Source organism: Myxococcus sp. MH1, from assembly GCF_059738865.1.
Genome location: NZ_AP026947.1, coordinates 1 through 57,429 on the forward strand (window position 1 = coordinate 1; position 57,429 = coordinate 57,429).

45 protein-coding genes (1 of these 45 only partly in view) are annotated in these 57,429 nt (G+C 70.7%); 16 read left to right on the plus strand and 29 right to left on the minus strand.

Annotated elements, in window-relative coordinates; genetic code table 11:
• Together dnaA and AC6JA9_RS00010 are read left to right on the plus strand one after the other, a co-directional pair.
• A complete protein-coding gene (gene dnaA / locus AC6JA9_RS00005; RefSeq protein ID WP_141325253.1) occupies window positions 1-1,353 on the plus strand; it encodes a chromosomal replication initiator protein DnaA in 1,353 nt (450 codons plus the stop codon).
• A gap of 78 nt (window positions 1,354-1,431) precedes the next feature.
• Window positions 1,432-3,162: a HEAT repeat domain-containing protein gene (locus AC6JA9_RS00010; RefSeq protein WP_223749504.1), complete on the plus strand. Its 1,731-nt coding sequence runs from the start codon at window positions 1,432-1,434 to the stop codon at window positions 3,160-3,162.
• An 11-nt stretch (window positions 3,163-3,173) separates the two neighbouring features.
• Here AC6JA9_RS00010 and AC6JA9_RS00015 read toward each other — a convergent pair whose 3' ends face one another.
• Both AC6JA9_RS00015 and AC6JA9_RS00020 read right to left on the minus strand, forming a co-directional pair.
• Entirely contained in the window at window positions 3,174-3,653 is a 480-nt protein-coding gene (locus tag AC6JA9_RS00015; RefSeq protein ID WP_497958886.1) for a DUF2267 domain-containing protein, read from the minus strand.
• 114 nt (window positions 3,654-3,767) lie between these two features.
• Window positions 3,768-4,568: a B-box zinc finger protein gene (locus AC6JA9_RS00020; RefSeq protein WP_223749502.1), complete on the minus strand. Its 801-nt coding sequence runs from the start codon at window positions 4,566-4,568 to the stop codon at window positions 3,768-3,770.
• A 198-nt stretch (window positions 4,569-4,766) separates the two neighbouring features.
• Between AC6JA9_RS00020 and AC6JA9_RS00025 the strand changes: the two genes are divergently transcribed.
• Together AC6JA9_RS00025 and AC6JA9_RS00030 are read left to right on the plus strand one after the other, a co-directional pair.
• Window positions 4,767-6,173: a M16 family metallopeptidase gene (locus AC6JA9_RS00025; protein ID WP_408888564.1), complete on the plus strand. Its 1,407-nt coding sequence runs from the start codon at window positions 4,767-4,769 to the stop codon at window positions 6,171-6,173.
• Window positions 6,173-7,687, plus strand: a complete 1,515-nt coding sequence (locus tag AC6JA9_RS00030; protein WP_497958887.1) for an insulinase family protein — start codon at window positions 6,173-6,175, stop codon at window positions 7,685-7,687. The genes AC6JA9_RS00025 and AC6JA9_RS00030 overlap by 1 nt, the downstream gene beginning before the upstream one ends.
• Before the next feature lie 294 nt (window positions 7,688-7,981).
• Here the strand turns inward: AC6JA9_RS00030 and AC6JA9_RS00035 are convergent, their stop codons facing one another.
• The 14 genes from AC6JA9_RS00035 to AC6JA9_RS00100 all read right to left on the minus strand — a co-directional run bounded on the left by AC6JA9_RS00035 (window position 7,982) and on the right by AC6JA9_RS00100 (window position 24,974).
• Window positions 7,982-8,278, minus strand: coding sequence for a hypothetical protein (locus tag AC6JA9_RS00035; protein WP_046710224.1), 297 nt, complete (start codon window positions 8,276-8,278; stop codon window positions 7,982-7,984).
• A gap of 140 nt (window positions 8,279-8,418) precedes the next feature.
• Window positions 8,419-10,137: an alkaline phosphatase D family protein gene (locus AC6JA9_RS00040; protein WP_408888562.1), complete on the minus strand. Its 1,719-nt coding sequence runs from the start codon at window positions 10,135-10,137 to the stop codon at window positions 8,419-8,421.
• Between the two features lie 122 nt (window positions 10,138-10,259).
• Window positions 10,260-11,264 carry an alpha/beta fold hydrolase gene (locus tag AC6JA9_RS00045; RefSeq protein ID WP_223784211.1) on the minus strand — a complete coding sequence of 335 codons (1,005 nt, stop codon included), beginning with the start codon at window positions 11,262-11,264 and terminating at the stop codon, window positions 10,260-10,262.
• 153 nt (window positions 11,265-11,417) lie between these two features.
• A complete protein-coding gene (locus tag AC6JA9_RS00050) occupies window positions 11,418-12,653 on the minus strand; it encodes an MFS transporter (RefSeq protein ID WP_141325262.1) in 1,236 nt (411 codons plus the stop codon).
• A 538-nt stretch (window positions 12,654-13,191) separates the two neighbouring features.
• The gene (locus AC6JA9_RS00055) at window positions 13,192-15,069 is read right to left on the minus strand and encodes a CapA family protein (RefSeq protein ID WP_267698642.1); all 1,878 of its coding nucleotides are present in this window, start codon (window positions 15,067-15,069) and stop codon (window positions 13,192-13,194) included.
• 103 nt (window positions 15,070-15,172) lie between these two features.
• Entirely contained in the window at window positions 15,173-15,679 is a 507-nt protein-coding gene (locus AC6JA9_RS00060) for a DoxX family protein (protein ID WP_223749496.1), read from the minus strand.
• A 131-nt stretch (window positions 15,680-15,810) separates the two neighbouring features.
• Window positions 15,811-16,383, minus strand: a complete 573-nt coding sequence (locus tag AC6JA9_RS00065; protein WP_223749495.1) for an imm11 family protein — start codon at window positions 16,381-16,383, stop codon at window positions 15,811-15,813.
• A gap of 17 nt (window positions 16,384-16,400) precedes the next feature.
• Window positions 16,401-17,741 (minus strand): AHH domain-containing protein, encoded by a 1,341-nt coding sequence (locus tag AC6JA9_RS00070; RefSeq protein WP_497958888.1) that lies wholly within the window; start codon window positions 17,739-17,741, stop codon window positions 16,401-16,403.
• A gap of 109 nt (window positions 17,742-17,850) precedes the next feature.
• A complete protein-coding gene (locus AC6JA9_RS00075; RefSeq protein ID WP_483579237.1) occupies window positions 17,851-18,627 on the minus strand; it encodes a tRNA1(Val) (adenine(37)-N6)-methyltransferase in 777 nt (258 codons plus the stop codon).
• A 60-nt stretch (window positions 18,628-18,687) separates the two neighbouring features.
• Window positions 18,688-20,556 carry an extracellular catalytic domain type 1 short-chain-length polyhydroxyalkanoate depolymerase gene (locus tag AC6JA9_RS00080; RefSeq protein WP_497958889.1) on the minus strand — a complete coding sequence of 623 codons (1,869 nt, stop codon included), beginning with the start codon at window positions 20,554-20,556 and terminating at the stop codon, window positions 18,688-18,690.
• 482 nt (window positions 20,557-21,038) lie between these two features.
• Window positions 21,039-22,004, minus strand: coding sequence for a glutathione synthase (gshB, locus tag AC6JA9_RS00085; protein WP_223749491.1), 966 nt, complete (start codon window positions 22,002-22,004; stop codon window positions 21,039-21,041).
• Window positions 22,005-22,076: 72 nt separating this feature from the next.
• Window positions 22,077-23,702: a serine/threonine-protein kinase gene (locus tag AC6JA9_RS00090; protein ID WP_255665979.1), complete on the minus strand. Its 1,626-nt coding sequence runs from the start codon at window positions 23,700-23,702 to the stop codon at window positions 22,077-22,079.
• Between the two features lie 663 nt (window positions 23,703-24,365).
• Window positions 24,366-24,662: a hypothetical protein gene (locus tag AC6JA9_RS00095; protein WP_223749490.1), complete on the minus strand. Its 297-nt coding sequence runs from the start codon at window positions 24,660-24,662 to the stop codon at window positions 24,366-24,368.
• A gap of 21 nt (window positions 24,663-24,683) precedes the next feature.
• The gene (locus tag AC6JA9_RS00100) at window positions 24,684-24,974 is read right to left on the minus strand and encodes a hypothetical protein (protein WP_141325272.1); all 291 of its coding nucleotides are present in this window, start codon (window positions 24,972-24,974) and stop codon (window positions 24,684-24,686) included.
• 462 nt (window positions 24,975-25,436) lie between these two features.
• On the opposite strand from AC6JA9_RS00100, the gene AC6JA9_RS00105 reads away from it, so the two are divergent.
• Window positions 25,437-27,626 carry a tenascin-X gene (locus AC6JA9_RS00105; RefSeq protein ID WP_497958890.1) on the plus strand — a complete coding sequence of 730 codons (2,190 nt, stop codon included), beginning with the start codon at window positions 25,437-25,439 and terminating at the stop codon, window positions 27,624-27,626.
• On the opposite strand, the gene AC6JA9_RS00110 is transcribed toward AC6JA9_RS00105, so the two are convergent.
• The 6 genes from AC6JA9_RS00110 to AC6JA9_RS00135 form a co-directional block, all read right to left on the minus strand.
• On the minus strand, window positions 27,605-29,077 hold the full coding sequence (locus AC6JA9_RS00110; protein WP_473570024.1) for a DUF4166 domain-containing protein: 1,473 nt from the start codon (window positions 29,075-29,077) through the stop codon (window positions 27,605-27,607). The genes AC6JA9_RS00105 and AC6JA9_RS00110 overlap by 22 nt on opposite strands.
• 122 nt (window positions 29,078-29,199) lie before the next feature.
• Entirely contained in the window at window positions 29,200-30,405 is a 1,206-nt protein-coding gene (locus tag AC6JA9_RS00115; RefSeq protein ID WP_497958891.1) for an SRPBCC family protein, read from the minus strand.
• Between the two features lie 583 nt (window positions 30,406-30,988).
• The gene (locus tag AC6JA9_RS00120) at window positions 30,989-32,452 is read right to left on the minus strand and encodes a tetratricopeptide repeat protein (RefSeq protein ID WP_497958892.1); all 1,464 of its coding nucleotides are present in this window, start codon (window positions 32,450-32,452) and stop codon (window positions 30,989-30,991) included.
• Between the two features lie 147 nt (window positions 32,453-32,599).
• Window positions 32,600-33,301 carry a head GIN domain-containing protein gene (locus AC6JA9_RS00125; protein WP_223749486.1) on the minus strand — a complete coding sequence of 234 codons (702 nt, stop codon included), beginning with the start codon at window positions 33,299-33,301 and terminating at the stop codon, window positions 32,600-32,602.
• Between the two features lie 76 nt (window positions 33,302-33,377).
• The gene (locus tag AC6JA9_RS00130; protein ID WP_497958893.1) at window positions 33,378-35,924 is read right to left on the minus strand and encodes a protein kinase domain-containing protein; all 2,547 of its coding nucleotides are present in this window, start codon (window positions 35,922-35,924) and stop codon (window positions 33,378-33,380) included.
• Window positions 35,925-36,001: 77 nt separating this feature from the next.
• Window positions 36,002-36,427: a helix-turn-helix domain-containing protein gene (locus tag AC6JA9_RS00135; protein WP_223749485.1), complete on the minus strand. Its 426-nt coding sequence runs from the start codon at window positions 36,425-36,427 to the stop codon at window positions 36,002-36,004.
• A gap of 203 nt (window positions 36,428-36,630) precedes the next feature.
• Between AC6JA9_RS00135 and AC6JA9_RS00140 the strand changes: the two genes are divergently transcribed.
• Together AC6JA9_RS00140 and AC6JA9_RS00145 are read left to right on the plus strand one after the other, a co-directional pair.
• A complete protein-coding gene (locus AC6JA9_RS00140) occupies window positions 36,631-36,984 on the plus strand; it encodes a hypothetical protein (RefSeq protein ID WP_223749484.1) in 354 nt (117 codons plus the stop codon).
• Window positions 36,985-37,174: 190 nt separating this feature from the next.
• Window positions 37,175-39,070 (plus strand): ribonuclease R family protein, encoded by a 1,896-nt coding sequence (locus AC6JA9_RS00145; RefSeq protein ID WP_497958894.1) that lies wholly within the window; start codon window positions 37,175-37,177, stop codon window positions 39,068-39,070.
• A gap of 14 nt (window positions 39,071-39,084) precedes the next feature.
• Here AC6JA9_RS00145 and AC6JA9_RS00150 read toward each other — a convergent pair whose 3' ends face one another.
• Together AC6JA9_RS00150 and AC6JA9_RS00155 are read right to left on the minus strand one after the other, a co-directional pair.
• Window positions 39,085-39,843: a hypothetical protein gene (locus AC6JA9_RS00150; RefSeq protein ID WP_497958895.1), complete on the minus strand. Its 759-nt coding sequence runs from the start codon at window positions 39,841-39,843 to the stop codon at window positions 39,085-39,087.
• 197 nt (window positions 39,844-40,040) lie between these two features.
• On the minus strand, window positions 40,041-40,538 hold the full coding sequence (locus AC6JA9_RS00155) for a YkgJ family cysteine cluster protein (RefSeq protein ID WP_223784220.1): 498 nt from the start codon (window positions 40,536-40,538) through the stop codon (window positions 40,041-40,043).
• Window positions 40,539-41,122: 584 nt separating this feature from the next.
• On the opposite strand from AC6JA9_RS00155, the gene AC6JA9_RS00160 reads away from it, so the two are divergent.
• Entirely contained in the window at window positions 41,123-43,162 is a 2,040-nt protein-coding gene (locus tag AC6JA9_RS00160) for a PilZ domain-containing protein (protein ID WP_141326148.1), read from the plus strand.
• Between the two features lie 84 nt (window positions 43,163-43,246).
• Here AC6JA9_RS00160 and AC6JA9_RS00165 read toward each other — a convergent pair whose 3' ends face one another.
• Together AC6JA9_RS00165 and AC6JA9_RS00170 are read right to left on the minus strand one after the other, a co-directional pair.
• A complete protein-coding gene (locus AC6JA9_RS00165; RefSeq protein WP_497958896.1) occupies window positions 43,247-46,216 on the minus strand; it encodes a M36 family metallopeptidase in 2,970 nt (989 codons plus the stop codon).
• Window positions 46,217-46,494: 278 nt separating this feature from the next.
• Complete coding sequence (locus AC6JA9_RS00170; protein WP_223784221.1) at window positions 46,495-47,478, minus strand: NYN domain-containing protein; 984 nt, start codon at window positions 47,476-47,478, stop codon at window positions 46,495-46,497.
• Between the two features lie 246 nt (window positions 47,479-47,724).
• Between AC6JA9_RS00170 and AC6JA9_RS00175 the strand changes: the two genes are divergently transcribed.
• A complete protein-coding gene (locus AC6JA9_RS00175; protein WP_223749477.1) occupies window positions 47,725-48,207 on the plus strand; it encodes a hypothetical protein in 483 nt (160 codons plus the stop codon).
• 71 nt (window positions 48,208-48,278) lie between these two features.
• Here AC6JA9_RS00175 and fba read toward each other — a convergent pair whose 3' ends face one another.
• Window positions 48,279-49,373 carry a class II fructose-bisphosphate aldolase gene (fba, locus tag AC6JA9_RS00180; protein WP_141326145.1) on the minus strand — a complete coding sequence of 365 codons (1,095 nt, stop codon included), beginning with the start codon at window positions 49,371-49,373 and terminating at the stop codon, window positions 48,279-48,281.
• Window positions 49,374-49,487: 114 nt separating this feature from the next.
• Entirely contained in the window at window positions 49,488-50,264 is a 777-nt protein-coding gene (locus tag AC6JA9_RS00185) for an HAD family hydrolase (RefSeq protein WP_497958897.1), read from the minus strand.
• Window positions 50,265-50,470: 206 nt separating this feature from the next.
• Between AC6JA9_RS00185 and AC6JA9_RS00190 the strand changes: the two genes are divergently transcribed.
• The 6 genes from AC6JA9_RS00190 (at window position 50,471) to AC6JA9_RS00215 (ending at window position 56,434) form a co-directional block, all read left to right on the plus strand.
• Window positions 50,471-51,784, plus strand: coding sequence for an aspartate aminotransferase family protein (locus AC6JA9_RS00190; protein ID WP_223749474.1), 1,314 nt, complete (start codon window positions 50,471-50,473; stop codon window positions 51,782-51,784).
• A gap of 18 nt (window positions 51,785-51,802) precedes the next feature.
• On the plus strand, window positions 51,803-52,840 hold the full coding sequence (locus AC6JA9_RS00195) for a zinc-dependent alcohol dehydrogenase (RefSeq protein ID WP_408888544.1): 1,038 nt from the start codon (window positions 51,803-51,805) through the stop codon (window positions 52,838-52,840).
• A gap of 20 nt (window positions 52,841-52,860) precedes the next feature.
• Window positions 52,861-53,499, plus strand: a complete 639-nt coding sequence (locus AC6JA9_RS00200; protein ID WP_223749472.1) for a hypothetical protein — start codon at window positions 52,861-52,863, stop codon at window positions 53,497-53,499.
• A gap of 66 nt (window positions 53,500-53,565) precedes the next feature.
• Window positions 53,566-54,483 carry a carbohydrate kinase family protein gene (locus AC6JA9_RS00205; RefSeq protein ID WP_483579246.1) on the plus strand — a complete coding sequence of 306 codons (918 nt, stop codon included), beginning with the start codon at window positions 53,566-53,568 and terminating at the stop codon, window positions 54,481-54,483.
• Window positions 54,484-54,509: 26 nt separating this feature from the next.
• Window positions 54,510-55,385 (plus strand): SDR family oxidoreductase, encoded by an 876-nt coding sequence (locus AC6JA9_RS00210; RefSeq protein WP_497958898.1) that lies wholly within the window; start codon window positions 54,510-54,512, stop codon window positions 55,383-55,385.
• An 8-nt stretch (window positions 55,386-55,393) separates the two neighbouring features.
• Entirely contained in the window at window positions 55,394-56,434 is a 1,041-nt protein-coding gene (locus AC6JA9_RS00215) for a hypothetical protein (protein ID WP_497958899.1), read from the plus strand.
• Window positions 56,435-56,445: 11 nt separating this feature from the next.
• On the opposite strand, the gene AC6JA9_RS00220 is transcribed toward AC6JA9_RS00215, so the two are convergent.
• Complete coding sequence (locus AC6JA9_RS00220; protein WP_223784231.1) at window positions 56,446-57,198, minus strand: pyridoxine 5'-phosphate synthase; 753 nt, start codon at window positions 57,196-57,198, stop codon at window positions 56,446-56,448.
• 147 nt (window positions 57,199-57,345) lie between these two features.
• Between AC6JA9_RS00220 and AC6JA9_RS00225 the strand changes: the two genes are divergently transcribed.
• Window positions 57,346-57,429: the 5' end (the start) of a hypothetical protein gene (locus tag AC6JA9_RS00225; protein WP_141326135.1), read on the plus strand. The gene runs 96 nt beyond the window's last position; the window shows 84 of its 180 coding nt (coding positions 1-84); its start codon is at window positions 57,346-57,348; its stop codon lies off the right edge, out of view.

A 57,429-nucleotide genomic window follows, 5' to 3' on the forward strand; every position in this document is an offset into this window, starting at 1 on the left:
TTGAACGCCCTCGCCCAGGCCTCCGCCCCCCTTCCAAGTGCTGGAATTCTCTGGAACAAGTTGCTGGAGGCCATCCGTCAGGAGGGCCGTCAGTACGCGCTCCAGTGGTTGGACCGGGTGCGCGCGTTGGAGGTCCGAGACAACGCCCTCGTGCTGGGTGTCCCCGACCGCTTCTTCCGCGACTGGGTGGACGACCACTACCGCGGATTGCTCGAGGGACACCTGGCCCGGATGGGCGACGGCCTGTCCTCCGTGACCTATGAAGTCGTCGAGGGACTCGTCCCCGACCCCCAGTTCCCGCCCACACCCACCGTGAAGGTCAATGTGGGCCGGCCCTCGCGCCTCAACGGCCGGTTCACGTTCAGCACCTTCGTGGTGGCGGACAGCAACCAGCTGCCGGCGGCCGCGGCGCAGGCGGTGTCGGACAAGCCGGGCCACCACTACAACCCGCTCTACATCTACGGCGGCACGGGCCTGGGGAAGACGCACCTGCTGCAGGCGGTGGGCAACCACATCTGGGAGAAGGACCCCTCGCAGCGCGTGGTGTTCCTCTCCAGCGAGCAGTTCACCAACGAGTACGTGGAGAGCGTGCGCGAGCACCGCATGACCGACTTCCGGCGCAAGTTCCGGGAGGAGTGCGACGTGCTGCTCATCGACGACATCCAGTTCCTGGGCAAGCGCGAGGAGACGCAGAAGGAGTTCTTCTACACCTTCAACACGCTCTACGAGCTGGGCAAGGCCATCGTCCTCACGAGTGACACGGTGCCCGCGGAGATTCCGGGCCTGGAGGAGCGGCTGCGCAGCCGCTTCACCATGGGCCTGATGACGGACATCCGCGAGCCCACGTACGAGACGCGCGTGGCCATCCTCCAGAAGAAGGCGGTGGCGGAGAACCTGGACCTGCCGGACTCCGTGGCGCACTTCATCGCCAAGCACATCCAGAAGAACGTGCGCGAGCTCGAGGGCGCGCTGGTGAAGCTGTCCGCGGTGCACAGCCTGACGCGCCAGCCGGTGACGGAGGAGTTCGCCGCCGAGGTCCTCCGCGACATCCTCCCCGCCCAGCACGTGGTGGACGTGGAGGCCATCCAGCGCGAGGTGGCCCGCTTCTACAAGGTCACCGTGGAGTCGCTGAAGGAGGACCGCCGTCACAAGGCCCTGGCGCACGCGCGGCAGGTGGCCATGTACCTGAGCCGCAAGCTGACCAAGAGCTCCTTCCCTGAAATCGCGTCGCGCTTCAGCAAGGACCACTCGACGGTCATCTCCGCGGTGCGCAAGGTGGAGGGCCTGCGTGAGTCGGACCCCACCGTGAAGCGCGAGCTGGCGGAGCTGGAGCTGCGGCTCGGCGGGCACTGAGCGCCCACCCACCGTCGGCCACCGCGTCCCACACACGGTACGACCAGGAACGGGCCGCGCGCCCGTATCCCAGGTGCCGTGACCCCTCGACTCAAAGGCCTGCTGACCCTGCTCGCCGTGCTGGCGGTTGTGGGGCTGTGGAGTCTCGAGTCCGCCAGGGACGCGCCCCGTGCGCGGCCCTCGCTCGCGCCCGTCCCGCCCGCACCGCGCTTTCCACCGCCGCCCGTGCTGACGCCGCCCGTCATCCCGTTCGGGGTGAAGGGGGCGCGGCGGTTGCTGAAGGCGGGGCTGACGCACCGCTACCGCTTCGACCTGGACACGCGGACGGCGGAGCAGCTCCCCGGCGCGGAGGCGGGGCGCACCTGGCGCCACTCCGGTTGGAGCGGAGAGGTCGCCGTGGCCTACGCGGGCACGGAGGGTGGGCAGCACTTCTTCGTGGCGCGGGTGAAGCCCACGTGGGTGGTGGACGCGGAGCCGCTCGTGGAGGGAGCGCTGCGCGACTTCCGCGCCAGCTTCGAGCGACCCGTGTACGTGACGCAGGACGCGCGCGGACGGGTGGTGGCCGTGCACTTCGACCCGTCGGTGGGTGCGCGGGCCCGAGGCTTCATGCGGCGGCTGGTGGCGGCGACCCAGTTCGTGGCGGAGGAGGGGCGCGCGTGGACCGCGGAGGAGGAGGACACCACGGGCGACTTCGAGGCGGAGTACCGCGCGGGAGGCAGCGCCCACACGTACGTGAAGACGAAGCGGCGCTACCTGCGCACGACGGTGCCCGTGTGGGCGCCCTCGGGACCTCGTGGGCCGGGGCTCGTCGTTCCGAGGCCACGAGGGCACTGGGACTTCACGCTCGACGCGGACGGGCTCGTGCGCGAGGTGACGGGCTCGGACGTGGTGGAGTCCGGAGGTGGCGCGACGGGGCTGCCGCTGGTGCGCCTGGAGACGCGGGTGGCGATGACACGCCTGGGCTCGGAGCAGCGCGCGGCGAGCACGCTGAAGGACTTCCATGCCGCGCGGTGGAGCGCCGAGGTGCTCTCCGCGCCGGAGACCTCCCGGCCTGTTCCACCAGATGGTGGAGGCGTGGAGCCACCCTCGTCGAAGTTGATTCAGATGCTGGCACGCGCCCTGGCGAAGCGGGAGCCCCTCTCACCGGAGCTGACCCACGCGTTGGCGCGGGACGTGACCGCGACGGCGGGAAGGGTGGAGCGGCCTTCCCGCGAGCTCGCTCGGGCACTCGCCCAGGCCGTGGGGATGACGACGGAGCCCGCGTTGAAGGACGCGGTGGGACAGGCGTTCGGCGCCGTGGCGCGAGGCCTCGAGCGCACCGAGCCTGCCCGCGCCGCCGAGCTCCTCGATGGATTGCTTCGTCGCTGTGAAGCCAGTCGACTGGACGCACGGGAGTGTCTGCACGTGCTGGCCCAGACAGGCTCGTCCCGAGGAGAAGGCTACGCTCGCAAGTCGCTCGCGAACACCTCGCCCGAGGTGCGCGCCGCGGCGGCTCGGGCCCTTGGCGCCATGAAGGGCGCGAGCGTGGAGTCCCTGCTGGACGAGGTCCTCCTGACGGACAAGGACGCCGCTGTCCGCGAGCAGGCCGCCGCCGTGATTTCCCAGCGCGTCTTGGGCCCGCATCTGCGCACGGTGGCGCAGTGCCTGCGCACGGAGCCCGAGCCCCGCGTCCGCGCCGAGCTGGTGCGGATGCTGGGCCAGGTGCTCACCGTGGAGCCCCTGGCCCCCGAGCTGCTTCGCGACGTGGCCGCGCGCGATGACTCCGAGGACCTCCGTCGACTGGCCTCGTCACTGCTCGCGAAGCCGTAGCCCTTGGCCCCTCAGACGTCCGGAATCCACAGCGCTCGCAGGTCCGCGGGGAGCTGGCCCATCACGTCATCGGCCTCGCCCTCGGAGATGTGCTCGCGCACCGTGACGAACACGGCACGGCACAGCCGCTCCGCCTCGTTCGGCGTGGTGTCCAGGTCGTCCGCGACCATCTGCACGAACTCCAGCATCTTGAACTTGCGAGGAGGCAGGCCCTCGTGACGCGGGCACCGCTGCAGCATGTCCCGGACCTTCTGGGGAAGCTGCGCCTCCAGGTGCTTCACCTCTCCGCCCATCAGCCGCTGCTCCAGCGTACAGAGCACCGACTCCGCTGCCCGCTCCGCGAGCGCCCGGTCGACGCCCGCCCTCGCCTCCAGGTCGCGGAGGAAGAACGCATACGTGCGCGACGTCCTCGACTCGTGCCGCTTCGCGCGCAGCTCCTCGCTCGCACGCCTGTCCGCCGGCTGCTGTTGCCCCTCGGTTTCATTCGCCATGTCGTGGCCCTCCCTTCCTCCTCACCGTGACCACCGGCGGAGAGGACGACACGGGACCTCCGCCCTTCGCCGGGGCGACATGCCAGGGCCCGGACGCATGGCGCGCCCGCTCCCTCAGGGCCAGTCGGCGAACAACCGGTCGAACACGACCTGCAACACCGGCCGCCACAGCACCAGCCCCCACAGCGCAATCGCGCCCAGCCCCAGCGCGATGCCCGCCAGCGCCTGCCCCCTGCGCCCGATGGGCGGCCTCGCATTGGCATCCACCGCCCGCAGGCCGAGGACGCCGAGCACCAACGCCATGGGCACCATCAACGGGAAGAACACCGACGAAATCCCCGCGGACAAGGCATGCCTCGCCAGCGGGTTGTTCACCTGGAGGTTCCACAGCCGCCGCAGGTCCTTCTCGGACACCTCCACGCGGAAGAAGAGCCGGGTGCGCGTGTCGAGGAAGATCTGCAGCGAGGAGATGAACATCAGGAACGCGGCCACCAGCGCTCCCGGGCCATACAGCGACGTGGCCCAGAGCCCTCCGACGACGGGCGTGAGCACCAGGCCCGGCCTCGCCCACGACTGTCCCAGGAAGAACGCCACGCCCACGCCCACGGCGCCGAGCAGCAACGGCACCAGCCTCCACTCCTCCAGGTACATGGCCAGCGCCGCCAGGCCGACGAGCAGCAGCGTGCCGCCCGCCACCGTCCACGCATTCGCGTCACGCTGGCCCCAGCGCTCCTGGCGGAAGACCTCCAGGTAGTTCACCTCCGGCCGGGCCGCGCAGGTGGCGCAATACAGCACGCCCATCACCCACGTCGCGCACGTGTCACAGGTGAACGCGCCACAGCGCTGACAGGTCGCCCCCGCTTCCTCCTCGGGATGGACCGCGCAGCGGGGCACGACACCGACGGAGGAGACCATGGCCCCAGTGTGACACGACGGGCCGGACAGCGCGGCCACGAGTCACGCCGCACCTCGCCCCGCCCGAGCGCGGCCCTCAACAGTTGCGGCCCTCCCCCCATTCCCCCGGTCATTCCTTGCCCACGCCCCGAGGCACGCGTGCTAAGCGCGAGAGGTGATTTCCTGGCACGAAAAGCCCCCGGAGGAACCTTGTCCCGAATGAAGGCCCTCGTCGCCGCAGCCCTCGTCCTGTTCGGGCTCCCGGCGCTCGCCCAATCCCCTCAAGAGGCGAAGCCGTTGGAGCCCGGGCGCGAAGCGCTCGCCATCCCCTACGAGAAATACACCCTGCCCAACGGACTGGAGGTCATCCTGTCCGTGGACCGCAAGCTGCCCGTCGTCTCCGTCAACGTCTGGTACCACGTGGGCGCCTACCACGAGCAGCCCGGCCGCACCGGCTTCGCCCACCTGTTCGAGCACATGATGTTCCAGGGCTCGCGCAACGTGGCCGACGACGTGCACATCTCCATGCTGGAGCAGCTGGGCGCCACCGACCTCAACGGCACCACCAGCTTCGACCGCACCAACTACTTCGAGACGGTGCCCACCCACCACCTGGAGACCGCCCTCTGGCTGGAGAGCGACCGCATGGGCTTCCTGCTCGATGCGATGACGCCCGAGAAGCTGGCCACCCAGAAGGAAGTGGTCAAGAACGAGCGTCGTCAGGGCACCGAGGCCGCGCCGTACGGCCTGGCCCGCGAGGCCGCGTGGCACGCGCTGTTCCCGCTGCCGCACCCGTACCACGGGGACGTCATCGGCTCGATGAAGGACCTGGACGCCGCCACGCTGGACGACGTGAAGGACTTCTTCCGCAAGTGGTACGCGCCCTCCAACGCCACGCTCGCCGTCGTGGGTGACTTCGACGTGGCGAAGACGAAGGCCCTCATCGAGAAGTACTTCGGCTCGCTGCCCAGCCACCCCAAGCCCACGCGCCCCACCGTCGCGCCGGTGAAGCTCACCAAGCCCGTGGTCATCCGTCACGAGGAGCGCATCGCGCAGCTGCCGCTGCTCTCCATGCAGTGGCTGACGCCCGCGTACTTCGAGCAGGGCGACGCCACCGCGGACGTGCTCGCCACCGCCCTGGGCACGGGCAAGGCCAGCCGGCTGTACCGCCGGCTCGTGCTGGACAAGCAGCTGGCGCAGAGCGTGGACGTGACGCAGCAGAGCCAGGGCGCGCAGTCGGTCTTCACGCTCAACGTGGTGGCCCGGCCCGGTGTGTCCACGGACACGATTCAGAAGGAAGTGGACGCGGTGCTGGACGACGTGCGCAAGAACGGCATCTCCGCCGAGGAGATTCAGCGCGCGCGCACCCGCTTCGACACGCGCACGCTCGCGGGGCTGCAGTCCATCGGCGGCTTCGGCGGCAAGGCGGACGTGCTCCAGAGCTACAACCACTTCGTCGGCGAGCCCAGCTACGTGGCGCAGGATTTGTCGCGCTACGAGACGGTGACGCCGGAGGCGGTGAAGCAGTTCGCCCAAGAGACCCTGAGCCCTGATTCACGCGTCATCCTCCACGCCGTGCCGCCCGCCCGGAAGCAGGCACCCGTCGAACCGAAGGAGCGCCGCTGATGCGCCGCCTCATCACCACCCTCGTCACCGTCTCCCTCGCCGGCTGCGCCAGCCAGCAGAAGCCCGCCGCCAGCGAGAATCCGGCCACCCCGCCCCAGGCCACGCAGCCCACGGCACCGGCGGACGCCGAGGCCTTCCGCGCGACGAAGCCCGAGCCGGGCAAGCCGCCGGAGCTGGTGCTGCCCAGCTTCCAGAAGGCCACGCTCGACAACGGGCTCACCGTGCTGGTGAGCACCCGGCGCGAGCTGCCACTGGTGTTCGCGGGCATCACCTTCGCGGCGGGCAGCGCTCAGGACCCCGCGGGCAAGCAGGGCCTGGCGGACCTGACGTACCGCATGCTGCTGGAGGGCGCGGGCGGCCGAGACACCGTGGCCCTGGACAACGCCTTCGGTGATTTGGGCGTGTCGCCCTTCCAGGATGTCGCCGCGGACGGCGCCCAGGTGGGCGTGCGCGTGCTGACGCGCAACGTGGACGCGGCGCTGGGACTCTTGTCGGACGTGACGCTGCGGCCCACCTTCGCGCCCAAGGCCTTCGAGCGCAGGAAGAAGCAGCAGCTGGCGGACCTGGTGCGCCGGCTGGGACAGCCCACCGCGCTGGGGCAGATTGTCTTCCTGTCGTCCGCCTTCGGCAGCGCGCACCCGTACGGGCACTCCGCGGCGGGCATGCCGGACACCGTGCAGGCGCTGTCGCTGGAGGACGTGCAGGGCTTCTACAAGAAGCACGTCGGCCCGGCCGCCGCGGCGCTGGTGATGACGGGCGACGTCACGCTGGACGAGGCGGTGGCCTACGCCAAGAAGCACTTCGGCACCTGGAAGTCGCAGGCCACGCTGCCGGCCGCGCCGCCCACGCCGAAGCTCGTGAACCGCGAGCAGGTGAACGTGGTGCCCAAGCCGGGCCTGGACCAGACGGTGGTCATCATGGGTCGGCCGGCCATCGCCGCGGGCAACCCGGATGAGTTCTCGCTGGAGCTGGCCACCACCGTGTTCGGCGGCTTCTTCGGCAGCCGGCTCAACATGAACCTGCGCGAGGACAAGGGCTACAGCTACGGCGCGGGCGCCAGCCTGGACCCGCGGCTGGGCGTGGGACCGCTCACGTCATATGCGTCGGTGCGCTCGGACGTGACGGGGCCCGCGGTGAAGGAGGCGATGGGTGAGGTGACGGGGCTGAAGTCGCGGCCCATCACCGAGAAGGAGCTGGAGGCCGCGCGCGAGGGCCTCATCCGCGCCTTCCCCGGCGCCTTCGAGTCGGTGGAGGGCCTGGGCTCCAGCGCGTCGCAGCTGTTCCGCAAGCGCCGGCCGATGGACGAGTTCAATCGCACCGTGGAGGGGCTGCGCACCGCCACCGCCGCGGACGTGCAGCGCGCGGCCGAGAAGTACCTGGACCCGGCCACGCTGCAAATCGTGCTCGTGGGTGACCCGCTCCTCATCCAGGAGCAGGTGTCGCCGCTCAACCTGGGCAAGCTCGTGCCCGTGGAGCCGGACACCCAGCCCGGCGTGACGCGCGCGGGGCCGTAGTCTCCCAGAGTCGCTTCGCTCCGCCCGGTGTGTCTTGCGGGCGGAGCACGGCTCACCCGACGCGGCCTCGCTCGCATGAGCGGCCGTCCCGCACGGCGTGAAGCTCGCGGGGACGTAGTCCTCGAGAGCCGCTTCGCTCCACCCCGCGTGTCCTCCGGGCGGAGCACGGCCCACGCGATGCAGCCTCGCTCGCGTGAGCGACCGTCCCGCATGGCGCGCTTCACGGTCGAGCCTGTCTCGTCAGCGCCGCGCGACGCCTCCGCGAACCTCGGGCGAAGAGGCGCTGACGCCGCGTCAGTCGCCCTCCTCGATTTGTCGCTCCAGCGAGCGCTCACGTCCGCGCCGCTCGCGCTCCAGTTCGTCCGCCTCGTCGATGGGGCTGCGGATGTCGGGCACGTCGCCGCCCACGGGCGCGTCACTGTCGAGCGCGAACTTCGCCTCCTGGGTGCTGTGGATGGAGTCCGCCGCGTAGAGCGGCCGGGTGTCATCCGCCTCCAGACCGCGCTCCACGCGGTCCTTCGCGAAGGTGGGCCGATGTCCCGAGGCCTTGCCACCCTTCGAGGGGTCGTTCTTCTTGTTGTCGGTGCCCATGTGGCGCTCCTCGCGCGAAGGGCGCGAGGTGCATCCCCGCGCCCACTCCCCATGGGCTCAATGTCGGAGCGACGCGGGCGCACACCAAGCTCCGGCCAACGACAGCGGGGCCCGGCCGCATGCCAGGTGGACGGGCCGGCTCACGCCCCCGTCATCGGCGCGAGCGGCGGAGGCTCCACCACCACCTGCATGGACAGCGCGGTGTGCTCGGCCTCCCAGCGCAGCCACAGCTTGGGCCGCGACGTCTTCGAGCGCGCGGGCTCCACCCTCAACGACAGCCAGTTGCGCTCGCGCAGGTAGCGGCTCTTGCCCACCGGCAGCATCTCCGTCTGCATGTACGAGGGCAGGTCGTCCACCGACTCCTCGGCCAGCATCCGCATGCCCATGAACTGGAGCATGCTCGGCGGCGGGTGGACGATGCCCGAGGACGTCACCTGCTCGATGGCCGCCTCCGCGAGCCCCGCCGGCACGTGCTCCGGGTTGCGCGAGCGGATGAGCCCTCGCGCCCCCACGTGCACGTCCCCGGACACCACCGTCACCGCGCAGCACGACGCCTTCGCCAACTGGAGCAGGTCCACCATCAACCGGATGCGCTCGCCCCGGTGCGCCACCGACTCCCACTGGTCCAGCATGTCGTCGTGCATCTCGGTGTCCCCGCCCATCGTCTCCACCGAGGGCCCGAAGCGCAGGTGCACCAGCGGCACCGATGACAGCACCAGCACGTGCCGGGGCTTGTTCGCGCCCCGCCTCGCGTGCTCCTGGCGCCACGCATCCAGCGTGTTCCACTGCTCCGGGCTCATCACCTCGTGCGCCATCTTCCCGTTCGTCTGCCGCCGGTACGTGCGCCCGCTGCGCAGGTCCAACGCGAGCACGTCCACGTCGCACTCGGCGCCCGCGAAGCGCACGGACTGCAGATAGTGCCCCTCGCAGGGCCTGCGACGCGTCGGCTTCTCGGAGCCTCGCAGCGCGCCCAACTGGAACGCCTCGAACGCGAGCGCGGCGGCGCTGTAGATGGACTCGAACCACTCGCAGGCCTGCAGGGACTCGTGCGAGCCCCAGCCGTCGAAGATGTCGTGGTCATCCCACGTGAAGAGGCCCGGCACCCGCGCCAGCATGGGGGCGATGCCCGCCGAGCCTCCCCACCGCTCGCAGTACAGCTCCACGTAGCGCGCGAGCATCTGCTCGTGGAAGCCCTTGGGCGGACCGAAGTCGCGGTTGAGCTTCTGCTCCAGCTCGCGCTTGCGGAACTCCACCAGCGGCTCGTGGTCCAGCAGCGAGTCCGCGTACACCTGGTCGCCGCCACCCAGCAGCAGCTCGAAGCCGCCCTCCGTGGGCTCCTCGTGCTGGGCGAGCATGTCCATCCAGCAGCCGAAGGGCCGCTTCATCCGCATCACCGAGCTCCACGTCTTCGCGTCGCTCGCGCCGTTGCAGGAGAAGAAGGCCGCCTTGGGCAGCGCGCCCCTCGCGGGCACCACCACCGTCCCCAGCGAGTCCTGGTTCCACGGCCGGGGCGGCTGGTGCGGCGCGGAGAAGTCCACCTCCTCCAGCACTTCGCCCGCGTCCACCGGCTCGAAGCGGTACGTCACCCGCCGGGCCTTGTCCTCGCGCGCGAGCGTCACCTCCCAGCGCCACAGCACGCCCGCCGCCCGGCCCTCCAGCGTGGAGAAGTCCGCCACCCGCCGGGGAGGGGCCACGACGGTGTCCGGCAGCACCGTGCCGTCCGAGGCGCGCAGGCGCAGCCGGGGGAGCCTCGCCGCGTCTACCGCGTCCGCCGACAGGTACAGGTTCACGAAGAACGACCACCGGTCCTGCGACGGCTGGGTGGTCGTGTACAGCATCGGCCCGAGCAGCTTCTTCATCCACGCCCCCTCGAGATGCGTCAGGGCCGTGAGCCCCGGATTCACGGACTTTAACCCGTGAACCCGAGGAGGGTGCGCTCATGCCGGGAGTGTGTCCCGCGTCCCCAAGTTGCCCACAGGGGCTACTTCGCGAGGAAGTCGAGCACGGCGGCGTGGAACTTCTCGGGGGCCTCGAGGTGGGGGATGTGGCCCACGCCGGGCAGCTCCACGAGGGTGGCCTGGGGGATGGCCTGGGCGGTCTTCTTCCCGAGCTGGGGGTACTGGCCCATCGTCGCGGCGACGTCGGCGGGCACCTTGCCTCGGCCGATGAAGGTGCGGTCCTCCTGGCCGATGACGACGAGGGCGCGCGGCTTGACCCACGGGAACTCGTGGACGACGGGCTGCTCGTAGATCATCTGCGACGTCCGGGCGGCGACCTGGGCCAGGCGCGGGTAGTCACCGCCGAGCGTCTGGCGGTAGAGGACCTGGACCCAGACGTCGTACTCGGGCTTCCACTTCACGTAGTACGTGTGGTGGTACTTGCGGGTGGACTCCTCCGTCACCGCGAGTTGCTCCTTGTAATAGGCCTCGGTGGGCTGCCAGGGGGCCTTCTCGCGGTAGTCCTCGAGGCCGATGGGGTTCTCGAGGATGAGGCGCTCGGTGGCCTGCGGGTACATGAGGGCGAAGCGGGTGGCGAGCATGCCGCCCATGGAGTGGCCGAGGATGACGGCCTGCTTGATGCCGAGCGAGTCGAGCACCTGCTTCGTGAGCGACGCGAGCGTGTGGAAGCTGTAGTGGACGTCGGGCTTGGACGAGCGGCCGAAGCCGAGCTGGTCCGGGGCGACGACGCGGAAGCCCGCGGCGGTGAGCGCGCGGAGGGTGGGCTCCCAGTAGGCGCCGAAGAAGTTCTTGCCGTGCAGGAGCACCACGGTGCGGCCATTGGCGCGCGCGGTGGGCTTCACGTCCAGGTAGGCGAGGCGCACGTCCTGGCCCTCGACCTGGGTGGACAGGTACTGCACGGGGAACGCGGAGGGCAGACCTTCCAGCGCGGTGCCGAGCGGCTCGACGGGGGCCTTGGACTGGGCGAGGGCGGGAGGGGCCACCCAGAGCAGGGCGAACAGGGCCAGGACGGACGGACGGATGGGCATGCGCTCCTCGGGAGGGGGTCGTCAGCGTCCGTGTGTAGCGCGCGGGTCGCCGGGACGCAGGCCCTTCGGCACCTGAACCGATATTCATGTCCGGAGGTGGACCCCGGGCACCGGCCTCATCGTGGAGCGGGCGGGCACCCGGGGTGCGGGGGCTCAGGCGCGCGAGTCGTCGAAGCTGCGCGGGCTGAGCAGGCGCAGCGTCAGCACCAGGGCCAGGAAGATGACGCTGGCGGTGACGGTGACGAAGCGCACCCCCACGCGGTCCGCGAGCGCGCCCAGGGCCCAGACGCCCGCGGCGTACCCTCCGCCGAGCACCATGCTGTAGAGGCTGCTGACGCGCGCCTGCATGTCGCGGGGCACTCGCGAGGTGGCGAAGGCGTGCAGGCCGCTCATCAGCGTGAGGTAGTTGGCGCCGAGCAGGAAGATGACGGCCGCGGCCACGGTGAGCGTGGGCGACATCCAGTACACCGCGGACACCACGCCGATGGACATGGCGGCGAAGCCCAGGAGCTTGCGGTGGCCCAGCGCATCCGCGAGGGTGCCCACGACGACGGCGGCCACCACCGCGCCCGCGCCCTGGCAGGCGACGAGCAGCGACGTCGCGGCGGCGCCCTGGCCGAAGACGTTGATGGCGAAGACGGGCACCAGGCCGATGAACGGCGCCACGAGCGCGGCCACGAACAGCGTGCCCCAGAGCACGCGGGAGATGTCCTCGTCCGCGCGGGCGACGGAGACGCCTCGGGTGATGCCGGCCCACAGGCTCTCCTTCGTGCGCGGCGTGTCGCGCGAGGGCAGCGTCACGCGGGACAGGGCGATGAGGCTCGCGACGAAGGACAGCGTGTTGATGAGCAGCGCCCACGACGCGCCGCCCATCTGGAGCACCAGCGCCGCGAGCAGCGGGCCCACGATGCGCCCCAGGTTGTACTGCGCCGAGTTGAGGCTCATGGCGCTGTGCAAATCACGGGGCGGGACGAGCTCCGCGAGCATCGCGGAGAAGGCCGGGTTCGTCAGCGTGCTCGCGCAGCCGTTGAGCAGCGTGACGACACCGACGATGGGCACGGTGAGCTCGCCGATGAAGGCGAGCACGGTGAGCACCGCGGCCAGCACCAGCTGCACGGCGATGCCCAGCGCCACGTAGACGCGGCGGTCGAAGCGGTCCGCGAGCGCGCCGCCGAGCGGCGACAGGATGACGGAGGGCAGGAAGGCGAGGGCGACGATGCCGCCGGTCCACTCGGCGCGGCCCGTCTCCTGCGTGACGTACACGCCCATCGCCACCGTCTCCATCCAGGTGCCGATGTTGGAGATGAGGGCGCCCAGCCAGACCGCGAGATAGCCGGGGTGCTCGAAGGCGCGAAGCGAAGAGAGATGGGGCAGTCGAAGTGCGCGCACGGCGAGTTCCTTGTACCGCACGCGCCGACGACGCGCTCTCGCGAGCCGCGTCATCATTGGGGCCGCAATCACGCGGGTGGCAGAGGGGCCAGCAGCCAGGCTTCAGCGTGGGGTGGATGACGAAACCACCGACGACGCTCGCCGCGTCTTCGTGACACACAGTTCGCGCGCGGCGCGGGCGGCACAGTGCCTGTGCGCGGGCTCACTCAGTGTTTTTCGAGGAAGCTCCGTGAGTTTCCGCGTGCGCGAGAGTGCGCGCCTGTCGGGACAGCGGGGCTCGCGTGCGGAGACGGGCGCGCAGTGACACCGTGGCTTCGATGAGGAGCAACGAGTCGCACGGATTGCACGTTGCGAGGATGACGAGGTCACGTGCCGCCCATGCGCTCCATTCATCGAGCAAAGCGGGACGTTCGTCGTGACACGGTGCCGGGCCTTCACCACCCGCGGTCGGCACGCGGAGCAACGCGCGACTCGTCGCGGCGGAGGACGGCGCCGAGCCTCCGAAGGGCTCGGCCTCGCGACACGACCTGGAACGCGCTCAGCGACGCACGGGAGCGGAGCGCGCGGAGACGGGACCCTTCCCGCTCGGGAGGATGGTGCCGTCCTCGGAGATGCGCGCCGCCGAGCCGGGGAAGTCCTCGGCGGACAAATCCCTCAGCAGCTTGATGACGGCGCCCTTCTCGTCGGGGACCGCGATGCCCTTGTCCACCTGCTTCGTGGCCAGCACGCGGCCGCCGGTGAAGGCACCCTCGCGGTCCAGTTCCACCTCGAGCACCATGCCGAGCCCCTGCGGACCCTTCAGGTTGAACCGCCCATAGGTCGCGAAGTTCCCCAGCGAGTACGCGATGAGGCGGCCCTTGTAGAACTCCATGCCGCGCACGACGTGGGGACCGTGGCCGATGACCACGTGCGCACCCGCGTCCACCATCGCGTGCGTGAAGAGCCTCAAGTCACCTCGGTCCTCGCCGAAGAACATCTCACGGCCCTGCGGGACATGCAGCGCCTTGCCACCCTCCGCGCCACCGTGGAAGGAGACGATGACGATGTCGTGCTCGACGGCCGCCGCGCGCACCAGCGCCGTGGCGGTCTCCGTGTTGTTGAGGTGGTTGCACGAGGGCGACGTGTGGAACGCCACCATGCCGATGCGCAGCCCGTTGCGCTCCACCGTCGCCACCGAGCCCGGCGGCCCGCTCCACGCGATGCCGAGCGCATCGAGCGTGGCCTCCGTCTCGCGACGGCACAGTTCGCCGAAGTCACCCGAGTGGTTGTTCGCCGTGGACGCGAGGTCCACGCCCGCGTCCTTGAACACCTGGCCGTAGGCCGTGGGCGAACGGAACGCGTAGCAGTTCCTGGACGAGCGGCACTTCTTCGTCGAGCCGTTGTCGCACAGCGGGCCCTCGACGTTCGCGAAGGTGACGTCCGCGTCCTCCATCAGCGAGCGCACACCGGCAATCACGCTGCTGGCGCCATCCGGTGGCAGGTTTCCCTCGGGGACGGTGGTGCCGAGCATCATGTCGCCCACGGCGCGGATGCGGACCTTGGCATCGAGCGGCGGGGGAGGGCGGTTGCTGGCGGCGGGTGACTGGTTGAGCTTCGCCTGGAGCGCGGCCTGCCCTCGGGCCTGGGCCAGCGCGGTCTCGAGGTCCGGGTGCTCGGGCGCGAGCTTCTGGACCTCGGTCCACTGCGTGAGCGAGTCCGCCCAGCGGCCTTCCACCGAGTAGGCCCAGCCCAGCTCCCAGCGGCAGTCCACGCGCGTGGGCAGGGCCTTCACGCACGAGGACAGCTCCTGGATGGCGACGGGGGTGTTCTTCTGCTGGAGGGCCTCGAGGCCACGGGCGTAGTGCAGCTCGGCGGCCTCGGGGTTCGGGGCGAACGAGTCACCCGAGCTCAAGGCCAGGACCGCGGCCTGGAGCGCACCGGCACCGGCTCGCGCGGCCGCGTTCCCGATGTCCGAGAGACCTCCCGCCGCAGCGGGCTGCACCGTGGAATCGGTCGACGAGGGGGTCGAGGAAGCCAGGGCCACCGGAGCTCGCGAGGTCGTCGAGACCATGACCGAGCGTGCTCCCGCGCTCATCACGTCGGCCACGCTCGACGCGCTCAGTCCGGAGCGCACCGCATGCGCTCCCACGCTCATCACGGCGGAGGACGCGCTCGGTCCCGGGCTCGCCATCCTGGCGCCCACGGCCATGCCCCTCACCACCGCGCGCGCTGACTCCTCACCGGCGCGCTGAGCGGCGTTGGCGAGCGCCTCCACCTCCCACGCGCTGCGCACGGACCGTGAGCCGGCCGAGGACAACAGCTCGGCGCTCCGGCCCATGGGCGTTGTGGAGAACTTGTGGGCGACGTCGGGCACGAGCTCCGAGGAGGGGCCCGATGAGGTGGCGAGCGCGAGCAGGACGAAAGCGGACGGGAGCATGGCTCGGGCATCTTACGAGCCTTGGGGCCCTCCAGGGACAGCCCCCGTGTGCCTGTGACTTCAGCGGGCAGGCGGGCAGCCCCGCCGACCCACCCGCCCACGCCTAGCCCAGCAGGTCCAGGAGCCTGGAGCCCCGGCGCTGACGTGGCAGCAGCTTGAATCGCCGGAGCTCCTTTCGCTTCACCTTCGACTCCACGGCGCTGTGCACGGACAGCCGACCTGGACCCCGCAGGAGCAACCCGAGGGCGATGGCGCACAGGGCGAGGTTGAACTCGAAGCCGCCCTTGGTGTTGTCGAAGCCCTTGGAGCCATGGACCTTCGCGATGGCGAACGCCTGGGTGACGAGCACGGCCACCGCCGCGGGTCGGGTCGCGATGCCCAGGATGGCGCCCACGCCCGCGAGGACTTCGGTCACGCCCGTGGCCAGAACCAGGGGCCTGGCCGGCTTGAGGCCGAGCTGTTCGAAGAAGCCCGCGTGCTGCTCGGTGCCCTCCTTGCGCAGCTTGGCGATGCCATGCACCACCATGGTCGAGCCCAATGACAGGCGAGGAGGCAGCAAGGCCGCCGCCTTGAGGAGGTCCGGTTGCTCGGTCAGCGTCACGGAGTTCATTCCCTGTTCTCCTTGCTCGGGGGCCACGGGCCCGTCCGGGAAACCTGAGTACGTTGGGAACGCTCCATCCCCCCGGCACCCGTGCGCCGGCGCACCTCCCTCGGTGGACGACCGGGCCTTCGACCGCTCCGTCACACGGGAGTGAACTTCGCGCCCGTGGGCTTCAGCCGCTCCAGGGACTCCTTGATGTCCTCTGAGACGATGAGGGCGATGTCCCAACCTTCCGTGCGGAAGATCTTGGCATCGCCCACCTTGGAGGGGTCGATGCGAAGCCCCATCACGGATTTGTAGTCACCCACACGGTCTGGCTGGCCATGTTCGGGCAGCCAGTAACGCACCTCTTCGGACGCTTCGTCGTCGATACAGCGAAAGCGCTTCGTGACAACCAGGATGAGGTACTGGTCCGGCTTCCCCTGGATGTCGACTGGGATGAGTTGCACGTCGTCCGGAGCCAACTCCGCGAAGAGCGAAGCCATCTTGATATGGACGACGGGCACCGCACCTGTGCCCGCGATGCAGAAATCCAACGCCTTGCCTGGCTCGTTGATTGGCATCGAGAGACGACCCTCGACTCGGACAGGCTGTCCCGCCGTGAAGACATAAGGGTCCTCGATCTCATGACCCTGCGCGTCCTGGGGATCTCCCAGGTACCAGTACCCAGCTCGGACGTCCTCGTTCAGCCTGAAGTAGCGCACCCGTGGCATGGTGAAGGCTGTCTACCTCACTTCCCCTCCGTCACGAGCCTGTGGAGTTTCGTTCCCTGGGTCGAGACCTCGCTCGCCAGTTCCTTGAGTGTAGCGGTGAGTGACTCACGACAGGCCACCACGGTGCGGCACCTGCGCGTCGCATCCCGGAGTCTTTCGTGGACGGCCATGTGGTACTCCTCCGGGTGAGGCCCTTTGTGCCCCTCGACACGCACGATGTTCTCGGGGTCCTTCAACTCCATCCCCGCCTTCTTGAAGATGTCCCTGAACCTCGGGGTCCATGGGCCTCCACGAGCAGCGGACTTGCTGTTCTTGTTCGTCGCGAGGTGATGCTTCTCGGTGCGCCCGCTCCTCGACTCCGAGGACGCCATGGCGACCGCGTGAGGCGCCAGCACCACCGTGAAGCCCTCGGCCGACATCGCCACCGAGCGCACGCTGCCCACCGCCATGTACCGATAGCCCGCCTGCGACTCCACCGCGACCGCCGCCTGCGCCGAGCCCGGCAGCCCTGACGCCTTCGCCGCCAACCCCGCCGTGCTCCCAATCGCCGCCGTCGCGAGCATCATGAAGACTCGCGCCGAGTTCTCTCCGAGCACCTCGCCGTACGCCTCTCCCGCCGCGCTGAGCTCCTCGAAGCTCCGCGCCCGGTCCGCCTCGCGCACCAGCACCACCCAGCCATCCAGCACCCGCCACACCGTGTCCACGCCCAGGTACGCAATCGCTGTCGCCGTCAGCAGCGCCGCCAGACCCTTGGACACGGGCTCGGGCAGCGCCCACAAGAGCAAGTACATGCTCACGGACGACGTCACTGTCGCCAGCAACGCCTGGGGGTCCGTCGCATCCTCCAGCGCCTCCGCGGTCTCCTCCCACACCGCGTCCATCGCGATGGCCAGCGCCAACGAGTACCGGCCGTCACTTCCCAGCAACGGTCCCTCTTCCAGCAGGCGCAGACAGTCTCCAGGCTGCGACTTGCGCTCGCACCAGCGCCCGTAGTCCCGTGTCAGCGCGTCATCGGCGTACGTCTCCAGCAACCGGAGTCCTCCGACGTCCCCGTCCCCGCGCGGGATGAGCTTGAGGCTCTGCGGCTGGTACTCGTACACGCCACTTCGCTCCGGCACGCCGAAGCGCTCGCGGGCCTCTCTCAACGGATGCTCGAAGGGCCTCACGTCCCGAGCGAGCACCACCAGGGCCTCTTCGAACTCATCGTCGTCCAACTCCACCGGCCCCGCGTCATTGTCCTCGAAGGGCACGTGGACCTCTGGCGCGCCCTCGCCTGAGTCCAGTCGGACGACCCGCGTGCTCGAACAACCCACCAGGGTCAGTGCCAACAGCCACACGATGAAGCGATGCGCGCCCATCCAGCCCCCGTGCACATGACGTCGCGAGACTCGCGACGCAATAGCAGGGCGGTCCGACGTGCCATCGCACCGTCGGTCTCGGAATCACAGCCTCGGCCACCAGGTGGAGCTACGCCTGCTCCGAGAGCGGCGGATCCATGAGCGCGGCCACCTCCGCCGAGTAGCCCCCAGGTCCCTCTCCGTGGACCACGAGCGGCGGACGCACGGTGAGGCCCCGGTCCCTGTCTCGCACGGCCTGCACCAGGAAGCGCGTCGCCGGCGCCTCCACCCTCGAGTGCACGAAGCGCAGCACGCGCGGATGCAGCTTCGACTGCGCCAGCAACCCGAGCACCTCCGCCGCTCGCGCCGCCGGGTACACCAGGCTCACCAGTCCTCCAGGAGCCAGCGCGTACCGCGCCGCCGCGACCACGTCCCGGGCCTCACACGCCACCTCCGACTTGGAGATGGCGCGCTCGTCATCCGGACTGCGCACCCCCGCATCCGCCACCCGGAACGGCGGGTTCGACACGACCTGCACATACCCTCCACCCGTCACCTGCTCACGGATGCGCCGCAGGTCCCCGAGCAGCGGTCGCACCCGGGACTCACAGTCATTGAGCGCCACGGCCCGCGTCAGCCGCGCATGCACCGCGGGCTGCACCTCCAGCGCATCCACGGGCCCCAGCCCGAATTGCTTCACGAGCAGCAGCGACACCACGCCGCTGCCCGCACCCAGCTCCAATATCCGCCCCGAGCCCTGCGGGGACTCCGTGGCCGCGAAGGCCGCGAGCAGCACCGCGTCCAGCGTGAACCGATACCCATCCCGTCGCTGGAAGACGCGCACGCCCGAGGTGCCGATGGAGTCGAGCGTCTCGTCCGGGCCGGGCTGTGAGGCGGAGTCAGTCACGGGGGGACGCCATGCTCGCATCCTCGTCGAACAGGCGTCCACCCCGGGGACCGCCTCACGTCACGGTGTGTACACGACGGTCAGCACCGCGTTCGCCGAGTCCCGCACGAACAGGTACTGCGTCGCCGTCTGCTCCTGGCTGAAGCGCAGCCGCAGCTGCGTCCTGCCCGCCACGTTGATGGCCCCCAGGCCCGCCCCGCTGAAGTCCGCCGAGGCCCGCGCTCCACTGGTGAAACGCTCGATGCTCGCCACCGCGCTCGCGTCCGCCGCCGCCGCCCAGTCCGCGCCTTCCGTGGACGCTGCGTTGAACGTGCCGGACTTCACGTCGATGACCAACGTGTTCCCCGCCGGCGTGGACCAGGGGTCCCCCGAGCCCGACGAGTAGCTCACCGTGAGGAACGCCCGCGTCACCGTGGCCCCGTCCGGAAGCGCCGACGTGTCGAACGAGAGGAAGGAGCGGTTGTACTTCCCATCCGTCCCACGCCCGAGCGCCAGGTTCGTCAGCGTCCCGAGCACCGCGCCGCTGCCATCCGCGTTCGCCTTCAGGTAGCCGTCCTCCGCCGCGATGCTCGTGAAGCTCACGGTGACGGGCGCGGGAGGCACGCCGGCGTTGTCCACCGTGACGCTCGTGTCGTTGTCCGTCGCCGCATTCCCCGCGGCGTCATAGGCCCGGGCCCCCAGCGTGTGCGCGCCGTTCGCCACCGTCCGGCTGTCCCACGCGAGCTCGTACGGCGCCACCGTGTCCGTCGCCACCGGAGCACCATCCACCAGCAGCTCCACGCGGGCCACGCCCACCGCGTCCGTGGCGCTCACCGTCACCGTCACCGTGCCGCTCACCGTGGCCCCAGTCGCCGGAGACGTCACCTTCACCGTGGGAGGCGTGGTGTCACCGCCCGGCTCGCCGCCGCCCCCCGTGAGGCCGAAGAACTTCGCCTGGTGGTACACGGAGCACAGGTTCACATCCGTCACGTACGCGCCCACCGAGCCACAGGCCGTGGTGCTGCCCGGGAAGTTGAACTGCGCGTCGAACGCCACCGCGTGTCCCATGCCGGTGAGCTCCCACGTCTCCACCAGGGCCCGACCCGCGCCGTCGCGATAGACCTTGTGGGGAAAGCCGCCCACCGTCTCCGTCGTGTCCGGCGTCTGGTCGATGCCGTGCACGTTCGTCCACTGCTCCATCGCCTCGGTGCCGTTCATCGGCCGCACCGTGAAGTCACTGGTGCCGTACCAGATGGACACCGGAGGACGCGGGCCCGCGTAGCTCGGGTAGCCACCGCGCGCCAGGTCCCCCCAGGCCGCGGGCGTCTTGTCCAGGCCGCTCATGCACGTGAAGGCCGCGTTCACCGACGTGGAGCAGCGGTGGGGTCCACCCGCGTTGATGGCGCCGGCGCGGAAGACATCCGGGTAGACGGCGAGCAGCGAGGACGCCATGTAGCCGCCCGCGGAGAAGCCCGTCACGTACACCCGCGACGCGTCGATGGAGTAGGTGGCCTTCATCGCATCCACCATCTGCTTGATGGACAGCGCCTCGCCCGCGTCGCGCGTGGTGTCTCCGATTTCGTACCAGTTGAAGCAGCTGGTGCCGCTGTTGCTGCCCTGCTGCTGCGGATACACCGCGTAGAACTTGTAGACGTTGGCCGCCGCCGTCCAGCCGCCCAGCTCCATGCCCGTCGCGTTCTGCGTACAGCCGTGGAGCACCACCACCAGCGGCGCGTTGGCCGGCATGTCCGAGGGCACGTGCCGGAACATCAGCAGGTTGCCCGGGTTGCTACCGAAGCCCGTCACCTGGGTGAGGGCCTGCTCGGAACTTTCGAGCACCGAGTCACCCGAGAGGCCGACCTCGGTTCCGCCACAGCCGAGCGCGCCCAGGCCGAGCGCCACGGTGAAGGTGAAGCACGTCGAGGAGAGTCGAGAACGCCACGACGACATGGTGCCTCCCGGGCCGTCGAGGGGAAGGGGGATGACGGCCGCGAGCGGCAACGTGACTCCCCCGCACAACCCTGATTCAAGGCGCGCCGCGTCGCCCGGTCCCTGAAACCTGAACCAGGGTTCATTTCAGCGCACCGCGTCGGGCGCCCTGGAACCTGAACCGTCCTTCAGCTCACCTTCACTCGGAGAACCGGTCCGGACAGGCCCGTCGACGGATTGTTCTCCCGACGTCAGCGGTCACCCGCAAAGAAGACGACCTCGCCAACATCGATTCAGGGCCGGGGCCATCCGCGATGGACAGGGCGGGGTCGCAGGAGTCCGCCCCGGTGGGCTGCTGTCATCCCGTCACACCCGTAACCCGCGCCCGGCATGAGGCTCTCCGCACGTCCCACGGAGGCACGCGCCCCGCCCTCCCGAACGATGGCGCGGACAGGGCCGGGGCATCCACCACGAGCCCCGGCCCAGCACACCGCGCCCGGACCTCAGGCCTTCGGACGCCGTGCCGCGAGCCGCTCGGCCACGTCGAGGACGCGGGCCTCGATGCACACGTCATCCAGGTGGTTCGCCTCCACCAGGCCCGTGGGGCTCGTCACGTTCACCTCGGTGAGGTAGTCGCCGAGCACGTCGATGCCCACGAGCAGGAGCCCGCGCTTGCGCAGCTCCGGCTTGAGCCGCTCGCAGATCTCCAAATCGCGCGCCGACAGCACCGCCTTGTGGGGCGTCCCCCCGGCGGCCATGTTCCCGCGGTGGTCGTCCCCGGACGGCACGCGCAGCACGCCGCCCACGGGCTCACCGTCCACCAGGATGATGCGCTTGTCGCCCTGTCGGCTCTCCGGGATGTACGCCTGCGCGACGACGGCCTCGCGGCCTCCGCTGGTGAGCAGCTCCACGGCGGAGCGCGCGTTGCGGTCCCCCGGCGCGAGGAAGAGGATGCCCTTGCCGCCGAAGCCATCCACCGGCTTGAGGATGGTGCCCTGCGCGTTCCTCGCGATGAAGTCCAGGAGCACCGGCAGCTCCCTCGTGATTCGCGTGTCCGGCATCAGGTCCGGGTAGCGCAGACTGAAGAGCTTCTCGTTCGCGTCGCGGATGCCCGCCGGGTCGTTGATGTAGACGGGCGGGCGGTCCCCACACAGCTCCACCAGCTGCGTGGCGTGCAGGAACTCCGCGTCCACCGGCGGGTCCTTGCGCAGGAACAACACGTCCACCGTCGACAGCTCGCGCGGCGCCTCGTCCAGCACGTCGAAGTGCCGTCCCAGCTCCCGGCGCACCGTGACGTGGCGCATGCGCGCCTCCGCCACCCGACCGTTGAAGCGCAGCCACCCTTGCTCGAAGTAGACCACCCGGTGGCCCCGCTTCTGCGCCTCCAGCATCAGCGCGAAGGTGGAGTCGTGGTCCACCCTCACCGTCTCGAGGGGGTCCATCAGGAAGCCAAGGGTGAGCGGGGCCATGGGTCTCGAAAGGAAGGATGAGGGGGCGCGAAGATAACAGGCCCCCTCGTCATCGCAGCGGATTCACACCCCTCAGGGCAGGTCCTGCCAGCTCTCGAATTTGCTCACCGTCGTCTCCCCGGCGCTGATGACCACGGGCAGGGAGCGCGACTTGCCCTGGGGGTCGACGATTCTCAGCGTGTGCTTGCCCACCGGCACGGAGACCCCCAAGAGCGGCGTCACGCCGAGCTTCTTGCCTCCCAGATACACGGGCGCCGACTGCCCCGTGATGTTGAAGGTCAGCTTGCCCGTGGCTCGCGAGGGCCTGGTGCGCTCCGGCTTCGAGCCCTCGTCCGGCGGCTCCCCCTGCGCGCCGACGTTCCTCGGCGCGGGCTCCGGCTTCGCTCCTGGAACAGGTTCATCGGGGCCCGGCCCCAGGTTCCCCAGCATGGCCCCGGGCTGGATGGGACGCAGCCTGGCGTCCTGCGGCTCCTCCTCCCGCACGGGCACCATCGTCGCCGAGTCATCCAGCGCGCGGCTCAGCTTCACCGCGCCATAGATGCCTCCGCCGAGGATGCTCAGCAGCACCAGCCCCCAGAGCACATTGGACCGGAGCTTCTGCGCGGGCGTGAGCTCGTCACCGTCCAGCGGCGGCGGCGCCTCGGTCTTCACCGTCGACACCTTGCGCGAGGGCTTCTTGCCGCCCTTCATCGGCGTGTTGCCCGACCGGGGCGTGGCCATCTCCTCGCGCACCGGCAGGTACGGCCCGTCATCCCCGCGCAGGGCGCGCTTCGCGGAGTCCACCATGAGCGAGCTGGCCGTGCCGTCCACGCTCTCCAGCAGCGCGCGCGTGGCCGCCATCCGCTCCGCGAACATCTCCTTCATCAGGGTGGCGCGGTGCTCCGCGTCCTGCATCAGCGTCCCCGCCGCCGCCTCCAGCGCCCGCGCCATGTCCCGCCCGTTGGCGAAGCGCTTCTCACGGCTGCGCTCCAGCGCCTGCATCACCACCTTGGAGATCTGCTCCGACACGTGCGGCGTGACGTGTGAGGGCCAGGGGATGGGCGCCTCGAGGATCTTCATCATCTCGTCGCGCTCCGTCCTGCCCGCGAACAGGCGCGCGCCGGTGAGCATCTCGTGCAGCATCACCCCCACGGAGAACAGGTCGCTGCGCCCATCCAGCTTCTCGCCGCGCACCTGCTCCGGGGACATGTAGCCGGTGGTGCCCTTCACCGTGCCCGCGTGCGTGCGCTCCAGGCTGTTCTTCGCCTTGGCGATGCCGAAGTCGAGCAGCTTCACCATGCCGTCGTACGTCACCATGATGTTCTTCTGGGCGACGTCGCGGTGGATGACGGGGCTGGGCTCGCCCGAGGGCGCGGTGAAGGTGTGCGCGTAGTGCAGCGCCATGCAGACGTCGCGCGCCACCGACAGCGTGAAGCCCAGCGGCACCGGGCGATGGTGGCGCAGGCACGCGCTCGTAATCTGGTTCAGGTTCTGCCCGGCGATGAACTCCATCGCCAGGAAGAGGCCGTCCTCCTCCTGCCCCAGGTCGAACACCTGCGCGATGTTCGGGTGGTTGAAGGCCGCGGTGATGCGCGCCTCGTCCAGGAACATCCGCTCGAACTGCTCGTTGTCCCGAGCGTCCGGCAGGATGCGCTTCACCACCACGTACTTGCGGAAGCCACCCGGACCCGAGGTGAAGCCGAGGAACAGCTCGGCCATGCCACCCACGGACAGCTGCGTGACGACCTCATACTTCCCGATGCGCTCGCCCCGATAGAAATCGATGGGTCAACCCTCCTCGCCAGCGCCCCGCCACCGGAGCCGCAACGCCGCCGAGGATAACAGGCTTGTATGGCGCGGACCTGCGGTGAGAACACGCCGTCACCCACCGTCTTCCCGTCATCCACCACGAGCCTGTGGATGGCCTGTGGACAGCGGGGGGATGGCTGTGGAGAAACCCCGGCGTGGATCAACCCCTGTGGGTGGCCGGGGGAAACCGCCAATTTACCCACATGTAGCATCGCGCGAATTCGTCAGTCATCCCGAGAGCTTGCTGACTTGTCCCCAACTCCGTGCCCTCTACTTCTTCCACCACTTGATCAATACCCCATCTCCCTTTTGAAGAAGCAGACGGTGCCTGTGACTTGCGCCTGTGGATGAGCGCCACACGGCTGTAACACCCTGGCATCCGGGCACGCGGGCGGCGCCCACGGCGGCACGCGGGCCTCCAGGCGCGAAGCCATCAGGAGCCCACGCCGGCAGGCCTCGCCAGGCGGCCGTGGAGGGCCCTGGGGCGCGCGCCGGGCCTTCGCGGGCACACCGGGAGCTTCCCAGGTCGGAACAGGGCGCCAGCAGGCGCTGGGGGCCTTGGGCCTTGGACGCTCAGGTCAGCGCGGCGCGCAGACGCTCGAGGAGGCCGGGCAGGGCCATGAGCAGTTCACGGTCCGTGTGCTCCAGGGCATTGCGGAGGATTTCGAGGTCCTCGGCCGAGCGCTCCGCGTTCACCATCCGCTGGAGCATGCGCAGCCGCTGGTTGCGCAGCACGAGGCGCGCGAGGGTGTCCTCCAGCTCCTCGCCGAGCGCGTCATCCAGCTGCAGGTCGCGGCTGATGAGCTCGCGCAGCTGCTCGACCAGATAGGTCAGGTCCCAGGATTCTTCGTAGCCGGCCCGTCGAGACATTGCTTCCACGCATCGCCGGGCTCAGCCCAGCGCTCGAGCCCGGGAGAGCCCGGCCAGGGTCAGCCGGGCACGGGACGGGTCCATCTCCACGGTGACGTGGCACTCGTCGAAGTCCAGGTTCAGCGCATACGGCTCCGACGCGGGCAAAAGGCCGCGCTCCTGGTGCGCCAGCGCGGCCATGCGGAAGAGCTCCGACAGCAGCGCCTGCCGCGTCTTGGGCGTCAGCCCGTCCACGGTGCCTTGCAGGCTGCGTGGGATGAGCACGGTGAAGGCCTGGGAGGACGTAGAGCCCGTGTCGGCGACGGAGGTCATGCCGGCGCCGATTGCGAGAACCGTACCTTTCCTGGATCCAACCATTCCGCGCGGTTGGAGTGGGTCGGCCGCGACCGTCTGAAAAAATCACAGGGTGTTCGTGGCCGCGGTCTGAAGTGTCTTCGGGAAGGCGCGCCTTCCGGGCCTCCACCGGCTTCCATTACCCGAGTGGATGAGGATTCCGTCCGACGTTCATCTCTGCGGCGAGCTTGCGACTTCAGGGTGCTGGTGGCGCGGCGTCCGCCGCGGTGTCCGGTGAGGGCCCTGGGGAGGTCTTGGAAGTCGTCACGCAGGGAACGTGTGTCGCCACGTGCTGGCGTGAGCGCGCCGTGACGCGAGCGTTCAGCAGCCGAAACGCGCGGGCCGCGTGGGAGGCGATGGCGGACAGGCGCGAGGTGCTCACCCCTCGCATCACGGGGAGCCCGGGGCTATACGCGGAGGGCTGGAGTCCGGGAGGCACCCATGGCGCGCGCGACGAGCACAGGCGGGGCGGGGTGGGCCGTCATCGTGATGGCGGTGGTGTTGGGCACGGGGCTTGTCGCGTGCCGCGAGGACCCGTCGCTGGTGGGCGCGCAGGGTCGGCTGCGGTTGTCCGTCGACCGGCTCGACTTTCCCTTCGCGTATCCGGGTGGCACGCGTGAGGCGGAGGTGCGCGTGCTCAACGCGGGGCGCGCGCCGCTGGACGTGACATGGACCGCGGTGGAGGCCCCGTTCTCGCTGGTGGAGGGGCTGCCCTCGCGCGTGGGGATGGAGGAGGTGCCCGTGCGGGTGCGCTTCGGTCCCCGGGCCATCGGCACGTTCGAGTCGCGGCTGGTGGGCACCGCGTCGGATGGAGGACGCGTGGAGCTGGTGCTCGCGGGCGAGGCGCGGCCGACGCCCGACTGTGTCCCGGTGGTCTGCGCGACCTCGACGTTCGACCCCGTCACCGAGCGCTGCGTGGAGACGGTGTCGCCGGACGGCACCGCGTGCAACCCGGGCAGCGCGTGTCTCACCATGGCCACCTGTCAGCAGGGGCGGTGTCGAGGGCAGGAGCGGCCGTGTGACGACGGCAACGCGTGCACCACGGATGCGTGCCATGCGCTGGATGGGTGCCGCTCGGTCCCGGCGCCGCCGTGTCCCGGGGGTGGGCCGTGCCAGGTGGGCACGTGCGACCCGAAGCTCGGGTGCGGCCTGGCGGATGCGCTCGATGGCACCTTCTGCGGGACGGAGCGCGGCTGCGACGCGGCGGACGTGTGCATCGAGGGCGCGTGCGCGCGGAGGGACTTGCCGGACGGCTTCGTCTGCGCGTCGGCCAGTCCGTGTCAGGCGGAGGGCCGGTGTCGCGGGCCCGTGTGCGAGCGCCCCGCCGCGGTGACGCTGGCGCCGGACTGGAGCCTCGACGCGGCGGCGTACCCGCGCAACCTGCATGATTTGCTGGTGGGGCCCGAGGGGGACGTGACGCTGTCGGGCTTCTACGAGTCGGCGCTGCTGGACGCGGCGGCGCCGACGCCCATGCTGAGCCGGGACGCGGCCCGGCGGTGCATGCTGTGGAATGACCGGCTGTTGTGCATGGATTTGCCCGAGGACGGCACGGTGTCGCTGATGGAGCGGTACACGGGGGTGCCCCGGTGGACCTTCACGCTGGGGGACGCGCGGCCGGACATCCGGCAGCGCACGGAGACGCTCTTCCTGGCGCGGCTGGCGGTGATGGCGCCGGACCGGCTGGCGGCGCTCTTCGAGGCGTATCCCGCGGGGGAGCGGCGCGAGACGTTGTGCCGCATGTACTTCCTGGTGGTGTTGGACGCGTTCGGACAGATGGTGTCCGCGCAGGAGCTGACGGACCCGCTGTTGTCCGAGTGCAACCACCCGCACCCGTTCGGCGTCGTGTCCGACGCGGCGGGGGATTTGTATGTGTCCTTCTCGCAGACGCTGAACGTGGGGGCGCCGCTGCATGCGGGCGCGCCTTCGTTGTTGATGGCGTTCTCGTCGGACGGGGTGCCGCGCTGGCGCAAGTCCCAGGGGCAGCGCGCCGGAGAGCTGGCGGTGGTCGACGGGCTGCTCTTCGCGGAGTGGGGCGGGCAGGCGCTGCGCACGGCGGATGGCTCGGTGGCAGGGACGATTCCGCAGGTCTTCGGCCGCGTGGTGGCCACGCGCGAGCGACTGGTGCCGAGCGCGCCGGGCACGACGGTGAATGTCGGCGACGAGGGCAACGCGCCCGCGCCCACGCAGCTGCGGGGCTTCGCGCTGCCGTCACTGAGCCCCGTGTGGACGTACTCGCTTCGCTCGGGACAGTCGCTCACCACGAAGGAGCTGCGGCTGGCGACGTGGCCGGAGACGCCGGGGCTGCCACCGAGAACGCTGGTGCTCACCACGGCGACGGATGCGGACGACGCGCAGCTGCTCGTGGGCGTGCGGGTCTCCGACGGCAGCGAGGCGTTCCAGTGCCGGTTGGACTACCAGGCGCGCACCATGCCCCAGTTGCTGGAGCTGGCGCCGGGCGCGCTGCTGATGATGGATGGGGCCGAGACGTGCGGCGAGTGCGACCCGCCGTTCGCCTCCAGCCAGGCGCGCTTCCAGCGCTTCCCGATGCCGGGATTGCTGCCCGCGAACGAGCCCTGGCCCGGGACCTTTGGTGGGCCGGGACACGACCATCACGAGGGCGCGGCCCACTGAGCCTCGTAGTGGATGCAGCCCAGGGGCGCGCGGGACGACGAGCTCCAGCGGAAGGTGCCGATGATGTCCACGCGGGTGGGGTCCACGCGTGAGGGGAGGATGCGGAACTCCACGCCGCGTCCCACGGGGGGCAGCACCAGCCCGTGCCACCTCAGCGTGCCGCCTCGCAGCCGGATGCCGCCGTCGTCGAGCACCGACACGTCCAGCGCCAGGTCGAGGCCGTGCTCGACGAAGACCTCGTGGAGCTGGTTGCCTCGCAGGACGAAGTCCGAGTCGAAGCTGCGCAGGGCTCCGTCGCAGTACAGCTCGCGGACGAAGTGCATCGAGCCATCGGCGCGGCGGAAGGTCCGGAAGCGTCCGGGGAACGTGCGTGCCCCGTGCTCGAAGAGGCCCTGGCCCGACAGTCGCGTCGCGACCCAGGCCAACACCCGCGCGGTGCGCGAGGAGAACGTCACCGAGGCGCGCACGTTCCAGGCGCCCGGGTTGGCGTAGAAGCGGATGACCCGCTCGTCCACGCGGGACACCTCCGGGCCCATCGCGCTCGCGAGCAGGGACCAGGCATCCGAGGGTCTCGTGCGCTGTCCCCGATGCAGCGCCTTCACGCCCCGCCGGTACACTCCCGCCGCCGTCCACGCGGTGAGGAAGCTCGAGAGCAGCAGCCACGCCGCGCGGCGCTCGCCGACGAGGCCCGGGGCCCGATGCCAGCGCGGCAGGCACAGCGCGCGCAGCGTGGCCCAGGCGTAGTGACGCAGGAGCACCCAGCCCGCGCTCGTCAGCCGCACCACCGAGAGCGCGAGCCCGTGCGCGATGGCGCTCTCCCCGGGCACCGCGCCCGCCAGCGCGTGCTGGTCGAAGAAGCGCGCGCCCAGCGTCATCTCCACGTGCTGGACGAGCAGACGCCACAGCGGCTCGCGCTCATGGGCTCGAGCCTCCTCGAGGAACGCCGCCTCATGACCGAGCTCGCGTCCGCGCGCGACATCGACCATGTGGGCTTCAATCCATTGCTCGTCGCGCACCTCCATCGGCAGGCCCTCGGTGCATGCGCTCGCATACGCGCTCCACTCCGGCGTGCGAGGCAGCCCGGTCTCATCCACCGGCATGACCGCGGCGCCCAGACGGGCGAAGGGCTCGGACACGCCCCAGAAGCGGCCCAGCGTCACGGCGCTGGCCGCGAGCAGGTGCACCTGGGCCATGCGGCATGGATTCACCCGGTAGAAGTCCGCGAGCAGCCCGAGCGACAGTCGACAGGCGCGCTGACGCAGGACGAAGCCATGCAGTGCCTCCGTCGAGGCGTGGGGGAGGGCGTCCCGCGCCTCGTCGAGCTCCTCCTCGTGGAACGTGTCCTTCCACGAGGCTGCTCCCATGGCATGAGGCAGCGCTTCGCGTGCCTCGGCAATCGCCGCCGCTTGGAGCGCGCCTTCTCGCGACGTGGCCTCCGTGGCATGAGGCATGGCTTCGCGTGCCTCCGCGAGAGCCGCCGCTGCCCGGAGCGCCCCCTCTCTCATCGGCTCATGGGCGTCGGCGTGACGCGCCAGACTCGCCACCCGCGCCTCGAACGTCCTGGCTCCCACGCTCACGGCGACACCTCCACGAGCCGCGCCCCCGGAGCCGGCGCCGTGCCACGCGCCCCCCCACCCAGCCAGCTCCGCGCCGCGTCCGGCGCAGGCTGCCTGCCCAGCGTCCGCGCGAGCACGAACAGCGCGAACCGCCACCGCGAACGCCCTCGCTTCGTGGCCTGTTCATCTCCCGCGCACCACCGCCGCAGCGTCTCGAATCCCCACTCCGTCCCCAGCCGCATGATGGGACGGAAGAGCACCGCATCGAGCACCTCGCCCAGCACCCCATGCCGCGTCTGGTAGTCGAACACCGTCTTGAAGAACGTCCCCTCGGGACGGCGCTCGTACAGCCACACCCCGCGCCCCCGCAGGATGGGGCTGCGCCAGTCCTCCGAGCCGAACTCGAACGTCGAGCGCACGTTCGGCGTGTTCGCCAGGTAGCGCCCCCACCCCACGATTTCGAGCCCGAAGCCCAGGTGCGTCCGGTAGTCCATCCAGTGGAACCCCCGCGCGTCCTGCTCCGGCAGATACCGGATGGAGGTGAAGCGCACGTCCCAGGCCACATGCAGCGCCGGCTCCTGCGTCCGCTCCCACACCACCTCCACCGGCGCGGGGATGAGCACCTCCGCGACAATCCTTTGGAGCGCAGGTCGACGCGTTGGCACCCCCGTGGCTCGACGCATCGCCCACCACCGGCCCGCGTCCCGGGTGAAGGTGATGAGCGCCGTCACCCCCATCACCGTCATCAGCGCGCGCAGCGCCACCGGCACGTCGGCAGGCTCCCACCGCACCCCCGTGGGCAGCAGCCGGTCCCCCCACACCGCCTGGAACGTGGCCATGAGGTACAGCCCCACCAGCACGCTCAACACCACGTGCGCGAAGTACTCCCCCCGGGGCAGGCCCCCCTGCGGCGCGCGGCTGTCCTTCTCCTCCCAGACGTCCGCGAAGGCGACCCCGACGTCCGCCGCGTACAGCACGACCAGCGCCCCCAGCGCCCACCCCTGGAAGCGCACGTGCGGCACCCAGAGGAACTGCAGCGCGTAGATGAGGTGCCGCGCCGTGTGCCAGAAGACCTCCCGCTGGCACTCGGCGCGCTCGTGCAGCCGGCCGCGCCAGTGGTGGAAGTAGACGACGTCGAAGGCTCCCAACCATCCGATGACGAGCAGCAGGTAGAAGGCGACGTGCATGCCCACGCCCCGGTGCAACGCCGTGGCCAGGGCCACCCGCCCTCGCAAACCTCGGAAACGTCAGGGATTCAGAGGATTCAAAGCGAAGGTCCGTCAACAGCGTGGACAGCGCCGACAACGGGCGTTGTCATCCCCAACTTCTCCACAACGCTTCCGGGTGTGGGCGGCCTTCACCCGGGCTCCGTGCCGGCGCGTCATGAACGGTGCTTCAGGTGTCGGCGGTCCGCGACCCGCGTCGCCAGAGAGGGTCCGGGTCCGCTGTCAATCGCCGACCTGGGGTTTCCGCGCGATTTTCCCGGACGGATGGTGAACGAGGGCCCGTTCAGCGCCCGTCCTGACACGACACCCCCCGCGTCACCGACCCTGCGGGTGGACATGCCGCGCGTACCCGATATTCTTCGCCCCATCGTTGCGTTGAAAGACGTGGACGTGTTCCACCTTGCCCACGCGAGGCCTGACCGGAAATGCCCCCCTGGGTTCCGGCGCTGGTGTGGAAGGAGTGCGGTTGCCCGGACGACCTTGGAGGTCCGGCGTGCGGCGGCTCCGTTGCAGTGTGGGGGGTCTGCTCGGGCCCCGGGGGGAAGAGATTTCCCTGGGGCCCGAGTCACCTCGTCCCTGCCTACGGCCGCGCCTTCGCCGTGCCCGCGGGCGCCTTCGCCACGAAGGCCTCCAGCCAGGTCACCTCGTCGCGGGTGATTTCCATCAGCAGCTCCTCCGTCAACGCCGCCACCGGCCAGCGCTCCAGCGCCGTCTGGTTGAACGTCTTCAGGGTCTGCTCCAGCGCCTCGATTTGCTTCAGCGTCAGCGCCCGGCCCGCCTCGTCCCCCATGTCCTGCGCCCCGCCGCGCACCAGCTGGAAGCCCGCCATCCGCTCCACCAACGTGGGCTGCCGCACCAGGCTGGCGCCGATGTCCCGGGTGATGCGACCCAGGCGCTTGAGCCCCTCGGGTGACAGCGAGCCCCGCGTGCCCACGTTGCGCGTGCGCAGGATCCACGTGCCCCGCTCGCCCAGCACGCGCTTGGACACCGCCATCGCCGCCGCGCTGGCGTCCGGCACCCCCACCTCGCGCAGCAGCTCGCGCGAGCGCACGTAGCCGTCGTGGAAGGACGTCTCCCGCCAGGCCGGCAGCGTGGACAGCTTCTCCAGCGCGTCGATCTCCGCCGCCGTCAGCTCGCTGCCGGACTCCGTGTCACCCAGCAGCAGCAGCAGCTGGAGCTGCATCGAGCGCGGGTGCGCCCGGACCAGCGCCTCCAGCTTCTCGCGGAAGACGGTCCGCGCCCGCTCGTACTCGGACTCCGGCAGCGCCTCGCCGCGCAGCGCGTCCCGCACCGCCACGTAGAGGTCCGGGTCCTCCAGCCGGGGCACCTGGTTCAAGAGGAACAGGGCCTGCTCCGGCTCCAGCTTGCGCGTGGCCAGCGCCAGCCTCAGCCGGGTGTCGTCGGACGTGGCGCGCGCCCACGCGGCCTTCTCCCAGTCCGCCAGGGCCGGGTCCGGCGGCAGGGGCGTGGCTCCCGGCAACAGCTCGCTCTGCCGGAAGTCGGGACGGCCCAGCTTGTCCCACGCGTCGCGGAAGGCCTGCTGCCAGGTGCCGGCGTCGGGCGCGCGCCGTCGCTCACGCAGCGCCTCCAGCAGCGCCACCTCGGGGCTCCCAGGGGCCTCGGCCTTCAGGCGCTCCAGGACCTCGGCGGCTTCCGGGTCATTGCCCTCCTGCAGCGCCAGGCACACGTGCACCAGCAGCGCGGGCGCGAAGCTCGGGGCGAGCATCGTCGCCTCGCCGAGCGACTCGCGGGCCTTCTTCGAGTCACCACTGGCGGCGAAGCGCGCGGCCCGGTCCGTGTGGCGGAGGACCTCCGGCGACGCGGTGTACTTCACGGCGCGCGGGCCCTTGGGCGCGGGGAGCTCCGGGTGCGCATGCCCGTCATGCGGCCCGTGTTCGTCATGCGCGGGGCTCGGCGCGCGGGCGCTCCGGACATAGAGCGCGCCTCCCGCGGCCAGCGCCACCGCCAGCCCCACGCCACTCCACACCGCGGCTCTGCGTCCCGAGGTGCCCTGCGAGGAAGGTGGAGGAATCGGGTCCGTCATGGCGCGGCTTCTCCGGGGGTGGGGGAGGCCGCATTCCAATCGGCCCCGCCCCGTCGGAGCAAGGTGGCCCTCTTCCCAGGTGGGAGTGTCCTTCCCTACCCAGGTGGAAGACGCCGCGCTTCGCGCGGGCGCAAGGCCCGCCGTGCCTCAGTCCTTCGCGTAGAGGACGCGGCTGCCGCCGCTGGCCTGGACCTGGGTGCGGTCGGGACGGGAGACGCACTTCACGGTGGTGCCGCCGCTGGCCTGGACCTCAAGGCTCTCTGACGGGTCCGCCTCCACCTGCGCGCCGCCGCTGGCCTCCACCTCCAAATCCTTCAGGCCCGCGAGCTTCATCGCCTTGACCACCGCCCCGCCGCTGGCCTCGATGTCCAGCTGCTTCGCGCGCCCCTCCAGCTGGACGGTGCCCCCGCCGCTGGCCTCCAGGTCCAGCTTGCGCGTGTCGATGCCCCGCAGGTCGATGGTGGCGCCGCCGCTGGCCTCGATGGAGAAGTCCTCCGAGGTGGCCACCTCACCCTGCGCCGAGCCGCCGCCGCTGACGGAGACCTCCTCCAGCCGCGGCACGGTGATGAAGAGGCGAACCTTGCCGCCGTTGAACGCGTCGCGGAGGCCCTTGCGCTCCACCTTCGTGGCGAGCTCGCCGTCCTCCACCTCGAGCTCCAGGCGGGACAGCAGGTCCGCGGGGCCCTCGACGCGCACGGACTTGGGGCCCACCTTGAGCTCGGCCTTGATGCCGTGGCCCACCTCGATGCTGTGGAAGTCGGGGACGTCCCGCGTCTGCGCGTCCCCGGCCCAGGCGGCTCCGGCGAACATCATCAGGGGGACGAGCAGGGACATCCGGGCGGTCTTCATGGCGTGCTCCCAAAGGGCCGTGGAGCCCGGCAGGGGCTCCGTCATGCCGGGCTACGCACCATGCCGGGAACGATTGCTACTGACGGGACAACATCTCGAGCGGCACCCTCATGGAGGTGGTGTCGCCGGGCTTGATTTCGACCGTCAGCTTGAGTGCCCTGCCTTCCTCGTCCACCAGCTTCAGGGTGTGCTTGCCCGAGGGCACGTTCACCTTGAACAGCGGCGTCTCCCCCAGCAACTGCCCGCCCAGGAACACCTGGGCCTGGGGCTCGGTGCTCAGCGTGAGGAAGCCCGGCTCGCTGGTGGCCGGGGGAGCGGAGTCCCGGGGCTGGGCGCGCTTGTTGGGGGTGCGCGGCGCCTTGGCGCGCGGCGAGGACTTCTCCTCACTCACAGGGGTGGCGGTGTCCGCGACCTCCGTCTCGGCGGGAGCCTCCGGCGCGGCCTCTTCCGGCGCGGAAGCGGGGGGCCCCACCGGTTCGGGCGGTGGCTCCACGGGCCTGCCGGCGAGGGCACCCTGGGTGGGAGCGCTCTCTGCCTTGGGAGCGGGCGCGGGCTTCTTCACCTGCTCCGGAGGCAGCGGCGTCACGCGGGGCGCGAGCCCCAGGAGGGGCCGTACCCGGTTGGAGACGACTCCACCGTCGAGCCCCAGTCCCACCACGGCGGTCCCCACCGCGAGCAGCACCAGCACCGTGGCCAGGACCTTGAGGCCGACCCGGGAGCGCGCCGCGGAGACGCCGTTCAGCGTGTGGACATGGGAGTCGTTGTCCTCGGCCTCCGCGAGTGGGGGGGTCCGCCGGTTCTCCTGGGAGGAGCGCGCGGGCTTGGTGGTGGCCTCCAGGTTCGGGTCCGGCGTCTGTAAGGACGCGGGCAGCTGGGCCTGGGTCCTGCGACGAGGAGCCGGGGCGCGGCGGGACGGGCCCGAGTCGGAGGAGGAGAGCGAGGCCACGCGGACCATGGCGGTCTCCTCGTTCCGGGCGGGCGGCATCGGAGCGGGCACCTGGGCGCGCGGGGCCTCCATCGTCCGGCCGGAGCGGGGACGTGAGTCGTTGCGCAGCGTGGTGTCGTCCCCTGCCGAGGGGCGCGAGGGCGGAGGAGGCGGCGTGCGCGCGGGCCCGGGGGACGGCGCGGCGGAGCGCGTGGGGCCCGAGGTCGTCAGCGCGGCCGGCGGAGGAGGAGGCGTGCGCGCGGGCCCGGGAGACGTCAGCGCGGGGCGCCCCGGCTGGGTGCGGGCCGTGTGCGTCTCATCGTCGGGAGGCCGCGAGGGCAGCGTCTCCGAGGGCGGCGGCGGACGCGAGGGCTCGTGACCGGCGCCCCGGCTGCCCAGCTTCTTCTGGGGCGGCGCCCGGAGCACGGCCTTGCGAGGAGGCTCCGGGTCCGGGGGCGGCGGCGGTGGAGGCGTCGTGGGGAGCGCCGTCGTGGTGGCCCGGCGCGGCGTGGGCTGGGCGCTGGACTGCGGGCCGGACGACTTCACCGTGGGAATCGTCCCCGAGGCCCGACGCGGCATCGGCGCCGAGTCCGGGGGGCCGGAGGTTGTGTTGACGGTGGGAGGCTCGGGGACGTCGGGCGCGGTGGGGGGACTGCCGCCCATGGCCAGCATCTGCGCGACGTTCGTCTCGCCGGTGACGTCGCCCGAGGCGGGGCCGGCGATGAGGAGCTGACGGGTCTGCTCGCGCCGGTCGGCGAAGAGGCGGCGCATCACCTCGCTGCTCTGCTCGGGGTGCCAGATGAGCGGGCCCACCGCGCGCTCCAGGGCGCGGGCGAACTCCAGCGTGGAGGCGTAGCGGTCCTCGCGCCGCCTCGACAGCGCGCGCAGGACGATGGCGTCCAGCTCCGGCGGTATCTGCTTGTTGGCGCGAGAGGGCGGCGTCACCTCGCACTTCAACACCGCGTTCATCATCGCCTCGGCCTGCTTGGCGTAGAACAGCCGCATGCCGGTGAGCAGCTCGTGCAGCACCACGCCCAGGCTGAACAGGTCGCTGCGCGCGTCCAGCGGGTCGCCCATGATCTGCTCGGGCGACATGTAGCCGCTGGTGCCCTTCACCATGCCCACCGCGGTGCGGCTGGCGCGCGCCAGGCTCTTGGCGATGCCGAAGTCCAACAGCTTGGTGACGCCCTCGTACGTCACCATGATGTTCTTCTCGGCCACGTCCCGGTGGATGACGGGCGAGGGGTGGCCGAGCGGGTCCGTGAAGGTGTGCGCGTAGTGCAGCGCGACGGCCGTGTCGCGCACCGCCATCAGGCTGAAGCCCATGGGGATGGGGTGGTTGGCCTGCCGGCACGCGCGCGCCACCTCCACCAGCGTGGCCCCGGGCACGAACTCCATCGCCAGGAACAGCTCGCCCTCGGCGATGTCCAGGTCGAAGACCTGGGCGATGTGCGGATGGTTGAACGCGGCCGTGACCTTGGCCTCGTCCAGGAACATCCGGATGAACTCTTCCTCGCCCCGGATGTCCGGCAGGATCTGCTTGAGCACCACCAGCTTGCGGAAGCCCGCGAGCCCACGCTGCGACGCGAGGAAGATCTCCGCCATCCCGCCCGTGGACAGGCGGCTGAGCACCTCGTACTTGCCCAGCGACCGGCCCCTGGAGGCATCCGGCGCGAGCGGCAGCGTCGTCCCACTCATCGGAAGGCGCCGAATCTACACCGGCACCCGGACGGACGCGAAAGTCGCGGTCGAAGAAAAGTCCACGAATATCGACATCACGCCGACTTCAACGAATTCTTGATGTCGGGTTCAGGTGCGGCGTGCCTGCGGGGAGGGCTTGCGGGAAGGGTGGCGGCGAGGGCGTTGAGCAGGCGCAAATCCGAGCGGGACAGGCCGCGCAGCGTCTTGCGGAGGTCCACCAGGGCGGTGGACTCGACGCGCGGGGTGGGTGGAGGGCGCTTGCGACCCGGGGGTGTCTCGATGCTCGCGTCCAGGGCGAGCAGCTGATGGGGCGGCACGCGCAGCACGGTGCACAGGCCCTTGAGGGTGTGGAGGCTGGGGAGCATGTGGCCGCGCTCCAGGCGCGCGTACACCTCGCGGGCCACGCCGAGCCGCTCGGCCACCACTGCCTGCGTCAGTCCCATGTTCCTCCGGGCCGTGCGCGCGGACATGCCCAGATGGATTCCAAGCTCGGTCTTCATTCTTCGTCCGTCGTCAGGAAGGACGCGGAGGCCCCCTCGCCACCGCGAAGGAGCGACCCTACTCCGCGCCGCTCGCGGGACGCACCCACCGTGAAGACTTCCAGGGTGTGCCGTGATGTGTGTCCATGCGGCGCGGGTGGTGTTGGCGCGAGCGGCTGTGTGAAAACCGAGGGGCGATTCGCGCTGGCTGAGGAGGGTGGGGCATGGCGATGAAGACGGTGTGGTTCGACTTCGAGAACACGCGGGACACACCCGTGGAACTCGTCATGGAGCCCTGGGGGATGCCGTACACCGTGCAGCCTGGCGGCCGGCTCGACATCGCCTGTGAGGGGCCGGAGGAGGGAGAGCTCCAGGTGAAGCGTCAGGCGGAGGGTCACGTCACCCTGTTCGCCTGGGCGGGGGCCACGTACCGGGTCCTGGAGGGAGGCAAGGAGGTCGACTCCAACGACCTTCCCGTGCCCGGCCTGCCACCGGGGCTCTCCACGAAGCAGTTCGTGGAGACGCTGTTCGGTTCGGTCGAGCAGCGCCGGGCGATGCGCGACGAGCCCGAGGACTAGGGCGTCAGGAGAACGGGGCGCCCCGCGTCCGGGCCACCGTTCTCATCGTGTTTCGCGCGCTGTTCCCAGCGAGCCCGGGCTCCCCTCGTGAGCCGGCCTCCGGACAGCGCCCTCCTTCCCACTTCACATTCCGCGCGTCCGTGTCGCCCGTCCCCGCTGGGACCTGGGCTAAGACGCGCTCCAAGGTTCCATGGATACTCCTGTTTCTCCCCGCACCGTCACCGGCCGCATCGATGTCCACCCGCGAGGCTTCGGCTTCCTCACCGTGCAGGCCCCGGGCTCGCACGAGGTGCTGTCCGCCTTCATCCCGCCCCCGGACCTCAACCCGCTCTTCGCCGGCGACATCGTCACCGGCACCGTGACGGCCGCCGCGGACGGCCGCTGGACGGCGAGCCACCTGTCGCTGGTGGAGCGCCCCCGCACCCGCGTCTATGGCGAGGTCGTCTCGCGCAAGGGCGCCCTGTTCCTGCGCATCGACCGCGAGGTGGGCAACGCGGACTGGGTGCTCGACGCCGGCGCCACCCGCGTGCAGCACGGCGACGCGGTGGTCGCCTCCATCGCCGACGGCAAGGTCGTGCTGCTCTACAAGGTCGAGGCCGGCGAGGACCGCTCGCTCGAGCGCATCATCGCGCGCCATGGCCTGAGCAAGGACTTCTCCCCGCAGGCCCTGGAGGACGCGCGGCTCGCGCGCGAGGTGCCCCACGCCGTGGGCTCCCGACGTGATTTGCGCGACGTGCCCACCGTCACCGTGGACGCGCCGTCCACGCGGGACATCGACGACGCCATCTCCGTGCTGCCCGCAGGACCCGACGGCGCGCTGCGCCTGCTGGTCTCCATCGCCGACGTGGCCGAGCGCGTGAAGGAGGGCACCGTGCTCGACGCGGAGGCCCGTGAGCGCGCCACCAGCGTGTACATGGCGGGCCGCGTGCTGCCGATGCTGCCCGAGTCACTGTCTTCGGACTGGCTGAGCCTGGTGCCGGGACAGGAGCGGCACTGCCTCACGGTGGAGCTGCGCATCGACCCGCAGGGCCGGGTGACGGCGGCGGACGTGTACGAGAGCGTCATCCGCTCCTGGGCGCGGCTCAACTACGACGAGGTGGGCGCCTTCCTCGACCGGGGCGAGGTGTCTCCGCCCATGGAGCCGGTGCGCGAGGTCATGCCGTGGTTCCGCCTGGCCTCGGCGCGACTGGCCGTGGCCCGTGGCGCGCGCGGCGGCATGGAGTTCGCGCGAGATGAAGCGCGGTTCACCTTCGACGCGTCCACCGGCGCGGTCTCCGGCCTCGTCTCCGAGCGCCCCACGTCCGCGCACGGGATGATTGAGCGCTTCATGGTCGCGGCGAACGAGGCCATCGCCACGTGGATGCTGGCGCGCGGCCTGCCCGGTGTCTTCCGCGTGCACGAGCAGCCGGACCCGGAGCGGGTCGCGGACCTCAACGCGTTCGCGGAGCACTCGGGCTTCGCCGCGGGCTTCGGACGGGAGCTGACGCCGCTCGCGCTGGCCGCGTTCGACCGGCAGATTGTGGGCGCCGCCGCGGAGCCGGCGCTGCGCTCGGTGCTGCGCCGCTCGCTGGGCCCGTCGCGCTACACCGTGAAGCCGGGGCCGCACTTCGGCCTCGCGGCGCCCCTGTACCTGCACTTCACCTCGCCCATCCGTCGGTACGCGGACCTGGCGGTGCACCGCACGCTGAAGGGCTACCTGCACGGGCGCCGCGACTACCTGGACGAGGACCCGACGGTGGAGTCGCTCGCCGCGCACATCAACATGCGGGCGCGCTCGGCCAACCGCGCGGAGACGGACCGGCACCATGTGCTGGAGGCGCGGTGGCTGGCGGGCCACGTGGGCAAGGAGTTCTCCGCGCGCATCGTCCGCGTGAAGCCCTTCGGCCTGGTGGCGCAGCTCGACGGCATGCTCGCGGAGGGGACGCTCCCCGCGGAGGGACTGCCCGGCGGCCCGTTCCGTCCGGACGCGCGCGAGCTGTCGCTGGTGGGCAAGGAGCGCGCCTTCACCGTGGGCATGCCGGTGACGGTGAAGGTGGCCTCCACCGACGAGCAGCTCGGACGCGTGGAGCTGGCGCTCGTCGGTTAGACACGGGGGGCGCCTCAGCCGGCGAACGGGAGCCCCTCTGTCTTGGACGAGAGGACGCTCTCGCTCACCCAGCCGACGAGGCCCGTGGAGGACTTCACCAGGAAGGCGTGGGCCTTGACCTTCTGGTTGCCCTTCACTCCGCTGGGCACGGTGACGGGCACGGCGAGCAGCACCTGGATGGTGGAGCCCGTGGCCAGCTGGGCGACGGGCTTCGACGTCGTGCGCTGCTGGAAGATGGGGAAGGACTCGCGCACCTTGGCCTCCTGCCCCACGAAGTAGAACTCCTGGGGCACGTGGTCGAGCTTGCCGGCCTTCGCGTCGAGCACGTACTTGTCGACGCGCGTCCAGAACGACTGCCACGTGCTGGAGAGGATGATGTTGTTGCCCTTCGCCTCGATGGGCGAGCGCACCGAGCCCAGCGACTTGAGCGCCTTGCCATCGAACGCGTAGAGCGTGCTGGCGCTGTCGTGGTCCGTCATGCCGGTGTGCACGGCGACCTCCTTGCGCGGGTCCCCGCTGTCGATGTCGATGATGACGAAGCCGTGCACCTCCGCGTCCGAGCGGACGTTGACGGTGGCGGCGCCGACCTTGAGCACGTAGCCGAACCCCTTGGGGCCCTCCTGGGTCTCCAGCGAGATGTCCTCCGGCTTCCCGTCGCCGTTCAGGTCGACGGACGCGGCCTTCACCAGCGGTTCGTCCCCCGCGAGCGCGAGCGGGGCGTGCAGCAGCGCGAAGGACGACAGGGCGATGGTGGGGAGGAGCGACGTCTTCATGATGGAGATGACCTCGTGAGGACCTGGGCGTCGGGTGAAGGTGCCGCGCGGCGCGCATCGTAGCCTCGCCCGTCCTTCCCGAAGGGCTCCATGCGCCGGTGTCACACCCACGCGCGCCGGAGCGGATTCACCCGCGCTTGTTGAAGCGGGCAGCGTTGAAGGGATTCCAGCTCACGTCCACGCGCGCTGGAGCGGACTCACCCGCGCCGGCCGAAGCGTCCCCGGAAGTGCTTGTCGAGGAAGGCCTCCGTGCTCGCGTAGGCATCCTGCGCGCGCTGGGACAGGGGCCGCGCCGGGTGGGCCTGGGCCGCGCGCCGCGCCCGCTGCATCACCGAGCGGGGCGCGTCCGGCGTCGTGCCCTCCGGCAGCTCGCGCTCCAGGGTCGCCCTCAGCGCATGGGCCTGGTCGACCACGCCGAGCGCCTCCTCCAGGGAGACCTCCTTCTCGGCGAGCGCGGCGAAGAGCTGGCAGTGGTACCGGCGGCAGCTGGCGGGCCGGTCCGCGTACACGGCGCAGGTCCGGCCCTCCAGGGCGCCGCAGTGCTGGGCGAGCGCCTGGGTGCCGTCCTCACGGCGCGCGAGCGGGACCCCGCGCCGCTCAAGCGCGGTGGCCTCGTCGGGCTGGAGCGAGACGTGGGTGAAGAGGCTCCCGTCACAGCACATGCCGCAACGGAGGCAGAGGGTGGACAGGGGCATCGTCTCCCCCTAACGCGTCCGGGCACGTCGTTCCATCTCGACGAGGCGCGGAAGGTGCCCCCGCACGCCTGCCCGTGGGTCGGGGTGCTACCTCCAGGGTGGCCAGGTACGTCCCCCTCCTCCGAGGGAGCCATGCGCGGACCCGGGCCCACACCGGACCGGGTCGAGAACCTGTTCAGGCGGGCGACGAAACAGTGTCCATCGAGCCCGGGAAGCGCCCTGTGCCGCACGGTTCATCCGAGCCCCTCGGGGATCCGCGACCCCGGCGCCGATGTCGAGGAGGCGACGGGGAGCCTGCCCTCGTGGGCGGACAAGACTCGATACGTGCCGGGATGGGTGAAAGCGGACCCGACGGCGAAGCGGTGGGTGTGTCTGGCTTCCGCGAGGCGACTTGTCCCTGAATCCCAGGGGGTTGGCGCGCCGGATGTGGTTCCGCCACGCCTGTACTGTCGAACAAGTTCCCCGCCCCGCAGGAGTGGGCAGGCTATATGAACCCCGGTTCACCCAGGTGGTATCCGTACCGGGGGACTGCTTCCTTTCGCGCGAAGTCGTACAATCGACTCCCTTCTCACAACGGAGCTGGCATGCAGGCGGACACACGGGACGGGACGCGCGGCCGGGAGTCGGTGCTCGGCTACCGGGTGGGGACGGAGCTGACCGCGGTCGCCTCGTTCGGCGACGGTGACGCGCCGGGCCGCCTGGTGCAGCTCTCGCTCGAGCACCTGACATTGCACCTGGACTCCAGGTCCTTGCCGAGCCCCGGACAGGCCGCGTCGGTGGTGCTGGGCCAGGGTGAGCGCTGGGCCACGTCGCTGGCCGCGGAGGTGACGGAGGTGCGCGGCGGCAAGCCGGAGGTGAGCCTGCGCTTCGTGTCGCCGCCGCTCGACGCGGGCCGGCGCATCGTCACGGTGCTGGAGGCGCTGCGCGACAACGGCCTGCTGTTGCCGCCCGAGACGCGGCCCGTGTGGAAGGAGCGCATCGACCGCAAGGAGCGCGTGCTGCGCATCTGCGAGGCGCTGGTGGGACGCCAGGCGCGCGGAGTCGCCCGCACGCCACAGGGCCAGAAGGTCTGTGTCACCGCCGTCCACTTCGACGCGCACAACGGCCGCATGGGCTGGCGCTTCGAGGGGCCGCTGCCGCAAGGGCCCTTCGTGCTGGAGGCCTTCGGCTACAGCAGCGTCGTCCACCTGGAGATCCACGACGCGCGCGAGGAGGCCGGCTGGGTGATGATGTCCGTGCCCACGGAGGTGGTGCGCTACCGCCACCGCTGGCTGCGCCGCGCCCCGCCGAGCAGCCCGTGCACGCTGTCCTTCGACCACCCGCTGTGGCCCCAGGTGCACGTGCGCCGGCCGGTGTTGGATTTGTCCTACGAGGGCCTGGCCTTCATGACGGAGCCGGGCGAGGACCTGCTCTATCCCGGGCTGCGCCAGCCGGTGCTGGAGGTGGCCATGGAGGGCATGGCGCCGGTGCGGCTGCGCGCGGAGGTGCGCAACATCTCCGGCACCGCGGCGGGCCGTCGGTGCGGCATGTCCGTGCGGCCGCTGGACGCCGAGGGCGCCCGCGCGTGGCGCGCGCTGGTGGAGGCGCAGATGCATCCGTCCACCCGCGTGGAGGGTGACTGGGGCGACGCCACGTGGAAGCTCTTCCAGGGCTCGGGCTACTTCGGGCTGCCGGGCAAGTCGCCCGAGGACTTCACCGAGGAGCGCCCCTGGTTCGACGCCACGCAGGAGCGGCTGGAGGGCCGCACGCGCCTGGGCTACCGCGTGGTGCGTCCGGCGGGTGAGTCGCTGGAGGCCACGCTGTCCGTGGTGAAGCCGTACGAGGGCACGTGGATGGCGCACCAGCTGGCGCGTCAGGCGGTGCCCGGTCAGCGCAGCTCCGCGCGCGAGGCGCTGCGCGACATCTACCTGCGCGGCTACGAGCCCACCCAGGTGGACCCCGACGTGAAGTGGTTCATCGCCTACTGCGAGGCGAACGTGCGCTGGGTGCGCTTCACCAAGTTCGACTTCGCCAGCTGGTACGAGCACACCGGGCAGGCCAGCCTCACGCCCTTCCGCCTGATGGAGGCGGAGGTGGAGCGCGACTGGGACCACCCCGAGGACGTGGACGTCGCCGTGCCCACCGAGGCCGAGCAGGCCCGGTTCTTCCAGGAGGTCGAGCGCACCCGCCCCGTGGCGTACCGCGAGGCGCTGGACCTGGTGCCCGAGCGATTCGAGCTGTCGCGCGCGCGCACCAAGTGGGGCGAGGCGGGCCTGGGCCGCGAGCGCGAGCTGCGCGTGGCCCGCGTGGACGGCAAGGCCGTGGCCTTCGCGGTGATGGAGTCCGCGCAGCCGGGCCTCAACCTCTTCAACGTGCTGGACGGCGTGCGGCTGGTGACGCTCACCGACGACGCGCAGCCGGAGACGCAGCGGGCCCTGCTCGCGCTGCTGGCGCACGCCGCGGAGTGGTACCGCCCGCGCGGCCGCCGCGTCTTCGTGCACTACGTGGAGTCGGCGTGCGTGGAGTACGTCGAGCGCGCCGCCCTGGCGGATTTGGGCGAGGGCAAGCTGTGGATCATCTCCTCCGCGCTCCTGCCCGAGTTCCTCGAGCACCTGTGCGAGGCCACCACGCCCCGCGTCGCCTGAGACGACGAAGGCCGGGTGGCCCGAGATGGCTCCACCCGGCCCTGTGTGTGCTTCAGGTCGGCCTCACACGAGGCCGACAAGGGCCTACTGCACGGACATGCGCACGTAGTACGTCACGCCGCCGATGTCCTGCGTCTTGGCCTCCTCGTGCTTCGGGTCCTCGAGCACGGCCGCGAACTCGTACTGGACGAAGTCGTCGGTCTGCTTTCCTTCCTTCCACTCGCGGTCCCGGAACTGGAGGCCCACGGGGAACTCCTGCTCGGGCTCCAGCCGGATGGCGATGCGGGCCTTGGTCGGGTCCGTGACTTCGAAGCGCGTCTCGCCCACCTGCTCCAGGCCCTCGATTTCGCCGCCCTGCGCCTTCAGGTGCTCCATCAGCTCGCGGCCCAGGTCCACCACGATTCCGCCGCGCTCGAGCAGCGGGCGCTTGGCCTGCACGGTGCGGTCCTGGAAGCGCAGGTTGAACAGGCGGCCTTCCGTCAGCGTGTTGCGCAGGATGAACGTGGCCTCGGAGAAGCCGAACGGGATGAGGTTCACCACGTTGGTGTTGCGCCAGATGATGTTGTTGTTCTGGCGGGTGTTGTGGTCGGGGTTGCCCAGCTCCGGGTGCGTCATCGGGTCCTGCCGCGTCACCAGGCGCGCCAGCAGGCAGTAGTGGCCCGCGGCGGCCGGGTTCCACTGCACCACCACCTCGTCATCCGCGCCGGCCGGCAGGTGCACCACCTTGGCCTCGCCAATCTCCACCCAGAGGTTGGGCCACGAGGTGCTGGTGGCCGCGGCGGTGCCGTACACCTTCACCATCACGTTGTGCGCGTCCACCGTGCTGCGGTTGCGCACCTTCACGTGCACGAAGTTCGGCTGGCCGGCCTCCGGGTTCTCGTGCGGACCGGGCGTCGCCGTGGTGCGCACCCAGATGTCCTCGCTCTCCCACATGCCGTTGGCCGCGGTGGCGGCGTCCGGCTCGGCGCCCGTGTCCCACGGCTTGTCCTTGCCCCACACGTCCGTCTTGCACGCGGCCGGCACGTTGAAGCCGTTGACGGGTGCGGTGCTGGCAGGGCCCACCGAGTTGGCGTCCACGCCCAGGCCGAAGTCGGCGAAGGCCGTCCACAGCCGGCACACGTCCTCGCCGTTGTTCAGCGCCGTCGCGGCCGTGATGATGCCGTCGCGCACCTGGGTGAAGGTGGGGCCGCAGGGCGTGTTCTTCAGGCCCTCGTTGAAGTACAGCATCATGCGCTGGTTACCGGCGCCGCCCGCGGCGTTGTACAGGTTGGTGCTGAAGCCCCAGCGGTCCACCAGCGACCAGTAGGCCTCCCACATCGCCTGCGCGAAGACGGAGCCCACGCCATGCGGCACGGCCATGCCGTTGATGCTGGCGTAGGTCCAGTTGTTCACCGTCTGGTTGGTGCTGTAGCGCTTGGTGCGGATGCCCAGGCCCGTGGTGGGCTGGCCCATGGCGTAGGTGCCCATGCCGCGGCCCTGCGGCCCGGTGTCCGTGGGGCGCGCGGTGTACATCAGCGCCAGGAAGTCGCTGATGCCCTCGCCCGGCTGCTGGTTGTTCTGCAGGCAGTTGGCGTTGCTGGGGCCACCCACCTGCCGGTTGGAGATGCCGTGCCCGTACTCGTGCACGATGATGCCGCTGTCCAAATCACCGTCGCGGCGGGGGAAGGTCTGGTTCCAGACGAACATCTCCATGCGCGGGCGCTGCCCGTCCGGCGGAGACGTGAAGTAGGCGTTGTTGAGGCCGTAGCCGTCCTGCGCCTCGGCGCGCACGGAGTCGTTGCCCAGGCCCCCGTTGCCGTAGGTGTTGTGCTGGAAGTTGCCGGCCGCCTCGTCGAACCCGTACTGGTACTGGATGTCGTGGATGATGTTGTTCCAGTAGAACAGGTTGGTGATGGCCGCCGGCTTGTACGTCGACGGGTCCTGCGTCAGGTCCAGCAGGAAGCTGCAGGTGAGGCCGGGGCCGCAGTCGGGCTGCAAGAGGGGCGGCACGTCGGCGTTGGCCGAGTCGTCGTAGGCGTGGACGTTGTTGCCGCGGTGGAGGGTGTACTCGGCCCCCGGGATGCCGTTGGTGTCGTGCCAGCCGTAGGGTGACGCGATGAGGTTGGCGGGGTTGAGCAGGCTCAGCCGGCCGTCCATGGGCGGCAGCGGCGTGTTGTGGATGGGGCTCTCCACCGGGCGCCGGTAGACGGAGTACGCGTCCGACGCCGTCCAGTCGAAGCGCGTCCACACCTCGCCGGTGTTGGCGTCCACGGTCAGGTCGTAGACGTGCTTGCTGTCGGGCGTGTGGACCTGGAAGTTCCACACCAGGCGGGCGTCACCAGGGCGGATGGGCAGCAGCGCGAGCTCGGCGTCGATGGGCTCGGTGGACAGGCCGGACTGCTCCACGCGGGTGCGCTGACGGGGGCCGTCCTGCTTCTCCAGCGCGCGGGGCGCGGTGGCCAGCTTCAGGCCGAGGTGACGCGCGGCGCCGCTGACGGCGGCGGCGGCGCCCAGGCGGGGCTGGATGCTGGCGACGCTCCGGGCGAGCGACGGCAGGAAGTCGCTGTGCACGCTGAGCACGCGGCCCTGGCTGTCGACGTTGATCTGCAGCTGGCCGTTGTAGAGAGGCAGGCCCTCGTGCGTCTGGCGCAGGTAGAGGTGGGTGATACCCGTCTGCCGCGAGTAGACGCGGTCGGTGACCTCCAGGCTGGCCAGGTCCTTGAGCTCCAGGCCGAGCAGCTCGTACTGGTTCTGGACGAAGGTGAGGCCGACGGCGAGCGCGTCACCCTTGAGGGGGGAGGTGAGCGCGCCCACGGGGTTGACCAGCGAGCGCACCAGGCCCGTGGTGGCGTCGTGCTCCACGCGCAGCTCGGGCACGCTCTTGCGGAGCTGGGCCGCCTTGTCCTGCTGCTTCGCGCTGAGGCCCTGGCGCAGGCCCTGGTTGTGGGCGACGCGGGCGTCGTGGCTGCGCACGCCCTCCGAGCCTTGGACGACGGCGAACGCCGAGGGCGCGCTGCAGACGCCCATCAGCACCAACGCCTGGGTGAGGCGTCGGCGGAAATGACCCTGTGACATGTTGGAATGCTCCGCGGTGAGGGCCGGTGGGGGATTTGAAAACCCGGCGAGCCCGCACAGAGCAGTGGACGTGCCAACGACGTCTTCCGGGCCAACACCGGAAGCGCTGTAGCGTGGGCCGTCACAAAAACGGCGGATTCGTAGCGGAAGGCGTCACGGATGACGGCGGTGACTTCGCCGTAACTTCTGGAGATTCCTGGGGTCCAGGTCGAACCCCCCCGTTTCATGCGACGACCTGGGGGCGTGGAGCCGCTGAGCGGCCCCACTGCGCCACGGTGTTACAGCCCGTCGTCCTCGTCCGGGTCGGGATAGGACTCCAGCTCCTCCTCGACCTCCTCGACGCGGCCCTTGCCGTGCTTCTTGCCCTTGGACTCCTTGGGCTCCTTGGTGTCGCCAGTGTGGCCCAGGTCCGCGTCGGCGCCGACCACGTACCACTGGCGGCCCTGCTGGATGCGGCGCAGCACGCCCTCCTGCTCCAGCGCGGCGAGCAGCTTGGCGAAGGTGGCGAAGCCGTACTCGCTCTCGTCGAAGTCCGGCTCCTTGCGGACGATGGTCTCCTTGATGAGCGAGGGGTTGACCGGACCTGTCGCGCGGGCCAGCAGGTTCTGCACCACCTCGCGGGCAATCTGCGGCACGTCCGACTTGGCGTGGCCCTTGTTGCCCGACGGCGCCTGCTTGTCGGCCTCCGCCTTGCCGCCCTTGCCCCCGGCATCGCGCCCATGGCGGCCGCGCTTGCCGTGCCCCGCCTCCTCGGACGCTCCACCGTGACGGCCCTTCTCACCCTTCTCCGAGCGCTGACGGGTGCGCAGGTAGATGAACTCGTCACACGCGTTGACGAACAGGGGGGAGGTGGACTCCTTCACCGCCAGCCCGATGACGGTGCGGCCGTTCTCGCGCAGCTTGTACGCCAGCGGGCAGAAATCACTGTCGCCGGAGGCGATGACGAACGTGTCGATGCTCTCGCGCGCGTAGCACAGCTCCAGCGCGTCGATGACCAGGCGCATGTCCGCGCCGTTCTTCCCCGCGCGCGTGGAGGGCGGCACGTCGATGAGCTCCACGCCGAACCGGTGCAGCCCAATCTTCGCGTCGCTGAAGCGCGACCAGTCACAGTAGGCGCGGCGGAAGACCACCTTGCCCTTCTCCAGCAGTCGGTCGAGCGAGGGCTGGAGGTCGAAGTTGGAGGCGCTGATGCCTGTATTGGTGACGAGGTTCTCGAAGTCGAGAAAGAGGGCGATGCGGTGCTCGTTGGTCCGACCGTTCACGTGAGGCCTCTGCGGTATGGCGCCCCGGCGCGTCTTCCGTCCGGAAGGGCGCCCGCCGGGCCTTGCGGGTGCACCCTAGCCTGTTCCCACCGGCATGGGGCGCGGGTGTTCGCCGGCTGAACACTCGGGCCACAGCGTCGGCCTGTCCTTCCGGGAGGTGGCCGGGGCACCCTCCAGGCGTGAGCGCCGGGGCGTGACCTAGCTTCAGGCAAACGGGTCGAGGACCCCCGAGCCGGAGCATGCGTCATGACACGAACGAGGTGGAGTCGCTGGAAGAGTTGGGCCCTGGCGGTACCCGCCATGGGCGCGCTGCTGGTGCCCGCCGTGGGCGCCGCGGAGATACCCAACCATGACTCGCGAGAGTACCAGCAGAGCCAGATTGAGTTCGACAGAACCACCACGCGGGCCTCCGTCCTGCCGCCCCTCAACCTGGGCGGCATGATTGGCGTGGACGTCACGCCCACGCAGGGCCAGGTGCCCATCGTCCAGGGGCCCAAGGTGGACACGCTGCCGGACCCCAAGCGCACGAAGCAGATCTCGGGCGAGGTGGTGGAGCTGGGCAACGACGTCCTCTACATCCAGGAGGACCAGCAGGGCGCCGTCATCCCGCTGGACCTGCAGGCGCTGCGCCTGACGCAGACGCCCCGGGAGGGCCAGAAGGTGGTGGCCGACTACCAGGTGGAGAACCAGACGCAGAACCTGGCGACGGCGCTCCAGGGAGAGAAGTGAGCGCCGCCTGCTTTAGGGACCACTCCGGGGGAGCCGCCGTCCCGCGCGCTCCTCCCCCGGAAGGGCCGTGACTACTTGGCCTTCTTGCCGACGACGGTGTCCGGGCGCGCGTTGTCGCCGTACTTGCCCGCCGCGTAGTCGCGCGCCATCTGCTCCAGCGTGACGTGCGGCACCTTCTTCGCGTGGCCGGCCTGGCCGAACTGCTTCATGCGCTCCTCGCACACGGCCTGCATCGCGGCGCGCGCGGGCGTCAGGTAGTAGCGCGGGTCGAACTCCTCCGGCTTCGCGGTGAACGCCTTGCGGATGGCGCCGGTGATGGCCAGGCGGTTGTCCGTGTCGACGTTGATCTTCCGCACGCCCGCGCGGATGCCGCGCTGGATCTCCTCCACCGGCACGCCGTAGGTCTCCTTGATGCGCCCGCCGTTGGCGTTGATGATGTCGCACAGCTCCTTGGGCACGGAGCTGGAGCCGTGCATCACCAGGTGGCAGTTGGGGATCTTCTTGTGGATCTCCTCGATGCGGCTCATCGCGAGCACGTCACCGCTGGGCTTGCGCGAGAACTTGTAGGCGCCGTGGCTGGTCCCCATCGCGACGGCGAGCGCGTCGATGCCCGTGCGGTTGACGAAGTCCACCGCCTGGTCCGGGTCGGTGAGCAGCTGGTCCAGCGTCAGCTTGCCCTCGGCGCCGTGGCCGTCCTCCTTCTCGCCCATGCCGTGCTCCAGCGAGCCCAGCACGCCCAGCTCACCCTCCACGGACACGCCGAAGCGGTGCGCCACGTTCACGACTTCGCGCGTGACTGCCACGTTGTACTCGTAGCTGGACGGCGTCTTGCCGTCGTCCTCGAGCGAGCCGTCCATCATCACGCTGGTGAAGCCCATGCGGATGGCGCTGATGCACGTCTCCGGCGAGTTGCCGTGGTCCTGGTGCATGACCACCGGAATCTCCGGATACAGCTCCACCGCGGCCTGCATCAGGTTCCGCAGGAACAAGTCGTTGGTGTACTTCCGCGCACCGCGCGACGCCTGGATGATGGCCGGGCTCTGGGTGGCGCGCGCGGCCTCCATGATGGCCTGGATCTGCTCCATGTTGTTGACGTTGAGCGCGGCGACCCCGAAGTTGTTGGCGGCGGCGTAGTCGAGCAGGGGACGCAGGGCGATGAGCGGCATGACTGTGTCTCTCCGTGGCGGATTGGAAGAAGTGAGTGAGGGCGCCTGAGTTAGCACGGACGCGGCGGCGGACGCCCCCAAAAGCTCGCCGGCCGCGTTCCCCAGCGGACGCTGTCAGCGACTGGCCACCGGGTGCAATTGGACCAGCAAGGGCAGGCTCGCCGCGCGCTCCATCAGCCGGGGCTTGGGACGCACCGCCACCGGCACCCGGGACGCACCGAGCATTTCCAGGTCGAACACGTTGTCGCCGAAGGCCGCGTACAGGGGGCGCTGGGTGCGGGCCCTGAGGCACGTCACCTTGCCGGGGCCATAAGGGATGGGCGACACCACGTCCGTCCACACCACGCCGTCGCGGGACTGGGGCGTGCTCGCCACCACCTGCTCGGGGGGGATGCCGACGACGCGCGCGGCGGCCTGCACCACGGCCAGCGGCGAGGCGCTCACCACGTAACAGGGCACGTCGTGCGCTCGTGCCCACTCCAGGACACGGTGAACCTCGGGGTGGACGCGCTCGGCCACGCCGTGTGACTCCACCACGCCGCGAGCGAAGGCGGACAGCGCCTCGAGCGTCCAGCCCGCGGCCACCCAGGTGGCCATCTCGCAGATGTCCTTCTCCGGAATGCGGCCGGCCTGGAAGGCGGAGAACACGCGGCGGGCCAGCGTGCTGGGGCTGCCCTCGGTCTCCAGGCCGTAGTGGGTGGCGACGGCCGTGAGGCGGGGCCGCACGTCCTCGCGCACGGCGTCGTGCCCCGTCATGCTCATGAACAGGTCATCGCCGACGTCGCCGCTCCACAGCGTGCCGTCTCCGTCGAAGGCCAGCACTCCGCCCGGCGTGGCCTCCCGCTCGCGGGCGATGCGCTCCAGCGTCTGCTCCACGTGCTCCGTCTTCATGGCGGACATCCTGGCCGCCCATGCGCGCGCGGCCAACCCCTGTCTTTGTTTTCACGCGGAGGTGACGCGTCCTGCGAGCTGCCCGCGCGAAAAGCGCCGGGAAATGGTGACTCACCGACGGATTTTCAAGACCCCCGTTGAGACACCAGCAGCGGGGATTCGAAACGTCCAAGGGGGGACGTTTCATGCCGTTCGGGGGAGCGCGCATGTCCGGTCTCAATCTGAAGGTCCTTCCTGGGGAAGGCCCGGATGTACGAGAGGGTGCGTCCGAAGTCGCGACGGAGGGCGTCTCGAGGGCGGAGGACTTCGTCCGGGGACGCGGCATCCGGCTGGTGCGGGAGGACGGCACGGCGTTCCTCGACGCGGCGTCGGGCACCTTCAACGTGCCGCTCGGCTATGACCACCCGGAGGTGGTGGAGGCCGTCGTCGAGCAGCTGCGCCGCATGGCGCACGCCAGCTCCTCGCTGATGGCGGCGCAGGCGAAGCAGGTGCTCTCGGAGCTCCTCGCGCATGCCCCGAGTCACCTCACGGCCGGATGGATGCGCGACATCACCGGCTCCACCGCCAACGAGTGCGCGGTGCAGGTGGCCCAGAAGGCCACGGGAAAGACAGACGTGCTGAGCCTGTTCCTGTCGCATCATGGGCAGACACAGTTCACCACGGCGATTTCGGGCAACGCCTTCCGGCGCAAGGGCTTCCCGGAGGCGGTGTCACCGCACTCGGTGAAGGTGCCGGCGCCGTACTGCTACCGGTGCTTCTACAAGGCGAAGTACCCCGGCTGCGGGATGCTGTGCGTGGAGCGCATCAGCGACTTCGTGGAGTACGCGAGCAGCGGCTCGGTGGCGTGCATGCTGGTGGAGCCGGTGCTGGGCAACGGCGGCAACGTGGTGCCGCCGCCGGGCTACTTCCAGGCACTCAACAAGCTGTGTGAGGAGAAGGGCATCCTCCTCATCGCGGACGAGGTGCAGACGGGCATGGGGCGCACCGGGCACCTGTTCGCCTCGGAGGCGCTGGGCTTCAAGCCGAACATCGTCACGCTGGCCAAGGGGCTGGGCGGCATCGGCGTGCCGGTGGCGGCGGTGCTCTTCGAGGGCGCGCTGGACGTGCTGGAGAGCCACGAGCACTCCTTCACCTCGGGGTGCAATCCGGTGGCGCTCACCGCGGCGTCCGCCACGCTGAAGGCGATGACGTCCGGTCACCTGCTGGCGAACGTGCGTCGCAACGGAATCATCCTGGGCGAACTCTTGCACACCCTGGCCACGCGTCATCCGTGCGTCGGGGACGTGCGGGGGCTCGGGTACATGTGGGGGCTGGAAATCGTCCGGGAGGATGGCTCGCCGGACGTGGAGAAGACGCTGGCGCTCATCCGCGTGGCGCAGGAGCGCCACCAGCTGGTGCTGCGCGGCTCGCGCTACAGCTTCGGCAACGTGGTGAAGGTGCGTCCGCCGCTCATCGCGACGCAGGACGACCTGGAAGAAATCGTCGCGCGGTTGGGCCGCGCGCTCGCGGACGTGGGCTGACTCGAGGGGGCGTGTCACATGCGGGCATTGGTGTATTCAGCGGCCTGGGAGCTGTCGCTCCAGGAGCGCGCGGAGCCGGCGGCGCCGGTGCGGGACGAGGTGCTGGTGCGCGTGCGCGCCACCGGCATCTGCGGCACGGACCTGGGCATCATCGGCGGCGAGTACGCGGCGAAGCCCGGGGTGGTGCTGGGCCACGAGTCCTCGGGTGAGGTCGTCGCCGTGGGCCCCGCCGTGCGCGACGTGCGGGTGGGGGACCGCGTCGTCATCGACCCGACCTTCTTCTGCGGCCAGTGCCGGCTGTGTCGCTCGGGTCGACAGAACCACTGCGAGCGCAAGGGCGAGACGGAGACGGGCGTCAGCGCGGACGGGACGATGGCGCCCCTGCACAGGACGACGGAGCGCTTCCTCTACACGCTGCCCGCGCACGTGGGCTTCGAGGAGGCGAGCCTCACCGAGCCCTTGAGCTGCGCCGTCACGGGCGCGAACCAGCTGCGCCTGCGGCCCTCACTGCGCGCGGTGGTGCTGGGGGGCGGACCCATGGGCGTGCTGTACGCGTGGGTGCTGTCGAGCCTGGGGCTGACGGGCACGTTGGTGGAGCGCGCGCCGGGGCGGCGGGAGCTGTGCCGCGAGGTGGTGGACCGCCGCTGGGCGGTGGCCGAGTCACTGGACGAGGTGTGCGCGCGCTACGCGAGGGACGCGGCACCGCTCGACGTGGTGGTGGACACGACGGGCCGCATGGCGGGGGACGTGCTGCCGAAGCTCTCTCGCGGCGGACAGCTGTTGCTGGTGGGGCTCAAGCGTCACGAGGTGCCGGTGGACGTGGGCGCCATCGCGGACCGGAGCCTGTCCGTGCAGGGCTCCATCGATTCGTTGGACGGCAGCTTCGCCACCGCGCTGCACCTCATCGGCTCGGGCGTCATCCCCGCGCGCCGATTGGTGTCGCACCAGCTTCCGCTGACGCGCTTCCGGGAGGGATTGGCGCTGGTGGGCTGCGACGTGGACGCGCGGCGCCAGGGTGCTCCCGCGGGTGCGCTGAAGGTCGTCCTCCAACCCTGATGCGAGCGAGGCCCACGCACATGATTCACGGACTGCTGATTGAAGGCACGGACTACGCGGGCAAGACGACGGTGTGCAAGCTGTTGGGCGCGAGCCTGTCGGCGGCGGGGCTGCCCGCGCGGCTGGGGCACTGCTACGTGCACGACCTGCCCATCCTCGACCACTTCCTGGCCGAGGCGAAGCTCACGCCGGACCTGCTGCGGATTGATTGGCTCTACTCGGCGAACATCCTGCTGGACCTGGCGCGGTGTCATCGCGGGCTGCCGTCGGGGTTCCTGGTGCAGGACCGGCACTGGCTCAGCCAGGTGGGGCGCAACCGCTTCTTCCATCCGGAGGCGGCGGGGCTGCCGAGTCAGCTCATCTGGGATGAGCACCTCCCGTTCGCGTTCAACTACTACCTGACGTCCACGCCGAAGGCGAAGCGTGAGCGCTCGCTGCTGCGCCCCTCCAAGTCGGTGCGGGACACGTACCTGCGCGACAACCCCGAGCGTCACCAGGCCTACGACGAGTTCCTCGTGTCGCTGCTGCCGCCCGAGGAGCGCTGGGTGGTGGTGGACACGAGCGAGCTGCGGCCGGAGCAGGTGGCCGAGCGCATCGCGACGGACGTGCTGCGGCGGCTGCATGCGGAGGCACCGGTGCGTCCGGTGGTGGCGCGCTAGGTGGCGACGGCGGGGGAGCGACGAGGCCCGAGGGGCGGGCAGGCAATGCGGACACGGGGTGGAGACATGGAAGTGCTCGTCATCGGCAACAACACGGTGGACATCGTCTTCTCCACGCGCGAGGCGCTGGTGACGGACGGGAAGGTGCAGGCGGACGGCCTGCGCTTCTTCGGTGGCGGGCAGGGCGCCAACGTGGCGGCGATGCTGGGCGCGCTGGGGGTCACCACGCGCTACTTCGGTGTCTTCGGTGGAGGGGACTTCGGGAGGCTCGCGCGCGGCTCGTTGGTGGAGGCGGGCGTGCGGGTGGAGGGCAGCCTCACGGTGGCGGACTGTCCGCAGCACACGGCGGCCATCGTGGTGGACACGACGCACGGCACGCGCTCGCTGGTGATGCACAAGGACGCGCGGCTGCGGATGGACGGTGTCCCGGTGGAGGCCGCGCCGATGGATGCGTGTGGCCTGGTGTACCTGGACGGGCACGAGCCCGCCTTCTCGCTGGCGCTGGCGAAGCACGCGCGGGCGCGGGGGCTGCCGGTGTTGGCGGACGCGGAGGTGGCCGACGAGGCCCGGCCGCTGTTGCCGCACCTCACGAGCCTGGTGGCGCCTGGGAAGGTGCTGCGCGAACTGACGGGGGAGCGGGAGCTGGCCTCGGCCGCGCGGGCGCTGCTGGCTGGAGGGCTGCGCGTGGTGGTGGGCACGCTGGGCGCGGAGGGGTGCGAGGGGTGGACGTCGGATGGAGAGCACCACCGCGTGTCGGCGGAGGCCTGCGAGGTGGTGGACACGACGGGTGCGGGGGATGCGTTCCACGCGGGCTACATCGCGGCGGCGCTCGCGGGGCAGGGCTTCGGTGAGGCGCTGCGCTTCGCGACGAAGGTGGCGGCGGTGAAGTGCGGCGTGCCGGGACCCCGCGCGGGAGCGGACCGGCTGGCGCTGCTGGGCACGGCACTGGGCGCGAGCGGGGGCGCGTCCTCTTCGCTGCTGTAGCGGCGAGGCGGACACGAGGCAGGGTCATGAAAGTCATTGTCACGGGAGCGAGCGGATTCCTGGGCCGTCGCCTGATGCGCGCTCTGCGCACGAGCGGAGCCCAGGCCGTGGGGACCTGGAGCACGACGCCGCGCGAGGGCCTGGAGCGCCTGGACATCACCGACGCACGCGCCGTGGACGAGGCCTTCGCGGCGGGACGCTTCGACGTGTGCATCCACGCGGCGGCGCGATGCAACCTGGATGACTGCGAGCGAAACCGGACGCTCGCGTCGACCACCAACGTGGTCGGCACGGGCCACGTGGTGGAGGCCTGCCGACGCACGCGCACCCGTCTGCTCTACGTGTCCACGGACCATGTCTTCGACGGCGCACCCGCGAGCGCGTACGTGGAGACCGACGCGCCCCGGCCGCTGCAGCACTACGGTGTCACCAAGCGAGAAGGAGAACTGCTCGCGCTGACACTCGAGGACGCGCTGGTGCTGCGCGTGCCCCTGCTCTACGGCCTCGCGGGGCCGGACGAGAAGGCTACCTTCGTCACGTCCACGCTGGAGCGACTCGCGGCGGGCCAGCCCGTGTACGCGGACGGCGAACAGGTCCGCTACCCGGTGCTCGTGGACGAGGTGGCGGCGATTCTCGCGCGCCTCGCGGGGGGAGGCGTGCACGGCGTGCTGCACTTCAGCGGCGCCGAGGCCACCACGAAGTACTCGTGGGCGAGGCGACTGGCGCATGCCTTCAACCTGGACGTGACGCTGGTGCACGCGCGCAAGGAGTCGTCGCTCGCGGCGCGTCCTCGCGACAACCGGTTGGGCTCCACGCGGCTGTCCGCGCTCGGGTTCGAGCCGCCGCTCACGCTCACGGAGGGACTGGACGTCCTCCGTCACCAGCGGGAGGCGGCGCGATGAGGGGGCCCGTGTCGGAAGGAGACTGGCGCGGCGTCGTGCGCGACGTGCGGGTGAACGGCCACCGCGTCACCAAGCGCGCCACGCACGGCCGGGACAAGCTCCTGCGCGAGGTGGCGTGGCTGAAGGCGCTTCCACCCAGGGCCGTCGGGTACTTCCCGCGAGTGCTGGAGGTGCGCACGGGGGAGGGCTGGGCCGAGTACGACATGGACTTCTGCCCGTGGCCGGACATGTCGCGCGTGCTGGTGGACGGCACGCTGACGGTGGACGAGGCCATCTCGGGGACGCGGAGTCTCCTCGGCTTCGCCTTCGACGTGCTCTACGCGGACCATCACCGGCCGGCGCCGGAGGACTTCTTCCACGTCAGCTACGTGGACAAGTTCTGGCGCAGGGCGAGCGCGGGCCGGGGCATGTCCGAGCGCTTCGACCGGCTGTGCTCAGCGGAGCAACTGGACATCCACGGCCGGGTATACCCGAGCGCGGCGTCCCTGATGCGCGAGCTGCAATGCGACACCGTGTTGCTCGCGCGACTGCGTCCACCGTGCCTCGGTCGGTTCCACGGGGACTTCAAGTACGACAACGTGCTGTTCGAGCCGGCCACGGGGCGCTTCCTGTTGCTGGACCCGCGCGGCTCCACCGTCACCGGGGACTCCGACAGCGACTACATGGAGGACCTGGCCAAGCTGCGCACGTGCACGCGGGGGCTCTACGACCTGGTGCGCGCGGGCGCGGCGCGGGTGAGCGAGGACGAGGGACGCATCTCCTGGGAGTGGGCCGCGTGGGCCGGGCCCGCGTTGCAGCGCTTCGCCGCGCTGGACGCATGGCTGGTCGACGAGCTGTCCGTGAAGGCCCGCACGCGCGGGGACGCGGACTGGCGCGTGCGCCTGGACGTGCTCATGCCGCTGCTGCTCCTGGCGAACGCCCCGTTCCAACTCGCGCCCGTGAATCCACGGACCGAGGACATCGCGCTGGTGCTGCACGCCACGGGCGTGCGGTTGCTCGCGGAGGCGCTGGAGCTGCACGGCACCCGGGACCTGGGGGTGTCGCCATGACGGCGAGCGAATCACTCCTCCGAGGCCGCCTGGAGGAAGCCGGGCAGCACTTCACGCAGCCCCGCGATGACCGCCGCGGCCACGAAGGCATGTCCCACGGACACGAGCGTGGGGCGCACCGCGCGGATGAGCGGCGGCAGGTGACGCCGGTCCAGGTCATGCGCGGCGTTGACCTCCAGCCCGAGCTGACGCGCGCGGTCCGCCGCGAGCGCGAGGGCCTCCAGCGCACGCTCCCGCGTGGGGGTCTCGAAGCCCTCGACATACGCACGGCAGTTGAGCTCCACCGCGGCGGCGCCCGCGCGTGCGACGAGGTCCACGGCCGCCGGCTCCGGGTCCACGAACACGGAGATGCGCGTGCGTCCCTGGAGCGAGCGCACCCAGTGCGCCAGCCGTGCCTGGTCATCCTCCGCGCGCCAGCCGCGCTGCGTGGTGAGGTGCTGGGCCTCGAACGGTGTCACCACCCAGCAGCCGACGCCGGGCGTCCGCTCGAGCAGCGCGCCCAGGTCCTCGCGCAGGTCTCCGCCCACGTGCAGCGAGGCGCGCTCGTCACGGATGACCTCCAGTCGCGAGAGCGCGGAGACGTCCTCGGGCTTCACGTGCCGATGGTCCGGCCACTGGTGCACGAGCAGCGCGCGGCAGCCGCCGTCGACGAGCGCCCGCGCGGCCTCGCCGAGGTCGGGGACGGCGCTCCCACGCGACGAGCGCAGCAGCGCGACCTTGTTGAGTCCCACGCGAAGCACGGGTGTCGAGGCAGCGGCACGCATCCACGGTCCTCCGGATTCCAGGGGACCCATCCTCGCACGGGCGTCGCGCGGGGACTCATTCGATTCAGGCGGTGGGGTGTGGCCGCCACAGGTGCAGCACGCAGCACGTAGCACGCAGTCACAACCGACACATCAAGGAGCATCACCATGAACAAGCCCCGCAGCGTTGCCATCAAGCTGTCCGCCGACACCATGAAGTGCGTCGTCGGTGGCGCCATCACCACCACGAAC

Bases quoted from the DNA above. Each gene is read 5' to 3' on its own strand.
- AC6JA9_RS00015 (WP_497958886.1), bottom strand. From the start codon at position 3,653: ATGGCGAATGAAACCGAGGGGCAACAGCAGCCGGCGGACAGGCGTGCG.
- AC6JA9_RS00020 (WP_223749502.1), bottom strand. From the start codon at position 4,568: ATGGTCTCCTCCGTCGGTGTCGTGCCCCGCTGCGCGGTCCATCCCGAG.
- AC6JA9_RS00025 (WP_408888564.1), top strand. From the start codon at position 4,767: ATGAAGGCCCTCGTCGCCGCAGCCCTCGTCCTGTTCGGGCTCCCGGCG.
- AC6JA9_RS00030 (WP_497958887.1), top strand. From the start codon at position 6,173: ATGCGCCGCCTCATCACCACCCTCGTCACCGTCTCCCTCGCCGGCTGC.
- AC6JA9_RS00035 (WP_046710224.1), bottom strand. From the start codon at position 8,278: ATGGGCACCGACAACAAGAAGAACGACCCCTCGAAGGGTGGCAAGGCC.
- AC6JA9_RS00040 (WP_408888562.1), bottom strand. From the start codon at position 10,137: ATGAAGAAGCTGCTCGGGCCGATGCTGTACACGACCACCCAGCCGTCG.
- AC6JA9_RS00045 (WP_223784211.1), bottom strand. From the start codon at position 11,264: ATGCCCATCCGTCCGTCCGTCCTGGCCCTGTTCGCCCTGCTCTGGGTG.
- AC6JA9_RS00055 (WP_267698642.1), bottom strand. From the start codon at position 15,069: ATGCTCCCGTCCGCTTTCGTCCTGCTCGCGCTCGCCACCTCATCGGGC.
- AC6JA9_RS00060 (WP_223749496.1), bottom strand. From the start codon at position 15,679: ATGAACTCCGTGACGCTGACCGAGCAACCGGACCTCCTCAAGGCGGCG.
- AC6JA9_RS00065 (WP_223749495.1), bottom strand. From the start codon at position 16,383: ATGCCACGGGTGCGCTACTTCAGGCTGAACGAGGACGTCCGAGCTGGG.
- AC6JA9_RS00070 (WP_497958888.1), bottom strand. From the start codon at position 17,741: ATGGGCGCGCATCGCTTCATCGTGTGGCTGTTGGCACTGACCCTGGTG.
- AC6JA9_RS00080 (WP_497958889.1), bottom strand. From the start codon at position 20,556: ATGTCGTCGTGGCGTTCTCGACTCTCCTCGACGTGCTTCACCTTCACC.
- gshB (WP_223749491.1), bottom strand. From the start codon at position 22,004: ATGGCCCCGCTCACCCTTGGCTTCCTGATGGACCCCCTCGAGACGGTG.
- AC6JA9_RS00090 (WP_255665979.1), bottom strand. From the start codon at position 23,702: ATGGCCGAGCTGTTCCTCGGCTTCACCTCGGGTCCGGGTGGCTTCCGC.
- AC6JA9_RS00095 (WP_223749490.1), bottom strand. From the start codon at position 24,662: ATGTCTCGACGGGCCGGCTACGAAGAATCCTGGGACCTGACCTATCTG.
- AC6JA9_RS00100 (WP_141325272.1), bottom strand. From the start codon at position 24,974: ATGACCTCCGTCGCCGACACGGGCTCTACGTCCTCCCAGGCCTTCACC.
- AC6JA9_RS00105 (WP_497958890.1), top strand. From the start codon at position 25,437: ATGGCGCGCGCGACGAGCACAGGCGGGGCGGGGTGGGCCGTCATCGTG.
- AC6JA9_RS00110 (WP_473570024.1), bottom strand. From the start codon at position 29,077: ATGCCTCATGCCACGGAGGCCACGTCGCGAGAAGGCGCGCTCCAAGCG.
- AC6JA9_RS00120 (WP_497958892.1), bottom strand. From the start codon at position 32,452: ATGACGGACCCGATTCCTCCACCTTCCTCGCAGGGCACCTCGGGACGC.
- AC6JA9_RS00125 (WP_223749486.1), bottom strand. From the start codon at position 33,301: ATGAAGACCGCCCGGATGTCCCTGCTCGTCCCCCTGATGATGTTCGCC.
- AC6JA9_RS00130 (WP_497958893.1), bottom strand. From the start codon at position 35,924: ATGAGTGGGACGACGCTGCCGCTCGCGCCGGATGCCTCCAGGGGCCGG.
- AC6JA9_RS00135 (WP_223749485.1), bottom strand. From the start codon at position 36,427: ATGAAGACCGAGCTTGGAATCCATCTGGGCATGTCCGCGCGCACGGCC.
- AC6JA9_RS00140 (WP_223749484.1), top strand. From the start codon at position 36,631: ATGGCGATGAAGACGGTGTGGTTCGACTTCGAGAACACGCGGGACACA.
- AC6JA9_RS00145 (WP_497958894.1), top strand. From the start codon at position 37,175: ATGGATACTCCTGTTTCTCCCCGCACCGTCACCGGCCGCATCGATGTC.
- AC6JA9_RS00150 (WP_497958895.1), bottom strand. From the start codon at position 39,843: ATGAAGACGTCGCTCCTCCCCACCATCGCCCTGTCGTCCTTCGCGCTG.
- AC6JA9_RS00155 (WP_223784220.1), bottom strand. From the start codon at position 40,538: ATGCCCCTGTCCACCCTCTGCCTCCGTTGCGGCATGTGCTGTGACGGG.
- AC6JA9_RS00160 (WP_141326148.1), top strand. From the start codon at position 41,123: ATGCAGGCGGACACACGGGACGGGACGCGCGGCCGGGAGTCGGTGCTC.
- AC6JA9_RS00165 (WP_497958896.1), bottom strand. From the start codon at position 46,216: ATGTCACAGGGTCATTTCCGCCGACGCCTCACCCAGGCGTTGGTGCTG.
- AC6JA9_RS00175 (WP_223749477.1), top strand. From the start codon at position 47,725: ATGACACGAACGAGGTGGAGTCGCTGGAAGAGTTGGGCCCTGGCGGTA.
- fba (WP_141326145.1), bottom strand. From the start codon at position 49,373: ATGCCGCTCATCGCCCTGCGTCCCCTGCTCGACTACGCCGCCGCCAAC.
- AC6JA9_RS00185 (WP_497958897.1), bottom strand. From the start codon at position 50,264: ATGAAGACGGAGCACGTGGAGCAGACGCTGGAGCGCATCGCCCGCGAG.
- AC6JA9_RS00190 (WP_223749474.1), top strand. From the start codon at position 50,471: ATGTCCGGTCTCAATCTGAAGGTCCTTCCTGGGGAAGGCCCGGATGTA.
- AC6JA9_RS00195 (WP_408888544.1), top strand. From the start codon at position 51,803: ATGCGGGCATTGGTGTATTCAGCGGCCTGGGAGCTGTCGCTCCAGGAG.
- AC6JA9_RS00200 (WP_223749472.1), top strand. From the start codon at position 52,861: ATGATTCACGGACTGCTGATTGAAGGCACGGACTACGCGGGCAAGACG.
- AC6JA9_RS00205 (WP_483579246.1), top strand. From the start codon at position 53,566: ATGGAAGTGCTCGTCATCGGCAACAACACGGTGGACATCGTCTTCTCC.
- AC6JA9_RS00210 (WP_497958898.1), top strand. From the start codon at position 54,510: ATGAAAGTCATTGTCACGGGAGCGAGCGGATTCCTGGGCCGTCGCCTG.
- AC6JA9_RS00220 (WP_223784231.1), bottom strand. From the start codon at position 57,198: ATGCGTGCCGCTGCCTCGACACCCGTGCTTCGCGTGGGACTCAACAAG.